Source organism: Photorhabdus sp. CRCIA-P01 (assembly GCF_003545805.1).
Classification (GTDB): domain Bacteria; phylum Pseudomonadota; class Gammaproteobacteria; order Enterobacterales; family Enterobacteriaceae; genus Photorhabdus; species Photorhabdus antumapuensis.
The window spans coordinates 1-40,698 of the sequence record NZ_NMQR01000038.1 but is presented as its reverse complement, the minus strand read 5'-3'; the positions used below and the strand labels follow the sequence as shown (position 1 = coordinate 40,698).

Genomic DNA, 40,698 nt, shown 5'->3' with positions numbered 1-40,698 from the left:
AGTAAACTGTCAGACCCCCCATTACCCGATTTAAGTTTACCGTGATTAAGGTAATCACTGATATGGCGGTCAACCGTGGTCTGATGGAGTCGCAATGCCTGAGCTATCATCACAGAACTCCACCCTTCAGAAGCCAGAAGGATAGCTTTTATTCTGTCTCGTACTTGACCATCGCGAGTGGTGTCGTGAAGACGCTCAAGTTTGATTTTTTGTTCTGATGTAATAAATATTTTCATAGCGAGGATAATGATCTCCATTTCGGATAAAATCAAGCATCTTCAATGATTACGGGTATATATTGCTTTCACCCTAATTACGTTCTTTTGCCAGAAAGTGGCATATCATGGATATGCCACCAGCTTAACGAATGGATTTAAAAATAAATGGATTTAAAAATAAGTAGTGATACCGGCACGAAACGTTCTGCCCGGTGAAGGGATATAACCGAGGCTAAGAGGCTGGATATAATATTTGTCGAACATATTATCCACACCAAACTCAAATTCGACATGCTTATTTATACGGGCAGTCAGAGAAATATCGGCCACGGTTGCAGGCCGCCAGATAATAGGTGCCAACAGAGGAGCAGAACCGCGTCCTGGTTTTGCCGCCGGGACAGATCTTTGACCATAATGGGAAACTCTGGCGTTGACAGATACGTTGTCATTTAAAAATCGCTGTGTCAGATCGAGTGATACCGCATATTTAGGAGGAATGTGATTAGTCGCATAATCCGAAGGGAGGCTACGTGCGACGCACCCTTCATTTTCCGTACAGAATCTGACTTTTGTGTAGTAATTCATCGATAAACGTGCATCAAAGTGATCGCTATGGTAAACACTTGCCAATTCCAATCCGGCGAATTTAGCCTCTTTAATATTACTGATATACATACTCCAGTAATCATCCATCCATGACCGGCTGATATAGTCCTTCACCCGGTTATCAAAGTAGGACATTGTGATATCGAAGCTATCATTTTGCGCAACTACATTCTGGAAGCGTGATGTCAGCCCGACTTCGATATTCTTTGCAATTTCAGGTTTTATATGATCGTCAACGTTCATCATATAGCCACGAATACCTTCAACCATTGATGGAAAACGTGGTGCATAGGCATATTTGGTATGTAGCGCTGTTTCATTATTAAGCTCAAACTTAGCGCCTATCCAATAGCCATGAGCATGATCCCGCTTATTATTTACTTTCCCTGAGGTGAGTTGGGGTAACCGGGGGTTACCTGGACGAACTGGACTATAATCTTCGATCAGATAGGATTTGTAATCCCATCCGCTCATTAGGGTCAGACGTTCAGTAAGCATATAATTTCCGTTCAGGAAAAAGCGGCCTTCTTTACGTTCTCCTTCCCGATTGACGGCATATTTCCATTTACCCGCGCTTGGGCCAGTGCGTTCACGAATAAAGTTGGCACCGTAGTTCAATTCAATATCTTGCATTGAAAGCGCAAATAATGAGGTGTTACTCAAATTCACCCCAATTGTCCGCATGAATTTTTTATCACCGAGGGTATTATTTGCGGTTCGAGGGCGATCGTTAACGCGTGTTTGCCATACTCCGATATCCAAATTAATCCAGGGATTTGATGTAGGTTCCCATTTATAGTTGAGGCTGTGCCTGTTCATGTTGAGCCGTGTCAGTGGTCCCTGTTCCAGGATCATAAATGTTTGGCTCAGGTTTGCCATATCCGCGACATAGGATTCTCCGTAGAGATTTTGGTAATGACTAACGATAGCGGAAATTTCATGGCCATCACCAAAACGAACTTTTCCTTTACCCAGTAATGACTGGCTATTTTCAGAAGTATTTGGGACGGTATCTCCCATTGCATACAACGAATAACCTGCCATCTGTTCACTGAATTGTGGAATGAGGCAATCTTGTGGATCACTCTCACACAAATAGCCTGGCATGCCACGTTCCTTCGCGCCCGGTCCGTGTTTGCCAGAATGGTAATTACCCCGCTTGCGCTGAGAAACGCCAAATAGCAATTCATAGGAAGGCTCGGCCATCGCGAAAACAATACTCCCGGTGCGATTCTTAGCGTCGAAAAGAGAGGTTTTTGATGGGGAAGGCCAGTCGTTGCGCTCATAATCGTCAGGATTGGAATGGTTGTTCAACAGACTTCCTTTCAGGCGCACTCCTACCTTTTGTCCATCGAGGAGGATATCACTGGCTTCAATGGTTTTTATCTCCACGGTACCGCCAATGGCGCCCATACCGCCTTTTCCTGTCGGGCCTTTACTGATATCTACCCGGCCGATGAAATCGGGATCAATAAAGGAACGGTTGGAGACACCTTGATAACCGCGGTAGAGCGCGGTCTGGTTAGATGCGCCATCAACGGTGGTTAAGACTCGGCCTTGTCCTTGCAGGCCCCGGATATTCACATCGAGGCTGCCTGAACTACGCGCTTCGCCGGATAATACCCCCGGTGTTGTTTTGAAAATATCAACGGGGTGGATCACACCGAATTTTTCAATATCTTTACCTTGGATAGTGGTACTGCCGAACCGCAGTGGTTCATTACCTGCGTATCCGCGATTGCCTGCTACCGTAAGGGGATTTAGTACTATTACACCCTTGTTGGTCATATTCTCTGCTATTTTTGCTAGCGTGTAACTGCCATCGGTACGTTGGGACAGTTGTAAATGACTGCCTGTGAGCAGTTGTACTAAACCTTGATGAGCAGTAAAACTGCCGTTTAATGAAGGCGCTGTTAGCCCGTTGGTTAAATTAGGATCGAAGGAGAGCGCCGTACCGGTTTGAGCTGCAAAGTGGGACAAAGAATTGCCTAATGAACCTGGTGGAATATGAACGGAATAGCGTGTATCTGCTGGTGTGGTGGCGTAAAGGGGACGTGCCGGTAGCAGTATTAATGGCAATAACAGTGCGACTAAAGACTTTTTCTGCCAACGTGGTTGTGAATCTTGGCAGTCAATATGATATGGCATAGTAAGTTCTCCATAACTTTGTTTGTTGGCGGACGCTGAATTTTGTGCCCAATGCCACAATAACGCCTTGTTTGGTTTGTACTTTGAATGGGCGAGCCGGATGACGGCTATCTGGCAGTGACCAGCGCTGGATTTGCCCCGTTTTGGTGTGATAATCGCCAGTGAGAAGCTGAAATTGATCAGATTGCCAGAAGAGTGATGATGCGCCAGCCGGTATTAACAACATGAGTGTAAGTTTTCTGATGGCTTCTCGACGGGAAAGGGTCTGTTTGTTGTTTAACACAGGTGAGGCGATATGCGGTGGCAAATGGCGGATGCGTGTTAACAGACATTGTGCCCGCTCCCAGGCTTGAGCATATTCTGGGCTTTGCGCGCACCAAGCAGCGCAGGCATTCCGATCAGCTTCGCTGGCATGACTATCATGTAAAATGGTCAGCCATTCTGCGGCTTCGGCAAGTATCGTTTCAGAAGGTATACTTGATGAAGAAGATGTCTCAGTGGAAGCCATACCAATCCCTCTTATGCCATCGCTATCAGGCATTGATAAAAGCTTTGTTTCATATAACGTTTTACTGTAGACAGCGAAATATTCATCTGATTTGCAATATCTTCATACTTCATGCCTTCTATCTGGGAAAGTAAAAAGACAGTTTGCACTGGCGTGGGGAGTTGGCTGAGCATGATATCAATTTCCTGAAGTGTTTTGAGGATGATAAGTTTTTGCTCTGGTGCGGGAATAAGCGTTTCAGGCAGACTGACGAGTAAATCCAGATAAGACTGTTCAAGTGAGCGGCGACGATACCAGTTAACCATCAATCCCTTAGCAATGGTGACGATGTAGGCACGGGGTTCATTGAGTTGCTGTGGTAAAGGTGAACGAAGTAATTTAACAAAAGTGTCTTGAGTCAGGTCTGCGGCAGTTTCATCGCAGTTAAGACGATGCTTAAGCCAACGAAATAGCCAATCATGATTGTGGATGTACATGCACTGGATCTGTTGAGTGTCTGAAACATTAACGGTCATTTTCACGCCATGCTATCAATGTAAATGCAAATCATTATCATTTTGGTATGTTACAGGTAATTGCTTTCCGTTACCAATAAATAATGGGTGGGCGGATAGGCGGCCATTCGATTCTTGTGGCGCGAATGGTTGAAAGTATTGAAGCCACTTTCAGACAACGTGTGCCTATTGCGGATATCTATGTTGCTCCGACCGTCGCGCGCATAGCGGCAACCTTGGATTCTATGAAATTTGATGCAGGTGCGGACAGCCAAACTGCGAAAGGCGATTGGGAATTCAAACCCATCAGCTTTATTGCCGACACTCAACGTTCATCCCATTCTCAGGAGAAGTAAACCGTGCGGAATCACAATACTCTCGCGTTTGAAGAAACGCTTCGTCTATACACGCTTGAGCATGGAGTTCTTGGTGCTTATCCACTTTCTGCGGCGCAAAGACGTCTCTGGCTGCTGGAGCAACTGTCTGACGCTGTGACGATGCCGGTAACCGCGCGTTATCAGGTGACTGGACAGCTCGATATTGCTGTTGTGCAGCTCAATTTAAGCCGCCTGATAGCCGGAACAGAGACGCTGTGCAGCTCGTTTACTGAGGTGGAAGGGAAACCGGTGAGACTATTGATGCCTTCGGGACAAGTGCAGCTTGAGTTTTTTGATACAGAGGAGGGATGCGATGTTGACAGTGGATTGGTGTTCGCATCAATAGCTCAAGGCATTCTTAAAGTGTTTGATTTAAAAAAGGGTCTTTGCTGCGGGTCTTCATTACCAAAATTTCAGATGATGAATATGAACTCGTGCTGGCCGGACATCCTATTGTCTTAGCAAAAAACCGCCGTAAACCCTTGCCCAGTGCGGGCGGGGATATAAGGCGAAAATCCCAAAGGGCTTTAGGGCTGGCTACTCCGGCGTATTCTGACTGGCAACGTACGCTTTTCACGTTTCTCTCGTTGCGCTACAGGCAAAGTATGACTTCGACCACAGGAGTCTGATTTTGCTCTGCATCCGCAAATGCACATGATCACCCTCACCCTCCCTCTCAACCTTGTCGTGAATATTACATGCACAATCCGTTGATATCTTCCTGTAACCGGCTAAAATGAAGGCACTCTCTCAATGAGCACTGAATATGTTAAGAGCGACTAAAGTCCGCCTCTACCCCACACCCGAACAGGCCGAGTATCTTAACGGCCAGTTCGGTGCGGTCCGTTTTGCGTACAACAAGGCGCTGCACATCAAAAAGCAGGCTTACCAACGTCACGGCGTGAGTTTAAATCCGCGCAAGGACCTCAAACCGCTACTGGCGGTCGCGAAGAAATCACGTAAGTACGCCTGGCTCAAGGCATATGACGCCATCGCGTTACAGCAGGCGGTGATCAATCTGCATACCGCGTTTGATAATTTCTTCAATCCGAAGTTGCGATCCCAGTTTCCCATGTTCAAACGCAAACAGGGCCGGCAATCCAGCTATCACTGTGTTGGGATAAAAGTACGGGATGGCGCAGTGAAGATCCCGAAATTGTCACCGATAAAGGCGCGCCTACACCGAGAAATTGAAGGAGAAGTGAAGAGCATTACACTATCCCGAACAGCCACGGGAAAATATTTCGCTGCTATCCTGTGTGACAATGGCAAAGATGCGCCGGAAAAGCCGGGTGTTATCACCCGCGTGACAGGGTGTGATATGGGGTTATCCCACTATCTTATCCAGTCGAACGGGGAGAAAGTGAATAACCCTCGTCACCTTATTAATGCCACCCGTAACCTGCGCCGTAAGCAGAAATCGCTGTCCCGCAAACAAAAGGGCAGCGCTAACCGCCGCAAGGCCCGCTTACGTCTGGCAGCCGTCCATGAGCGGATAGCCCATGCTCGCGCCGATTTTCAACACAAACTCTCCCGGACAATGGTTGACGAAAACCAAGCGGTCATTGTTGAGACGCTGAAATCGGCCAACATGATGAAGAATCACCCCCTTGCTCGCGCTATCGGGGATGCGGGCTGGCATGGTTTCCTGATGAAACTGGAATACAAAGCCGCAGTGGCGGGCGTCCATCTGGTCAAACTGGATCAGTGGTTCGCCAGTTCGAAAACCTGCCATTGCTGCGGTCACAAAGTGCCGGAAATGCCGTTGCATAAGCGGAGCTGGCCATGCCCTTGCTGTGGTGTTGAACATGACCGCGATATCAATGCGGCAATCAATATCCAGCGTAAGGGCATAATGGAGTTACAGGCGGCGGGACTCGTCGTTTCTGCCCACGGAGGCCAGCGTAAATCCGTCACACAGACGGTTGCGGCCTGAGAAGTGGGAAGCCTCGCCGTTGACGGCTAGGAGCAGTCACATGAACATTCTCTGAACCTCATCGCGGAATCCTTGTTGTTTTCTCCGTCAAATTATCGCGAAGACGTCGAGCGATCTGAGCAGAGCGGTGATTTAACGGCGATCTTCCAGATTGAGCAGGCACGTATGGGGAATGACGCCGTGAAAACGGCGATGCGTCACTGGGGGCAAACTTTGCAGGCACCTGCTGCGACGGAGATTCCCTCTGAGTTTCCACGCCCGACAGTGAAAGGCACGCGGCGGAAAGTGCATAAAACCCAATTGCCTCCGACATCAACGGCTCAAACGTTGGAGAATTCCGTTACATGAATTCTTTAGAGTGCCTACGCCAGCGGCGGTAGCTGAAACGATAGAAATTTATCGCCGTGAGGGGCTGACATCATTGTTGGCGCGTCAGCATGCTCAGACGTTGGAAAAAGATGTCTGTCTGGATGAAAAAGTTCATCCGGCGGGTTTGCCCAATGCCAATTGGTACAACCCTTCGGTTGTCTTCCTTACTGGCGCTACAGGGTATTTGGGGCTGAATCTGATCGAGCAATTGCTGAAACGAACATCGGCCAAAGTGATCTGTTTGTGCCGGGCAAAAGATCAAGAACATGCCCAAGCAAGAATTCTGGAGGGATTGCAAATTTACTGTATTGACATTGCAAACCAATGGGATCGGGTAGTCTGCCTGGTTGGCGATTTGAGCTTGCCGCACTTTGGGTTAACAGAGCAGAAGTGGTGCTCATTGGCCAATGAGGTGGATGTGATTTATCACAATGGGGCGTTGGTTAACTTTGTTTATCCTTACAGTGCCTTGAAAGCAACCAACGTTGGCAGTACCCAGACCATTTTGGAATTGGCCTGTACTACGCGCTTAAAGAGTGTCCACTATGTTTCTACTGTTGATACATTGCTGGCAACACACAGTCCACGGCCATTTATCGAAGATGATAGCCCGTTGCGTTCCGCTGTTGGTGTTCCGGCGGGTTATACCGGAAGTAAATGGGTAGCGGAAGGCGTAGCTAACCTTGCTCGTCTGCGTGGTATACCGGTCAGTATCTTCCGACCGGGTCTGATTTTGGGACATACGCAGACAGGTGCTTCGCAGATCATCGATTATCTTTTGGTCGCGTTGCGGGGATTCCTGCCGATGGGCATCATCCCCGACTATCCGCGTATTTTTGATATTGTCCCGGTGGACTATGTTGCTGCTGCTATTGTGCATATTTCGCAGCAATCGGAGAGTAAGGGAAAATTTTTCCATCTGTTCAATCCGGCACCTGTGTCTATTCGTCAGTTTTGCGAGTGGATTCGTGATTTTGGCTATGAATTCAATATCGTTCCTTTTGAAGAAGGTAGACGAAGGGCTCTAACGGTTCCCCCGGGGCACGCGCTCTACCCGTTGGTCCCGCTTATCCGTGATGCCGATCCAGAACCACACCGCGCCCTTGATCCTAGCTATATGCATGAGGTGAACCCTGAGCTGGAAGGACGGCAAACATTTGCGCTTTTAGCTTCTTCGGATATCGCGCTTCCACAAACCATGAAGGAGTATGCGCACAAAATTCTACATTATCTGATCGATATCGATTTCCTTGTTGCACCAGATATTCAGCACACTCATAACAAGCAGGAGTCATGATATGGAAAAATTATCTTTTCCAGTCGCCCGAACCCCTTTCATTCTAGGATGTCCGGAAGATTTGCCCGTTAGCGAAGAAGGGCTGAAAAAAGTGCGGACGTTGGCTAACCACGTATTAGAGCAGCTTGATGCTACACAAGTGTGGCGAGATACGGCAACTTTGATACAAGTTTTGGATCAGTTGCTCCAGCAATTGCCCTCTGCTTCTTACGGCATTATGACGGACGATCCCCGAGAAAATCAGGAAAACAAGGATAATGACGAGGCATTTAACATTGAAAGGCATCATGGGGAGTGCCTGGAGCTGCTGATTAGTGCCACTCTTGAAGCCACTGTGCAGGTATGTGAATTAACCGAAAAATGGGGTACTTCATTGACTCAGGAGGAGTGGAGCGCCGTCACTTCAACGGTAAAAGCTATCTTGCATATCATTGTTGATCCGCGTGCCTTGCCGCAACAGCATGATGATCTCCCGCTTTCGGTGGGTTTCCTACCGGAAGATGCTGCCGATCCTTTGCGGCGCTGGGTTCGCGGCCATTTGTTATTTATGGTGCTTTGTCAGGGAATGAGTCTTTCTTTGAATCTGATGATCACTGCGGCAAAAGATAATGATAGAGAACTCGCTGTTGCTCAGGCAAACAAGACGATTGAGCTGATGAGTATTGCTCAAATCACGCTCAAATTTGCCACGGATCTCAGTAAAGAACAGTATTTAGAACAAATCCGGCCTACGTTAATGCCACCCGTTGCGCCACCCAAAATGAGTGGTATTAACTGGCGTGACCACGTCGTGATGATTCGTATTATGCGTCAGTCCACTGACACCTGGAGTTTTATTGAGCAAACGCATCCGGAAACGGTTCAACGTATGCGTTCGGCATTATCCGATATCTATACCGCTCACCGTGGGGTGTGCGAAATGTTTGTTGGTGAGAGTACCACCAGCTTGCTTGCTAGAAAAAACGCTACTGTATCTGCCGGGCAGGTTTTGGAAGGGTTAAAACAATCGCGTTTAAAGTCCTTAAACACAATGGCGCACGAAAAAATCAAATGAAACCAGTGTGAATGGCTATATCACTCGCCCCATGGCAAGTGATGTAAGAACCAATAAGGAGGTCAGTATGGCTATGTTCCTCGGTGAGGACGACTCAGTTCAGTGCGTTGTGGTTATCAACGCAAAAGGGCAGTACTCAATCTGGCCTTCCGGGCGTGAGTTACCGCTAGGATGGTCCAATGAAGGGTTTTATGGGTCACGCAGTAGTTGTTTAAAATATATCGCTGATGCTTGGGCCACTCCAACAGCATCGACATGAAACGACAGCAATAAATCGCCAGATAAGCTAAATATTAATCAATTAATTCACAGTTAAGGAAGGTAATATGACATTCACCCACCGTACTACCGGCAATGTAAAACCAGCCATACTCGATATGCAGGGGGTGGCTAGTATTCTTTTCGGCCATGCTGCTTTTCAGTACCTTCAGGCAGCATGTGAATTGAATTTGTTTGAAACCGTCAACGTTCTTGGAGAGGCAACTAAAGCAGAAATTAGAACAGAGCTGAACTTGGAAGAACGGGCGACAGACATTCTGCTGCTAGGTGTGACTTCTCTCGGTATGTTGGTGAAAGAAAATGGGATTTACCGGAATGCGGATGTCGTGTGCGAATTAATGACTACAGACGATTGGCAACGCTTTAAGGACACTGTAGCGTTTGAATATTACATTGTGTACGAAAGCCAGCTCGATTTTACTGAGTCAATACAGAAAAATACCAACGTTGGGCTTAGACGTTTCCCAGGAGAAGGGCGTGATCTCTACCATCGTTTGCATCAAAATCCTGAATTGGAAAAAGTCTTCTATCGTTACATGCGCTCTTGGTCTGAACTGGCTAATAAAGATTTGGTTCGCAACCTTGACCTTTCCAAAACGAGCCGCCTTCTGGACGCAGGGGGAGGGGATGCGGTTAATGCTTTGGCCTTAGCCCGAGCTAACCCTGAATTACGAGTGACTGTACTGGATATTGCGCATGCATTACCGGTGACACAGTCCAAAATCGACGAATCGGGGATGAGCGACCGGGTTGAAGCAAAAGTGCTGGATATCCTGCATGAACCGTTCCCTGATGGTTACGATTGCATTCTTTTTGCTCATCAATTGGTTATCTGGACTTTGGAAGAGAATACCAACATGTTGCGTAAGGCTTATGATGCGTTGCCGGAAGGTGGCCGAGTTGTGATTTTCAACTCAATGTCAAATGATGAAGGTGACGGCCCGTTAGTCGCTGCCCTTGACAGCGTGTATTTCGCCTGCTTGCCAGCAGAAGGCGGCATGATCTACTCCTGGCAACAATACGAGGATTGCTTAGCGGAAGTGGGCTTCAAAGATTCACAACGTATTAGTGTTTCAGGCTGGACACCGCATGGCATTATCATTGCTCATAAATAATTATGTATCAATCCGGCTCGGCGTTATGTAGAGCCGGATGACTCATGCCCTTTTTAGGAAGGATGTGGATATGGGGATTTATCATACAGGCATGTATACCATGCCACTGGAAGCCAGAAAGCTCTTATATAGTCAGTTGATATCACAATCCATTCAGACATTTATTGTGCTAGGTTTATCGGATGTAATGGATATTGAAGCCTATGACGTTGCGACATTGGCGGAGAAAACGAATACGCATCCAGCAGCCCTGCTACGATTATTGCGGGCGCTGGCTCAATTTGGCGTCGTATCTGAAGCGGGTGGGCAATTCACGTTGACCCCTTTAGGGCAAAGTATGACGAATAAAGTACAGGCATCCGTTCAACCTACAGCATTGCTGATCAACGGAGAAATGGGGCAATCTTGGCGCGGTTTGACCGAAACAATACGCAGTGGAATATCCAGCTTTGAGACGCAGTACAACGCCACCTTGTTCGATTATTTTGAGGCGAACCCGGAAAGAAGGGCTATTTTTGATCGTTCGCAGGATATGGGGCTGGATTTGGAAGTTCCAGAATTGCTGGAATATCTCGACATTCAAGATGGCGCAACTATTGTGGATATTGGTGGAGGTTCAGGCCATTTATTGATGCACATGTTGGAAAAATGGCCGAAAAGTCAGGGGATTTTATTTGATCTGCCTGTCGCGACCGAAATAGCGCAACAACGGCTCCGTGAATTAGGGAAAACGGGATGTTACGAAATCGTTTCCGGTGATTTCTTTAAAGCACTGCCTGAAAACGGTAGCGTATATGTTTTATCTCATGTGCTGCATGATTGGAGTGACGAAGATTGCCGAAAAATTTTAGCAACGTGTCGTCGAAGTATGCCGAACAATGCTGTACTGATTATTATCGATCTGATTACTGGTGGTGAAGTACACCGCAGTCAGAATGATATAGCCGCTATTATGGATTTGTATATGTTATCTCTTTTTGGCGTCTTTGGTGGTAGGGAACGTTCGGAAGAAGATTTCCGAATATTAAGTGAATGTGCTGGATTTGTTGTGGAAAAGATTATGCGTTTGCCTAGTGGTAATGGAATTATTTATGCCTATCCGTAACTTGGTGAGTCGCAGAGAATATCAAATGATGTGAATAAACCCATGTGTTAATGTATATGCACTGGGGATAAATTCCTCAGAAAATATGTGTTATCTTTTTGTGGAAGCTTGAAAGGATTCTGACTGTCATAAAACCGAGCGCATAGCATTTTAATATCGTGTTTGATTAGGAAGGAATAATGCCTAAACTAATTTATTACGTCGCTGCGACAATAGACGGTTATATTGCTAATAATAACCACGGCCTGGATTGGTTGGATGAGTTTGTGCTTGGGGATGACGCAACGCCTTATGATGATTTTTATCAAAGTATTGGTGCTGTGATTATGGGGGCGGAAACATACGAATGGATAATGGCAAACTCATCGGATGATTGGCCATACAAAAATGTTCCTGCATTTGTTTTTTCTCATCGGGCGTTGCCAACGCCTGAAGGGGTGAATATCACCATAACCAATGAAACAGCGGGTAATATTGCCGCTGTGGCGAAGAAGGTGGCTCATGGTAAAAATGTCTGGTTAGTGGGAGGTGGTAAAGCCGCTAAGTATTTTGCCGAAGCTGGTGAATTACAGCAAATATTCTTAACCATGATCCCGGTATTTTTAGGCTCCGGCATTGAAATTCTTCCCGTGAGTGAAAAAGTACGTGTCACACCTAAAAATCAACGTCTTTTGCGTAGTGGTGCCATTGAAATCTTGTTGGATGTAAATACCGATTAAGTCACCATCCTGTAAATAAGGGGCTGCCGTCGACATGCGAGTAATGATAGTTAGGAGAATCCAATGAAACATCTTACTTTGAGCCTGTGTTTGATGGCGGCTCTTTTCGTGGCAATTATTCAGGGGGTGGGCATGGTACGCCCCGACTCGGTTCCATCTGTATCTGTTGAGGAGCCAGGATACCAGAATGTACAGCATGCATTACGTGTTATCGCTGCTGAACCTCATCCTACGGCAGCACCAAGGCAGGCGTTTGTCCGACGCTATTTGCTTAGTGAAATGAGTGCCATGGGGTATCGTGCTATTGAGCAACCTTTCCTTTTTACCATTGCTGAAATAGTGTCACATCAGGAAAAGATTTATTCGCAGCTGAATAAGCACCAACGCTTAGCGTTTGATGCTGAATTAGTCCGCGTCGGTGCCCGCAATTTTGAGGAAGAAGTGCGCATCCGTTCCGGACTAAAACAGGGTGATTCTGCGTACGGAACCAATATTATTGCCCGACTTGATTCCCCTTCAGCTAAAGGGACATTACTGATCATGGCGCATTACGATAGTGTCGGGACTGCACCGGGGGCTGGTGATGACGGGATGGCTGTCGCGTCGATATTGCAGTTAATGCGAGATGTTGCTGGTAGGACAGATTTAAAAAACAATATTATTTTTTTGCTGACAGATGGGGAAGAATTGGGGCTGTTTGGTGCACACTATTTTGTAAAAATGCTCAACGAAACCGAACTCCAGTCAATCAATCTTGTACTCAATTTTGAAGCCAGGGGAAATGACGGTATTCCTCTTCTTTTCGAAACGTCGGAAAAAAACTTTGACTTTATTTCTAAGGTAAGTCAAGCCCCTGAGAAAGTTATAGCATTTTCGTTTACGCCACTGATATACCAAATGATGCAAAATGATACGGATTTTACAGTATTCAAAAATAAAGGGTTGGCGGGACTAAATTTTGCTGTGGTGCAAGGGTTTGAACATTATCATCGCATGAGTGATTCGGTTGAAAATATTCCGTTGTCGACATTGTTTAAATATCAGAAAACAGTACGTGAAATTGGACGTTATTTTGCGGAAGATGTAGATATTGTTACATTAAGCCAGCAAACAAAAGCGGTTTATTTTCCTGTTCCGAGGTGGGGATTAGTCATTATGCCATTATTTTTAGCGTTTACGCTTGGTGGAGGAGTTTTTATTCTTTGCTTATTATGGATAAAAAATGGTGCCGATCGTCGCCCAATACTAATGTTCATACCTTTCTTGCGTTCGATAGCAATTTTTTTGCTTGGTCTTTTTTCTATGACTTTGGCTATAAAACTACCTGAGATATCTTACCTTTTGACTTTACCACTGCTCTTCTTTCTATTGAGCCATATTATCTTGATTAAATATCATAATTATTTTATTTCCTTAGCAATAGCTGTTCTGGGGATTTATATATCAGGCATACTTTATGTACCCGTTGTGTTTCTGATAGCCAGTGGATTACAGGCTCTGTGGCTTAGTGTGATAATTGCCTTGATACCTATCGTCATTTGGGTAGGAAAAAGCATTGATTTATGGCGAGAAGCAAGTAAAAAAGTGTGAAATGATTTTATCAGCTTAAAGGGCCATTCACTGTTCCAGTGCCAGTAATATCATTGTGCCCCTCATTCTGACCGACTTCCTTTGTCACATTCGTCAACAACGTCCATTGTCCAAGCTTCTCACCTTGTTCACGTCACTATCAATCTCTTTGGTTGTCATTGACAGGGCTAAATTATAAGGATTTTAAATTGGGATCGGGAATTGAAACCGAATATTCCTTTATAATGTTACAGAACGTGGGGTGCTTCAGGGCAATTAAAATGACGATTAAGGCGTTAATGACGTATATTTTAAGGTTAAATCAATGGAGAAACTGATTATTATTTATGGCCTAATTGATTTGAGCTCTTGTTTATCCTCTATTGAGTTTTATTGTGAGTAGAGTGTTTAAGGTGTTGAGAGTATCTGAATTGTTATTTTTTTTATAGTTTCAGATTGAATTTAATATTAAAAATATTTTCACAAGGGAAAATTTAAAATAATTTTAGGTTTAGGGGGGGCAATATGATGTTGGGTTTATTGATGTGTTCCTAATATATCATGTAATTATATTTGAATATTGATGTAATGTAGGTAGTTGGAATAATAAATTTGACGTTCAAAAATAGCAAAATTCAGATATATAGCTATAATAGATGATTATATATACGGTCATTACAGTGGTTAATATATTAAAAGCTTAAATGAACGAGGGATAAGATGGAAGGTACTTTAATTATTTGTGTTGATTCGATTCTGAGATTTCGTTCAGATTACGATACGAAAATAGCTGTACCGATGTTATCAGTTCAGGAACAGTTAGGGAAAAATGATCCGTTCTTTTTCCTAAAATATTTCAGAAATAAGGTCCTAATAGAAAAAGGAGTGACAATATCAAATATATTTCTCGCGATAGAACCGTGGCAGGCTATGCTAAGCACTTGGTTGGAAGTTGATATCGCTGCTTATATTGCAGAGATTAGAAAGCCTTCGCAAGAAGAACCGATATTTGATTGGATCAGTATTCAGAGAATCACATCGGTTCATCGGGTATATCAGCGAAAAGATATGAAAGATAATGAGAAACTGTCTGAATATTTTAATCGTGAACATACCCCAACAAAATATTTTAATATTGAATCAGTTTGTATGGCATCGGGTTATAGAAAAGGAGATAAAGAGCATTACAGTATCAGTGAATATATCCACGAGATTAAAAATATCCCCGTCATTGCCAGTGACAGGCAAATATTGATTGGCTATGATGATAATAATACGGATGTTTTGAATGATAGATGTTTTGGTATATGTGATAATAGAAATATCAAATATATACAAGGAACAACTTCGTTCGCATTTTATGAATTGATGGAAGCTATTTTTAATGATGGTTTATTTTATAATTCACCACAAACAGCTTGCCATAGCTTAGATATGATAAAAGAAATGTTGGAAATTATAGATCGTGGAAATATGAATGACGAAAAGGGTAATAAAGAGTATATTAATCAACAAGGAAGTAATAGTGAAAATATTAATGTCGGTAATGATGATAGAGAATTAAATATTGAATTTTATGATGGGGCTTTTGATCCACTGATAGAGCATATAGAAACAGAAAGGGAGTATTGGAATTATATAAAATTATTATGTCATTCTTATGGTCATTTGCCAGTAAGAATTGGCACGATTAATGAGGCTAAAGTTCCTGAATATCGCTTCTATGACAATATTATTGATGATGAAAGTTAGCTTTTATGGATGAGAGATATTTCATCATCAAATGTTAAAGTGCCAATAGATATTGCATATTCATATATTTTCTAAGTGGTTTTTTTTAATTTTTTCATGTATTGTGCTGGCAAAAATATTAAATAACGTGAGTCAATCTGCGTGGTGATATATATCTTATATCCCCTTCATCTTTCAAGCTGCTGCTTTGTTGGCTGCTTTCACTCACCCCAGTCACATCGTTATCTATGCTCCTGGGGATTCGTTCACTTGCCGCCGCACTGCAACTCGAAATCTATTAGGTATAAATGAGATTGTTACTGCCTGTTTATTGGTAATGAAATTACCTTTGCATATCAGAGTGGTACCGCCATATTCAGTTGACCTGTTTTCAGCTAAACAGGTTCAATGTTACAGCCATATGTATTGCCCACATTAATCGTGCCATATTGATGGCGCGAAAGTGGCGCGATTATCTGAATTGCGCCATAATCGCGCCATATTCTTACTGGAATCTGTTGTTCACTATGAGTTCAATGACTAATATTTATGAGACTTTGCGTATTGCATCACAACCTATGTCCGTTTCGGATTTATTGGTGGAGCATCCCTCTGTTCCTAGAAGAACTGTCCAACGTTGGTTAGGGCGACTTGTTGAAGATAAGAAAGTACTGATATTGGGTGAAGGTCGAAGTCGCCGCTATGTTATCGCTACAAGGGAAACATCAGATCCGGTGGCTGGTAGATCAGGTAATTTCCCGAGCTATATTCTACTGTCTGAAGATAGTAAGGATATTCTTCGTTATATTGATCAACCCATGAAGTCGAGGACACCTGTTGGTTATCAGCGAGAGTTTCTGGAATCGTATAAACCTAATGTCACTTATTATCTGTCGGTTCCAATTCGTAATCAGCTTTGGAGAATGGGAGATACGAAACAAATTTCACAACCAGCGGGAACCTACGGTAGAGTTATTCTGGACCGTTTGCTCATTGATTTATCATGGGCTTCGAGTTATTTGGAGGGAAACACTTACAGTCGATTGGATACGGTAAAGTTAATCGAATATGGAAAAATTGCGGTAGGAAAAGATGCGATTGAAACTCAAATGATCCTTAACCATAAAGCCGCAATTGAATTACTGGTGAATGGCATTGAGGAACTTGATTTTAATCGATACACCGTCCTCAATTTACACAGTTCATTATCTGAAAATTTATTATCCAATCCTGTCTATGAAGGACGTATCCGCCAACATCAGGTTGAAATAGGAAAAAGTGTTTTCAGACCGTTATCGGGTGAGGCTCATCTCAGTGAAATTTTGGATTTGTTGCTTGGGAAAGCACGAGCTATATCAGATCCATTTGAGCAATCCTTTTTTATGATGGTCCACTTGCCGTATTTGCAGCCTTTTGCTGATGTAAATAAGCGAACTTCCCGTCTGGCAGCTAATTTGCCATTGATTCGTTCAAATCTATGTCCATTAACTTTTGTGGATGTATCGGAAGAGGCATATAGCCGTGCAATGCTTGGTATCTATGAAATGACCCGAGTTGAATTATTACGGGATCTTTATCTATGGGCTTATGAGCGTTCTGCCCAAGAATATCTGGCTGTCACGCAGGAGATTACTGCTCCAGATCCGTTAAGATTACAATATCGAAATATGATTAAGCAGATCGTTTATCAGGTCGTTGTCACACCAGAAACGGATTCAATTGACGTTATAGATAAATTAGTTTCCGATGAATTAAGTCAATCTGAGCGTGACACGTTAAAGGCATTGGTTATTGAAGAACTACGGCGATTACATGAAGGTGTTTTGGCAAGGTATGGTCTCCGACCTTCACAATTTGAAAAATGGAAGCAAAAACACCGATAGTCTTTGTATTCACGTTATTGAATGGCCGTATGGTAATAAAAAATTTCCGGATTAATTACTCTATTATTTTAGATAAGCTATTAATTAGCTCTTTCGTTTATGCCGTCGTATCAGGGCCTAAACTTATATCCTTCATCTTTCAAGCTGCTGCTTTGTTGGCTGCTTTCACTCACCCCAGTCACATCGTTATCCATGCTCCTGGGGATTCGTTCATTTGCCGCCGCGCTGCAACTCGAAATCTATTAGGTATATACAGATAAGGATTAAAAGCGATTTGTGGAATAATTGTAATTGACATCGCTAAACACCCATCGGTACTTTCATCTCATCTTGGCCTGACATCATATACGCAGGGTTGTCAATGTAAATGAACCCTTAATAAAACGGGTACAGACTTTACATGTAATTATCTTTATTTATCAAATAGATGAATATAGATTGGCTACCCGGTCAAACTGCTCCTTGCACTATGATGTTACTTCAATTCTGGCTTATGTTCAGATGGGTAGGTCAAAAATTATTCTGTTTAGATAATTAGTTTTTATACAGAATTATCCTAAAAAAACAGAAACTAGTATTTTTCTGATCTAAATTTTCGCATTATGTTCTAAAAATAGGTAAAAGAGATGTTTAAGTAAGGATTTTAGATGGAAATGCCGATTTATTTTCAATATTGGGGTAAGGCGAAGCGAGTCTTAGAGGTTGATAGTGCGGATTATCATCTACTTCCTTACCATTGTTTAGATGTTGCCGCGGTAGGAATGCAGTTACTCTCTTTAGAAAGATCGTTAACTAGAGATCTTGCTAACTTTTTAGCGTTATCTGCGCAGCAGTTACGCAGCATGGTCTCTTTTATATTGGCTTTGCACGATATTGGTAAATTTGCATCTGCTTTTCAAAAATTACTTCCCGGCTTGGCAGTAGGTCTGCATCGACCAGATTGCCCCAAAGAGTATGATGGCCGTTATTTTTGTCATGATCGTATAGGATTATATTTCTGGGAAAATATCAAAACGGAGTTACTTAATAGACTTGTTAATATTGAAGGTACTGGGCAAAGAGAACAGCGAGAGATGTTTGATACCTTAATGGTATTCATGGATTGTGTATTAGGGCATCACGGCCAGCCAGTTGATAAAACAGGCTATAAAGCGATTAAACATTCTACTGAACCTCATAATTTTAATGCCGCCACACTCTTTGCACATCATTTGGTTGAATTATTTCAACCTGAGTTTCCCATTGAAAAATTACAATCCAAAGAGTGGCGACGGCGATTAGAACAAGTGAGCTGGCAGTTTGCGGGTATTGCAATATTGGCCGATTGGATTGGTTCTGATAGGCATTATTTTACGTATCAATCTAAACCTATGCCGTTAACAGATTATTGGAAACATGCTCAAGCAATGGCAAAAAAAGCGGTTATGGCGATAGATTTAGGTAGAACGCCGGTAGTAAAACCGTTTATTTCCATTCAGGAATATTACGGTTTTGCTGCAACACCATTGCAACAATGGGCCGAATCAATACCTGTAGATGATTCTCCTCAACTGTTTATTTTAGAAGATGTTCCTGGAGCAGGTAAAACAGAAGCGGCGCTTGCGCTTACACACCGTTTGATGCAGGCAAAAGCCGCTGATGGTTTTTATTTCGGTTTGCCTACAATGGCATCTTCTAATGCAATATTTAGCCGGATTGCTAAACATTACCAGCAAATGCTATCAATAGAGGATAACAGTAAACCAAATATCGTTTTAGCTCATGGCCAGTGGGGGATAAATAATCAATTTCGTGAACCCGTTTTAGCGTTAGGTCATCCAGATAGAAACGATGGTAAAACAGATATTGCTGCTTCAGCGCAGTGTAATCAATGGCTAGCTGACCCACGTAAGCAGGCGCTATTAGCGCCTGCTGGAATCGGAGCGATTGATCAGGCTTTATTGGCTGTATTACCAAGGCGCTATCAATCATTAAGATTATTTGGGCTTAATCGTAAAGTATTAATCGTTGATGAGGTTCATGCGGCTGATGAATTTATGTTTAATTTACTGGAAAATTTATTAGCGCTGCATCTTTATCAGGGCGGTTCAGCTGTTTTATTGACAGCGACATTGACCTTTAAACAGCGTCAACGTTTAACGGATATTTGGCTGAATGTTGGCGGATTGAATTCTCAATTATTGCAAAAAACCGATTTTCCTTTAGCAACAAAAATAAGTTTAAATGCCATCTTGCCCATTATTGAACAACCGTTATCAAGCCGAAAAGATGTTAGCCGGGAAGTCAAAGTTGATTTCTTAAATAGCTTTGGCAGTTGTATTGAAAAAGTATTAGCCGCCATTGTACAAGGGCAATGTGTCGTTTGGATACGAAATACAGTAGATGATGCTATTGAGGCTTATCAGACATTGCGAAGTTTACTTACTGAACCTGAGCGTTGTCTGTTATTTCATAGCCAGTTTGTATTGCAGCACCGAAAAGAGATTGAAGATCATGTATTGACTATTTTTGATAAAAATAGTCAGGGTGAAATGCGGCGGGGCAAAGCATTAATTACCACACAGATATTCCAGGAGAGTTTAGATACTGATGCCGATGTCATGATTTCGGATATTTGTCCTATTGATGATCTTATCCAGCGAGCCGGGCGTTTGCATCGCCACACTCGCGATAGTGATGGTATTTATCGCGCTGGTATTAAAGATTCACGCCCTGCACCAATATTGTTTATCCATGCGCCTGAATGGCGGGAGCAATCTGGATCAGATTGGCTAAGCCATAATTTTCGCAATACGCAATCTGTTTATCGCTCGCCTGCACGTTTGTGGTTAACCATGCGTGTGTTGAAAGAACTGGGGGCTATACGTATGCCTGCGGAAACTCGTCAATTAATTGAAGCGGTTTATGGTCATGCTTATGAGCAGGCACCTGAAGTGTTAAAACATCAAGATAATGAATTTATTGACGAAGAGCGAAGTCAGACAGCTAAAGCTAAGTCTTATTGGTTACAGTGGCAATTATATGGTTATTGTGATCGAAGTGCTGATAATTGGTATGAGGATGATTCAGATATTAATGCTCGCTACAGTGATATTGAAACCGTTGAGGTATTATTACTGAAAAAAGGTGATTCAGGACAACTGGTACCTTGGGTAAATTCAGCCGAATTTTCAGTGTCATTGAGTACGATTAAATTATCCAGAAATAAATATGCGGATAAATTAGCGCCAATTCCAACAAAATTAATACCTGCTCTCAAGGCATTGCAACAGAGATATTACCAAATTAGATATTTGCAACCTTGGTTGCCAGATCAAGATCCGAATTTTACTTACTCTTCAACAATAGGCTTTTGTGAAAGATAAAAGCAGGAGGTGTTATGAACTTAGTTCAGGACCCGTGGTTGCCCTTTCGGTTACGTGATGGCAGTGAAAAAGTACTGCCCATTAATGCGATATGTGATCATGATGTTATGGACTTTGCTTTACCGCGAGCTGATTTTCAAGGAGCAGCTTACCAATTTGCCATTGGTTTATTACAAACCGTTTTTGCGCCGGAAGATAAATATCAATGGTATGCTCTGTATGAAACATCACCTGATAAGAAGGTATTACAACAAACTTTTAATAAAGTGATACATGCCTTTAATGTTACCGGTATAGGGCCTCTTTTTATGCAGGATTTTGATCCGCTGCAAACAGTAAAATCAACCACTGTAGCTGGATTGTTAATTGAAGCACCGGGAGCGAATGGTTTAAGACTTAATACGGATCATTTCATTAAACGCGGCATCGGAGATGTAATGTCTCTTGAAATGGCGACTTTGGCACTGTTTACCTTACAAATTAATGCACCGTCAGGAGGGGTGGGACATCGAGTAGGATTACGAGGTGGGGGACCATTAACCACGTTAGTGATGCCGCAACAAACGGATGCCACATTATGGCAAAAACTGTGGTTAAACGTTATTAGTCGAAGTGAATGGCATTATTCAGAACCTGATTTAACCAGTGTTCAGATTTTTCCCTGGTTAGCGCCAACAAAAGTGAGTGTTAATGAAGGGACAGAAATTCATGCTACCGATGTGCATCCCTTACATATGTATTGGGCAATGCCAAGACGTATACGTCTTGTCGTGGAAAAGGGTGAGAATATTTGCAAAATTTCAGGTAAATATTGTGAGCTCACCGTCTCTGAATATCGGACACAAAACTATGGTGGCAATTATTCCGGTAATTGGACCCATCCGTTAACGCCCTATAAATGGGATGCTAAAAAACCAACACAACCCTTATCTATTAAAGGCCAACCGGGCGGGGTGACATATAAAATTTGGGATGCTTTAGTATTTACCAGCCATGAAAGGGGGCAACGTTGTGCGCCGGTTGTGAGTCATTTTTATTTTTTATGTTGTCATTTTGCTGAACTCCGAAGGGCAATGCCTCGTCTGTGGGTGTTTGGCTACGATATGGATAATATGAAAGCACGTTGTTGGTATTCTGTCACTGTGCCGTTGTTTTTTGTCTTACCTGAACAACAGGAAAAGATTCTATATCAAGTCAAAGAGCTGCAAAAACTGGCAATCAATATGATTTGGCTATGTCGGAATCAAATAAAAGCGGCTTGGTTTGAAAAGCTCGCGGATGTGAAAGGAGACACTTCCTTTATTGACCTGACTTTTTGGCAACAAAGTGAATCCCTGTTTTTTTCTGTGGTACATCAACTTATCAATAATGCAAATGCCGATGCGTCTTTTCTGACACCAAAACAGGCCAAACATTGGCTTAATACCTTGCGTCATCTCTGTAGAGATTTATTTGATGAATATGTTGCTTTATCTGAATTAGGTAATGAGCGTTCAATGGCGAAACGTATGAGAGCGCGTCAGCAGTTAATTATCGGGTTATATGGACAAAAAGCGTTACAAGAGATCAAAACATTTATCACCAATCATCATATTCACTCCGGTAAAGAGGAGATGTAATGGACAGTAAGAGTGAAATTATATTATTGCATTGGTGGCAAAGTATGTTTATGTCACCAAAACAGTTAAAAGAGAAAGGTATTATTCCAGCTCCTTCTACTTATAGAGCCCAGTTAAAGCGCTGTGAAAATGTTGAGATGGCCATGTTAACCGAAGGCTTTCGGGCTTTATGGCTCAGCTTACCTGATGAAATTAACTTATCGGATAATCCGGTAAAATTGGAATATTGGGCCACGATGGCGGTGGCATTAGTTTATGTTAAAAACAACAGTGATATTAAATTGGCGGCAGCGGCGGGTAAGAAAGGAGGCGGAAATAAACCGGTTGTCAGTGAATTAAGATTTTCACAATTACAAAATTCTAAAACACCGAATGAATTATTACGTCGATTACGTCGGGTTTTACAGCAAATCAAAGGCAATATTTCTGTTTTGGCTTTAGCGCGGGATATTGAGGAGTGGTTTGCTGAATATGGGCAATTACGGCCATGTAAGGCGGATAGGCGTATCAAAGTGAGGTGGGTTATGGATTATTACCATGCTGCTAGTGGTAAATCGGTTGATTTATCGGATTTTCATTAATTGAGTTTAGGATGATCATTATGAGTCAGTTTATTCAATTACACCTATTAACTTCCTATGCGCCATCTAATCTGAATCGTGATGATTTAGGCCGGCCTAAGACAGCGAAAATGGGTGGTTTTGAACGTTTACGTGTAAGTTCTCAAAGTTTAAAACGTCACTGGCGTACTTCTGAATTGTTTGAGCAGGTGCTATCAGAGAATATTGGTATTCGCACCAAACGACTGGGTATCAAGGTATTTGAAACGTTGATCAATGTTGGAGTGAAAGAAAAATCGGCTAAAGCATTGGCTACAACTATTGCCGGTGTTTTTGGAAAAATGAAAAAAGATGCTTTAGAAATTGAACAATTGGCACATATCAGCCCGGAAGAGCAACAATCCGTCATGTCGTTGATTGCGGTGCTAGCGGAAGAAAACCGGGCACCAACGGCGGAAGAGCTTAATTTATTAAAAACTAAGCAAACTGCGGTGGATATTGCTTTGTTTGGTCGGATGTTAGCTTCAAGTCCGGCATTTAACGTCGAGGCTGCCTGTCAGGTCGCTCATGCTATTAGTGTACATAGTGTTGTTATTGAAGATGATTATTTTACAGCGGTGGATGATTTGAATGATGGTAAGGAAGATACGGGGTCGGCCCATATAGGGGAATTGGGTTTTGCCGCCGCGCTGTTTTACAGTTATATCTGCATTAATAAAACGCAATTAATAAAAAATTTGGATGGTGATGAAGCCCTTGCTAATAAAGCGATTAAAGCATTAACAGAAGCCGCGGTGAAAGTATCGCCTACGGGTAAACAAAATAGTTTTGCTTCTCGTGCTTATGCCAGTTTTGCTCTCGCCGAGAAAGGCGAACAACAACCTCGTTCTTTATCTGTTGCATTTTTAAAACCCATTCATGACAGCGACCAGGGCCCATCGGCAATTGATGCATTAGAGAGCCAAATGCGCAATATTGATCTGATTTACGGTACTTGTGCCGATGACCGCTATAAATTCAATACATTCACGGGGGAAGGAACTTTGACCGAGCTGCTTGAATTTGTTGCACGGTAATGGGGGCAGGAATGAAAGCATATTTAGTCTTCCGATTATATGGCCCGATGGCAAGTTGGGGCCAACCTGCGGTTGGGGGAGAGCGGCCAACGGAATTGTATCCTGGTCGCTCTGCAATTTTGGGATTATTAGGTGCCGCGTTAGGTATTCGACGAGATAATGAGTCTGAATTAGCAAAATTACAAAAAAGTGTGTTAATTGCGATTAAGCAGACAGTTCCTGGCTCTTTAATGCGTGATTATCATACTACGCAGGTGCCGACGCACAATAATAATGTCGTTCATCAGAACCGTAAAAGTGAATTAAGGTCAGATAAACTTAATACCATACTGTCTAATCGTGATTATCGTTGTGATGGTATTTGGATCGTTGCTATTACATTAACTGAACACGCTTATTTTACGCTTGAACAATTACGGGATGCTTTACTTAAACCTGTATTTATCTTACATCTTGGACGTAAATCTTGCCCGCCTGCTTTACCTCTCAGCCCTAAACTCATTACGCCATCGGCATTAAAAGTGGCATTGGATATCTCTTTTCCACCGCTGATTCATTCTGATGGAGAAGATAAGGTATGGCTAGGCGCAAATGGTATTGTGACTTATTTTTGGGAGGGGAATAAAGATGAAATTATCTCTTCAAATATCTTAATCAGCTATCCTTGGGATGAGCCGATTAACCGGGGGCGTTGGCAATTCCGGCAACGTGTTATGTATCAACTTTCTATCGAGGAGGGTGTTGATGTATTTGTCTAAAATTGTGCTTCGACAATCGAGTCAAACAGCAAATATATTAGCAAAACTGGGTGCAAATGGCGTTTATACTTCTCATCAATTGTTATGGAAATTGTTTTCAGCAGACGAAAAACGTCAATTTCTATTTCGGGAAGAGATCGGAATAATGGGATTACCTGTATTCTATGTTTTATCTAAAACCTCACCTCAAACTCAGTCACCATTGTTTGAGGTGGAAACGAAAGCATTTTATCCTCAATTGAAGGAGGGGCAGCGTTTAGCTTTCAAATTACGCGTTAATCCAACCATCTGTATTACCGCTCCTTCTGGAAAACGTCAGCGTCATGATGTCTTGATGCATGCTAAGTTTCAGGCAAAACAGCAAGGTGAAACGGAACAGGGGAAAATAAAAGCTATGATGGAGGATGCTGCCCGTAATTGGCTGTTGAATCATCGTCGTATGCAGCAGTGGGGTATTCAGTTTGACGATTTACTGGATATTGAAGGTTATACTCAGCATCGAAGTGTAAAAAAGCAGGGGCAAAAAATACAATTTTCCAGTGTTGATTTGCAGGGGCTTCTGACGATTACCAACGGTGAGCTATATTTGGAACAGTATGCAAAAGGCTTTGGTCGTGCTAAAGCGATGGGATGCGGATTGATGTTAATCAGAACGGTATAATGGTATTGATGTCATTTAAATTTATTTTTGTTGAAGATCGCAATGCAATATTCTTTGTTGTATGGGGATATTGAGGTTAAAGGTAGCAAATTCGCTGTTGTCACGAGCTCGTGTTATGCTTCAAAAGCATGGTAAAAAGTGATATTGCTAGCTAATATCATTCTGTAGAGTAAGGCGTGGTCGTTACTCTCGGAAATATTGATAAAATAATTACCGTGTTCCTCATCTCTGTGGGGATGAACCCGAATTTTGGTATACATTTGAGCAGGGAAGAATATGTTTCCTGTGTTTAATGGGATAAACCGCTATAATTAATGAGAGGATATCGTGTTAGTGAGTGTTCCTGGTCATTACCGGGGTAAACCAAACTCGATAAATCTCGTCAAAGAGAGAATTTAAGTGTTCCCTGCATTTGTGGGGATAAACCGCGTCACGAGTGATGCTTTACTATGTTCACTAAATGTTCCCTGTACTTACGGGGATGGACCTAGCAGTGCTCCAAATAGTTATAAAGCTAAGGATGTGTTCCCTGTATTGTACTAACGGGGATAAACCGTACAAAAATAACACTGATGATTGGCTTCCCTGGTTGTTCCCTGCTTCCGCGGGGATAAACCGGACAGTAACAGTGATGTAGTCGGTAGTAATCGGTGTTCCTTGTGTCCACGGGGTGAACCGAACTGATACTGTTGTGTTTTGGATTTGGAAGCGTGTTCCTTGTACTAACGGGGATAAACCGAACAGTTAGCGTTTGAGCTGGTAGAGATAGACTTGTTCCCCGTTTCTACGGGGGTAAACCGCTAAATACAGAACTATCTCCATCTGTTGCAATTTGTTCCCCGTAATCTACGGGGATCAACCGTCATCCGTAAGGGCAATTGACATAGAGGGTCAGTGTTCCTTGAATTTATGGGGATAAACCAGATTCAGGTTTCATGATGATAGCTGAATGTAGAAATGCTCCCCGTTTTTACGGGGACACGGTGATTGTGTTGTTGATTATATTGCAGTTATCCCTGTTATTGATAACCCTTTATTTGGGTTAATGCTAAAAAACAGATTAAAATTAATACAACGAAATTTTGGCCGTTTTGGCCGGTGACGGTTTACAGCCCCTATACTGAAACCTTATTTTGAAGTTGGCGTGACTGCTCCCCGCCGTCAACGGCGAGGCTTCCCACTTCTCAGGCCGCCACCGTCGATATAACGGATTTACGCTGGCCTCCATGGGCAGAAACGACGAGTCCCGCCGCCTGTAACTCCATTATGCCCTTATGCAGCGGCATTTCCGGCACTTTGTGACCACAGCAATGGCAGGTTTTCGAGCTGGCGAACCACTGATCCAGTTTGACCAGGTGGACGCCCGCCGCTGCGGCTTTGTATTCCAGTTTCATAAGGAAACCATGCCAGCCCGCATCCCCGATAGCGCGAGTAAGGGGTGATTCTTCATCATATTTGCCGATTTCAGCGTCTCGACAATGACCGCCTGGTTTTCGTCAACCATTGTCCGGGAGAGTTTGTGTTGAAAATCGGCGCGTGCATGGGCTATCCGCTCATGGACGGCTGCAACTCGAAATCTATTAGGTATAGGAAGACAGAGATCAATCCCAATCAGTTAATCCCCAAGAATAAGGGGAACAGGGGGAGGGTAAAATTTTTTTAAATAGAGTCCATATGATGGAGCTTAATTAATAATTAAATGTTCATCAGATAGCAAGAATTTTTTTAAAATTTACAAAAATATAAATTTGTAAGAAAGTGTTATAAACTCGATATGGAATCAAAGCTATATCAAGCTATCTTGAGTTCACTATATTAATCTTTGATTAAAAAATATCTTTATTACAATCTCTTATGATGATTAATGGCATTATCTATTTATACCCGTTATCTTTCAAGCTGCTGCTTTGTTGGCAGCGCTCACTCATCCCAGTCACATCGTTATCTATGCTCCTGGGGATTCATTCACTTGCCGCCGCGCTGCAACTCGAAATCTATTAGGTATAGTCGTTGTTTTAATAATTTCGTTAGTGCAACCGGAAAGGCGCAGTGAGAGAAGAGAATCTTATATGCATGCTTCGTTTTTGCATGCGGTTTGTATTTCCTGTTGATTGATAGGAATGGTCTGTAATAGTAATGCCAGTCGTTATAGTTACTGTATTTAATATCAAATAGGTGATGATAATGATATTTAAATACCAGTGCAGCTTGATAGGGCTAATTTGAAAGCACCGCAGAAACTGCACTCGATACCGAGTTAAGTATCACCTAATCCCATCGTTAAATTCATTCCCAATCCCATAAGAGATGGTAACGATCTCGTGACCAGCGATAATAGAGCGCTAGAAATGCATTAATATTGTTAATGGGAAGTTGTTCAAAGTCGAAATCTTCATCTTCATCCAAATCAAGTAATTCGCTCACCCATTGTCGTGTTTCTACATATTCCTCATGGTCAGGATCATTCAGTGTTGCGATTAAATTTTCATAACTGTCAATCCCGCCGGTATCTTCCAGGGGACAGGCACGAGCACCATCCAGACAATAAAAAGGAAGTGGAAGATTATTTTCAGGATACTGACTGTTTTCTAAAATAATTTCGTGTTCCCAACCATCGCCAAAATCATAGAGATAAGTAAAAGATCGCCCTTTTTGTTTAATCAGGTCAACCAGACGGTATAAGTCTTCTTCCTTGCCATCAGATGGGCTTTCTGGCATTTCTGTTAGTCGCAGTTTACCAATACGAAATTCATGTAGATGACTATCCTGCCATCCCATCACGATCTGTATCACGTCATGCAGCCTATCGAATGAGATAGAAGCGGGAACGACAAATCGCCGCCAAATAGCGGGTTTTGAGTCTGTGAGCGTTACTTTTAATTGATAGAATCTTTCATTCATCACTAACCTCCTAATGGTTTTGAGATGATCCTTTTTTCCATGTGTTCCATCTATTGTCAATATTTTGTTGAATTTCTCTGGTTAATATTTTCGGAATACCAGACATGTTTAGCTACCATACGAAAATCTTTAGTCATATCATCAATTCTAGTAGCTAATATCCATAATAGCTTTTACAACAGATAATCTGGCCTGACCAGTTTGCACGTTGACTGAATTCCGTTTGTGTGGGTAGTCTCTTTGTGCATGGGTTATATATATTAAGTATAGTTTAAAATCACGAGTAGGATCGATATATTCAGAGCCTTTGTTATTAACAGAAAAAACGCATATTATTTACATGCCGTTCATCAAATATCGAAGATTAATAACTGTCCTAACCTAGGAAATACTTAACCAAAATTGGTAAGGGGTTTGTTTATGCATTGGTTCAATTGATTCAGTGTAGCCATCTGAATGATGTTGCTTGAAGTTGTATCATGATAATAGTCGATTAACTACAGATATTCTTATTGTAAAACCATTCTGATTAATAAGAAAAGGTTACGAATTTTTTAGTGTTTTAGCACATGGATTAAGGAAATGATTGCATATGTTGTTGAGCAAAAAAATCCAAGAAAATTTAACTTTGATATGCTTATTTGGTTTTATTACGCTGGCCCATTTAAGCCTTGGGTATCAGCTAAAGTTTATCTATACCCTTTATCTTTCAAGCTGCTGCTTTGTTGGCTACTTTCACTCACCCCAGTCACATCGTTATCTATGCTCCTGGGGATTCGTTCACTTGCCGCCGCGCTGCAACTCGAAATCTATTAGGTATATATCCGTTTTCGAAAGATGGAATGTTAAAGACAATATTGGTAATCTTATTGGCTATCTTTCTCATTCTCCAAATATTCAAATAGTTGATTAAATTTAACATTATATAAAAATTTAATAAATCGACCATAAAATATTAAAAGTCAGCAAGCCATCACTGGAAAGCAGAGTATAATTTCCAGTGATTTTATTTTTCTTAATTTTTGTGAAAATATCCATTCATGTAATAATAGTGTTTGTTATTCAAATTCGTCCTGGATACCTATTTTTATTTGATTGTGTTATCTATTAATTTCCAAAAAAAATTATTTTAAAATTAATTATAAGAAATAATAGGTCGTATCTTATGATGTGAATAATTATTATATCGTATAAAAACCCTCATCAGTATATGGACGAGGATTTTTACAATTGGAAGATTTTTTGTTTCCAAGAGAAATAGTTTCTCATACTACATGTCTTACATAAAAAAGAGATATTGAAATTAATCGAGTCCTTTTACAGGAGCCTCCCATATCTTGAAGAATCGCTTTACATTGCTTGCGGTGTAAATAACGGTATGGGATATATTTCGATGACCGAGATAATCTTGAATAAGGCGTGTATCTCTTCCTAAATCAGCGAGAGCATAACCACAGGCATGTCTTAACATATGTGGATGAGGTGAAATATTGACTAATGCTTGCTTGCCATAACGCTTTAATAAACCATAAACTTGCTGGCGTGAAATAGCACCTGATTTTTGTGATAAAAAGACCCATGCTGTATCTGATTCTCGCCAACTTTTTCTAATATTAAGCCATTGATTTAAAGCTTTAATTTCTTCTGGTATTAGTGGATGTGTTGTTGATAATCCCCCCTTTAATCGTCTGACATGAATAATTTCTGAGTTAAGATCAAGATCGGATAATGTTAGATTACATAGCTCGCTCACTCTAAACCCATGAATGAAGCACATCAGTAGCATGCAATAATCTCGCTCGGCGTGACGTCCCTGACGTGCTTTTTCTAAAATCGCATTAATTTCATATCTGGTTAAGAATTTACGTTTCTTCATGAAAATAATTCCTGTGAAATTTGGGCAGATAGTTATAGGTAGAAGAATAATATTAATCTACCGGAATATATCAATTAATAGAACTTTTATAAAATTATTAGCTGATAACTCTATTTATTTTGACCAAAATCTATAAATACCGTTTTTAGATAGTTATAAATAGCCATTTTTTAATAGAAAATATCAGCTTGTAAGCTTTGTAATTATATATTTGAAAACTATTTGACAATAAAAAGAAACTAAACARAATGCACCAAACTGTAAATATGTTCCTATAAAACGACCGATTAAGTCAAATTTTGTGTAATGCCAAATTGCCAATATTTAACTATTTATAATATATGGCTTTTTTTCATTATTTTTTACTATTTTTCATGCTTCATCATAAAATTTTTGTAAAAAATTAGTGGGTTCATCTGAATTCAATCAAATATTAATTCATTAATTAGATTATTAGATCAAATTAATGTCTTTTTTCGAATGTTAACTCCGAAATGTTATTCCCTCTTAGTTTTTTTGACTGAAAAAAACAGTTTGGTGCATTTTGTTTGGTTTGAAAAATATTAATTCGAGATTTTTAAACTATTTTGCGCTGAATCTTGGGTGCATGGAGCTGAGTCCTGCACGGTTATTTTTTTATGGTTATGGGTATTTTATCCTTAAATTCAAGGAATTAGTTTACATGAAATTGAATAAATTGGTTATGGCCCTGGGGTTAGGTGTGGTTTTGGCTGCCGGTTCTGTCAATGCAGCGAATCCTAGCCAAGGTCACGGAACGGTGACTTTTACCGGGTCTATTACTGATGCACCTTGTTCCATCACCCCAGAAACGGTTGATCAGGTAGTACCAATGGGCTCTATTTCTAGCGCATCTTTGAAAAACGGTGGCCGCTCTTCTTCCACGCCATTCAAAATTTCTTTAGATAACTGTACGACTGAAACAATAAATACGGTAACTACGACGTTTGTTGGTGCCAAATCCAGCATCACCGGCGGTGATGGTTTGCTAGGTATTGAAGGAATTGCCAAAGGTGCGGGTATTGCGATCACTGATGCGGGCGGTAACCAAATCAAACTAGGTACCCCCTCATCGGCTGTAGCTCTGCATGATGGTGATAATGATCTGCATTTTGCTGCCTATCTTCAGGGTGATACTTCACCTGATGCCGTTGTTCCGGGTAATTTCACCGGCATTGCCAACTTCCAGCTGACTTACCAATAAGTCTTTTCATGCACGGAAACGCTTACAAGGAGGCGGGCGTTTCCTATATCAAAAGTTTTGCATAAGTTTAGCTGGAGAGAAGTCATGAGCCGATATGCCGCCGTTGTTGTAGTGCCCTGCTTGTTAATGTTTCCCTGTGTGATTGAAGCTGAAACGGCTGCTCCACAAGGAACGCAAGGATATGGTCGCGTTAGCATGCAAGGCACCATCATTGATACGGCCTGTGCGATTGACGCAGGTAACCGTGACCAGACGATTGAGTTAGCCACGATCCCGGTAAGCCGGATGATACATGATGGACAGGGACCAGCGCGCCCCTTTTCCATTCGCTTGATTAACTGTGTACTGACTTCTGCCACCTTGGGTAAGTCTGATTGGCGCCACTTTCAGGTGACGTTTGATGGCGTACCGGATGGGAACAATTTCCGGTTATCTGGTGTGGCTCAGGGAGTAGCGTTACAAATTACGGACATATACGGTAATCAGGCACATCCGGGAACTCCACTGCCGGTGGAGGATTTACCGGCAGGGCGGATGACCCTTAATTACGCGATGCGATTGGTGGGTAATCACCAGTTATTGCAAGCGGGGCAGTATCGAACCTCGGTTCGGTTCAGGCTGGATTATTACTAATCATCGATCTGGGAATGTTATGGCTTTATTTTTGGGTTGGACCACTGAATGCGACAGCGTGGTCTCGGTTCGGTGTGTCCTGAAACCTCTTATTGTTCTGGTATTGCTTGCTTTAATAGGTACTCATGCTGTGTCTGCGGAAGAGGAAATTGAATTTAATACGGACGTGTTGGATGTTCAGGATCGTTCTCGGATTAATTTAAAAGAATTTTCCCGTGCGGGTTATATCATGCCGGGGGATTATCAGATGGCGGTACGGCTGAACAAAAGCGAACTGCCGGAAATGCCGGTTACTTTTATGGCACCACCGGATGATCCTCAGGGGAGTGTGGCGTGTTTGCCACCTGATTTGGTGAAACAGTTAGGGCTGCGGGCGGAATGGGAATCAAAGATTACTTGGTGGAACAATAACCAGTGTCTGGAGCTTAAAACGTTGCCTGGCATGACGGTGCGCGGTGATTTGAGTAGTGACATGTTATACCTGAGTGTGCCGCAAGCCTATCTCGAATATAGCTCACCCGACTGGGACCCGCCGTCACGTTGGGATGAGGGGATTTTCGGGATAATGTTTGATTATAACGTCAATGCTCAGGTCTCTAAGCCAGCGCAGGGAAGTGAAAATCAGAATGTCAGTGCTAATGGTACGACCGGGATGAATTTGGGGGCATGGCGTCTACGGGCAGACTGGCAATCACAGTATAACCACATCACGGGTCGGGCTGGGAGCACAGAGAAGAACTGGGATTGGAGCCGTTATTACTTGTACCGGGCAATACCGTATTGGCAGGCTAAGCTAACGTTGGGTGAGGATTACCTCAATTCGGATATCTTTGACAGCTTCCGTTTTACCGGGGTGAGTCTGGTGACGGATGACAATATGTTGCCGCCGAACCTGCGAGGTTATGCGCCGGAAGTGACGGGGGTAGCGAAAACCAATGCCAGAGTGACTATTCGTCAACAGGGGCGCGTGTTGTATGAAACCCAAGTTGCGCCAGGTCCATTCCGCATTCAGGACATCAATGACGCAGTGAGTGGCAAACTGGATGTGCGGGTAGAGGAGCAGGATGGTGGTTTACAGGAATTTCAGATCGATACCGCGAATATTCCCTATTTAACCCGTCCGGGCCGGGTTCAGTACAAACTGGCGGCGGGTAAGCCGACTAACTGGAAACATCACAGTGAGGGATCGGGCTTTGGTATTGGGGAGTTTTCCTGGGGAATAAACAATGGTTGGTCGCTGTACGGCGGAATGTTGGGGGCCGGGGATTATAATGCGCTGTCATTGGGGATTGGGCGTGATCTAATGGTCTTTGGTGCGTTCTCCTTTGATGTCACTGAATCCCGCGCCCATTTACCGGATGAGGACCAAACATTGACGGGCGGCTCTTATCGTCTCAGTTATTCCAAGCGTTTTGAGGAGTATGACAGTCAGGTGACTTTTGCCGGTTACCGTTTCTCGGAACGTGATTTTATGAGCATGAGTCAGTATCTGGATCGCCGTTATCATGATGGCGATGCGGAAAGTAATAAAGAACTTTACACCATTATGTTGAATAAGCAGTTCACGCATATTGGTACCAGTATCTACTTAAATTACAGCCACCAGACTTATTGGAATCGCTCGAATAACGATCGCTATAACTTATCGATATCACGTTATTTTGATATTGGCAGTTATAAGAACATCAACCTGAATCTGTCTGCTTACCGTAATAAATATGAAGGTAAAAATGATGACGGGATGTATATGACATTATCCCTGCCGTGGGGTAATTCAGGCACTGTCAGTTATAACGCAATGGTCAATCGGGAAGGTAACTCCCACACGGTGGGTTACTACGACCGGATTAATGAAAACAGTAACTATCGTTTAGCGGTTGGCACCAGTATTGACGGCAAGGCCGCGGCTAACGGTTATTTAACCCATTACGGTGATCGTGCTCAACTGACGACCAGTGCGAGTTATCAGGATGGACGTTATACCACGGCGGCGTTTTCCATCCAGGGGGGCATGACCATGACACCGGAAGGTGCGGCATTGCATCGCATTAATATGCCGGGTACCACCCGTTTGATGGTAGATACCGATGGTGTCGGTGACGTACCGGTGAAAGGTTTTGGTGCGATTACTCATACCAATATGTTCGGTAAAGCGGTGATTTCTGATGTGAACAACTATTACCGCAACAGCGCGAGTATTGATTTGAACAAACTGCCGGACAATGTAGAGGCAATCCGGTCGGTGCAACAAGCGACGTTGACGGAAGGGGCGATTGGTTACCGTAAATTCCAAGTGATATCCGGTGAAAAAGCGATGGGCATCATCCGCTTGCCGGACGGTGGCACGCCGCCGTTTGGGGCGACGGTGCTGAATAAGGATAAACGGGAGATTGGTATCGTCAGTGACGGTGGGAATACCTATCTGAGCGGGATAAATCCGGCAGAGAAACTGGATGTGCGTTGGGATGGGGAGTTGCAGTGTGTGATTGAGTTGCCCTATGAATTACCGAAAGTAGAAGAGATGGCTTCGTTATTATTGCTCTGCCAGTTAGCCGACGGCAATAAACAGCCATAACTTTCATTGACTGGCGGAGTAAAAACCTTGTTGCTGTCACCGAAGCTTACCGCGGTGACCCATAATAATGCTGAAATGACATATTTTCAGAATGAGTAATTGAGTATGAAATTGAAGAATACAATCAATGTAATCACGATCGCGACCCTAAGTCTGTTGGTGATCGGTGAGTCAATGGCAGCCATTGCGCTGGATCGTACCCGCGTCGTGTTTAACGGTGAGGACAAATCCACCAGTATGGATATCAGCAACCAGAACAAAGAGTTACCGTATCTGGCTCAGGGATGGATAGAAGATGAACAGGGTAACAAAATCAATGGTCCGTTAGTCGTCACACCACCGGTGCAGCGGGTGGAGCCGAGCGCTAAGAGCCAGGTGAAAATACAGTCGCTGCCAACAACCGCGCAGTTACCACAAGATCGGGAGAGCTTGTTCTATTTTAATTTGCGTGAAATTCCGCCTCGCAGTAAGAAACCGAATACCTTGCAGATTGCGCTACAAACCCGGATCAAGCTGTTCTATCGTCCGAAAGCCATTTTTGCCGGCCGTACCGATTTGGATAATCCGTGGCAAGAGAAGATGACGTTGACGCGTCAGGGGGACCGATATCAGGTGAACAACCCGACACCCTATTACATCACCGTGGTGGATGCATCGAGCCAGCTTAAGGGAGAAACGGTAGCGGACTTTAAGCCATTTATGATAGCGCCCAAAAGTAGTGCGGTGCTGAGTGGTAGTGCAGGGGCATTAGGGAATGCGCCGGTGCTGACGTATGTCAATGATTATGGTGGCCGACCGCAATTGACTTTTAGTTGTACGAGGAACCATTGTCAGGTGACTAAAAGTTCGTCGTGACGGGCGAAGCCGGGAGGAACAACGATGAACATCAAGCGGATAAGTTGTGTACTGACACTGGCGATCTGGCTGATGCCAGTGATGGAGAGTCAAGCAGTGGAGAAGCGGGCAGCAGATATTAAGGGCGTGTACGGTGAACTGTATTTGTTTGGTGGGCTGACTGAGGCGGCTTGTCGATTGGACATGAACTCTGCATGGCAGGAGGTGAATTTGGGGACCACGCCAAACAGTGATTTGCGTCGGCCAGGTGATAAAGGGACACCGATACCGTTCACATTGAAGTTTCGTGACTGTCTGCGAACCAAAGGCACGGCAGGTGATAGGCGGACCGGTAATTTGACGTGGAGTCATTTACAGCCGGTGGTGACGGTCAGTTTTGTGGCACCGGCGGATCGCGATTATCCCCATCTGGTGCGGGTGACCGGTGTCACCGGGTTGGGGTTACAGATAACAGATACCGCGAACAATGATATCCGGTTGGGCCAGTGGGGGCGTCCCCATTTTGTGGCATCGGGACAGGACAGCCTGGAATATTACGTGACGCCAATACGGACGCCGAGAATGCTGGGGATTGGGCAATATCGCGCGGTGGTGGATTTCAGGGTGAATTATGACTAACTCTCTGTATTCTCCGCGAATAAAAAAACGGTATCGCAGGCAAAAAAACGGGAGCGTATTACTGTTTGGCTGTTTACTGAGTGTTAGTGCTCAGGCCGATTTACCGGCAGGAAGGGTAAATATAGCGGCAAGAGCTGTCAGTCATTTTTCGGGTAAAACACCGGTCAATATTTACGGCGTGGTTATCGCACCTCCCCCTTGTGTGATTAACAATGGCAATACTATAAATGTGGATTTTGGCGAGGTGATGATTACCCGGATTGATGGGGTCAATTATATGAAGCCCGTTAAATACACCGTGAAATGTGAAAAAATGCCAGCTAATGCGATGAAAATGATGATATCGGGTAACACCGCCAGTTTTGATCCAGCGGTGTTACAAACCAATCATATTGGGCTTGGCGTCGCCGTTATTCATAATGGCAAAAAATTGCCAATCAATGACTGGATGAAATTTAACTATCCTGATTTTCCTGAATTACATGCGGTGCCGGTAAAAGATATGGCCGCGGTATTGAAAGGCGGCGACTTTGGCGCGGGTGCGACCATGATGGTTGAATACCAGTGAACAGGAGACATGCAATGAACCATTTGAGCTATCGTGTTTTCTGGGCGGTTTGCTTAGGTTTCATCAATGTGATGCCGGGACAGGCGGCAGATAATATGTGGCTTCACGGCACACTGCTTGAAGCGCCTCCTTGCGTTATTAATGACAACAATATGATTGATGTCGATTTTGGTCACAATATTGGCATCCATCAGGTGGACGGGGTGAATTATACCCAGCCGGTGAATTACCAATTGGTGTGTGCGCCGAATATCTCAGGTTGGCGTTTGGGATTGACGGTGATTGGCCCACAAACCGCATTTGATGCCGCCGCGTTGCAAACCAACATTACCAATTTGGGTATTCGTCTGACGTTGGATGGTAAAGCATTCCCCCTTAATAAGCGTATTCCGGTGACATCACAGAAACAGCCGGTGATACAAGCGGTACCGGTAAAAAAACCCGGAAGTACATTGCCGGAAGGGACATTTGAAGTGACGGCGACATTGCTGGCGGAATACCAGTGAAAGGAAAACTAATGAAATATTTAAAATTATTCGTATTGCGCGTTGGTTTTATGGTTATTGCTGCCACGGTTTATAGCCATCAAGTGGTACAGGCTGCGGATAATATGCTTTTTCACGGTGCATTGGTTAAAGAACCCTGCACGATTAAACCGGGTGATGAAGATATCCAGCTCGATTTTGCCGCAATTTCTGAAAAATATTTGTATCTGCATGGCAGGACCAATAGCGAATCTTTTCTGCTCAGGTTATCGGGTTGCGACATGAGCGTGGGAAAATCGATCAAACTGACATTCAGTGGCATGGAAAATCCGCAGTTGCCGGGCTTATTAGCGTTAAGTGCGGGAAGCCAAGCCGCAGGGATTGCCATTGGTATAGAAACTGTTGAAGGCAAACGGTTGTCGTTGAATAAAGCGGGGGATGCCTATCCGTTAAAAGAGGGGGAAAACTTGATTGTATTGCAAGCGTATGTGCAGGCAGAACCCACTGCGCTAGCGAACCAGACGATTACGCGAGGTACATTTCATGCGATTGCGACATTTAATCTGAATTATGACTAAGTTGCACAGTTTGGCTTTTTATTTTATTAGGTAACTTATAATGAAAAAGTTATTCCCTGTTTGCCTGGTACTTTTATCGCTGTTTTCATCAAGTGCGGTTGCATCAATATTTTCGTATATCACTAAATCCGAGGGTATTCCTACAAATGCCTATTATACTTTTGTGATTGAGCGTTGGGATCAGGAAAACGATTTTACGCCAAATCCCTGTTATGGTTATTCTGCGTGTTGGATATCGGTTAATCATCGTCATAGTGTTAATGGTTATTCAGGGCAGCCCTATAGGCTATTTAATACTCGCGTAGAAAGATTCAGGACAATGAAACAAGTTCAGGCGGAGATATTGAAATATACCAGTTTTCCGATCACTGGAGTTGCAAAACATTTTGGCCCTGCGATTCGATCTCATCAGGAGTGTGTCGGGTTATTTTATGAAACTGATCAAAATGGCTTTCATGGAAGATTGTTGCCCGGATCTTTATGTGGCGTTGCACCACCGCCGATAGGTTCTTGTCAGGTCAGTGAAGGCTCTGTTGAACTTAATTATGGGAGTATTGATGAGGCAAAACTAGAAGGCGCAACCAGAGCGGAAAATATCAATGTGACCTGCAATACAGACATAGAGATTATCGTGACAGCGACGGGCCCTGATAGGGGATTAGTATCTTTAAGAAGCGATGGTAGTTTGAAAGCTAAGTTGCTATTAAATGAGAGAAATGGTGAAGACGGTGTTGCTGTGTTTGTACCGGCTGGAGGCAGCGTACCCGTTACAGTGAAATCAATTTTACAAAAAAATGGCAGAGTAGAGGCAGGACCGTTCTCAGGATCAGGGGCGATAATTTTGGCAATGCCATAAAAAGGTGTTTTTTTAATTTAAAGGCTGGGATGAAAATGAAACAAGATCATCTATTAGTAGGGAAGCGTATTCAAAAAAGAAGGAAAGAGTTGGGTATAACCGCTGTAAAATTGGCGGAAAAAATAGGTATTAGTCAGCAACAACTCTCACGTTATGAGAGAGGGATAAACCGAATTAATTTATCCCATCTGGTGCGGATCGCTTCAATATTGGAGACGCCGATAAATTGGTTTTTCCTTGATTGTTGTTATCCTGCAACCAATAACAGCATCAATAAATTAACAGACCAATATATTCCTATTGCGGAGGCTACATTGGGGAAATTTGGATGTTAACTGATCTCAGCTCAAATAGGGGGATCTATAAACCGGTTGATGACTGAGTTTCGTGACCGACGGAACGGTCACTTTTATGATTTCTTCGTTAGCCATGTTATTACTACAAATCAAAGAATCCATTCTTATCTATCTCCCCTTTTGAAGAAGTTATTAAAGTTCAGATATTGATTTAATCATGTAATAGCCGGGTCATCCATTAAAACCAGAATTCTTAGGATTCATGATTTTTTCCAATCTGTGAATTAATTACGAACACCTGTTGCTGATAGCTATCTCCCGATCCGAAATAGCATAGCGCCAGTTCTGCCAACTTGGTTAAAAATCATCATCTGACCTAATCAGAAAAGATAATATCTCATCACCGATTTACGACAATCATCACTTTGCAAGTAATTTCATCCTGAAATCAAACATCATAAATGTGATATTCATCACATAATTAACACAAAAAATGAAATTAATTTGAAATTATTAATATTGGTTATTAAATGATTAATATTAATCTGTTTTTTATACAATGTTGTCACAAAACAATCACATTGGCCTGTTTTTTGCTCTGCACTATAACTCCTTGTTTTTGCTGCTATCTTAACCAATTCCCCTATTTTAGATGCCCGGTTGATCATCAATCCTAAATATTGATCGCTAAGCTAAATTCGTGGTTAATACCGCTTCGACATTGTGGAATAGAAAGTCAATGAAAAGCAGTATTTTAGTGTTTGCGATTTTTTATAGCGTGATTTCAGGCAGTCAGGCCGCAGACCTTTCAGAACAACAACGCATCCATCAACAGGCACGCCAGCCAGCCCTGGAGGCTCAATTAGCCCCCCCTGCGGAGGTTCACCTGTCTGTACCCGAAACCCGCCGGTTTCCAAACCTCCCCGGTCACGGCCGGATTCAACCTGTCTTGGCAGTATTAATTCAAATAGCAAAACTGCCAGTGGGTAGTGTTGTGTGGAGCAAAAATCATGAACAAGCTGTTATATCGTATTATCTTTAATCAGGCCCGCCAGCTGTGGATGGTGGTGGCCGAGATAGTGTGTGCCGGGCGCGGACGAACGGGACGTCGTGCTTGTCGGCCATCTCTGCCGTCGTGTCGTTGTCGGCTCACGACGTTACGATTCAGTCTCTTGTTAGCGCTGGGCGGGATTTCACTCACGGCACAGGCGACGATTGTGGCCGACGGACAGGCGCCGGGGCGTCAGCAACCGACCGTCATTCGCAGCGCCAACGGCACGCCGCAGGTGAATATTCAGACGCCCGGTTCTGATGGCGTTTCCCACAACAGCTACCGCCAGTTTGATGTGGATAAACCAGGGGTTATCCTCAATAACAGCCATCAAGCCACGCAAACCCAACTCGGCGGCAGGGTGGCCGGTAATCCGTGGTTAGCCAAAGGGGATGCCAGTGTTATCCTCAACGAAGTCAACAGCCATGATCCCAGCCGCCTCAACGGCTGGATTGAAGTGGCCGGGCATAAAGCCGAGGTGATTATTGCCAACCCGGCGGGTATCACCTGTAACGGTTGCGGGTTTATTAATGCGCATCGCACCACGCTCACCACCGGGCAAGCCCTGATGGAACGGGGCCGATTGAAAGGGTTTGATGTCAATCAGGGGGAAGTGCGCATTGACGGGCACGGCATGGACAGCACCCGGCAAAGTTACACCGATATTATCGCCCGCTCCGTGGCGATTAACGCCAAATTACATGCGCAAGACCTGAAAGTGACCACCGGGCGCAATA

38 protein-coding genes and 2 pseudogenes are annotated in these 40,698 nt (G+C 43.1%); 32 read left to right on the top strand and 8 right to left on the bottom strand.

The features are described 5' to 3' along the window. The 4 genes from D3222_RS18525 to D3222_RS18510 form a co-directional block, all read right to left on the bottom strand. Positions 1–236: helix-turn-helix domain-containing protein (locus D3222_RS18525; protein WP_157975362.1), on the bottom strand; the 236-nt coding region annotated here is incomplete at its 3' end. A 153-nt stretch (positions 237–389) separates the two neighbouring features. Further along, complete coding sequence (locus tag D3222_RS18520) at positions 390–2,972, bottom strand: TonB-dependent receptor (RefSeq protein ID WP_118987471.1); 2,583 nt, start codon at positions 2,970–2,972, stop codon at positions 390–392. Next, positions 2,956–3,480 carry a DUF4880 domain-containing protein gene (locus D3222_RS18515; protein WP_157975361.1) on the bottom strand — a complete coding sequence of 175 codons (525 nt, stop codon included), beginning with the start codon at positions 3,478–3,480 and terminating at the stop codon, positions 2,956–2,958. Before D3222_RS18515 ends, D3222_RS18520 begins: the two co-directional genes overlap by 17 nt. A gap of 11 nt (positions 3,481–3,491) precedes the next feature. After that, on the bottom strand, positions 3,492–3,995 hold the full coding sequence (locus D3222_RS18510; RefSeq protein WP_232832580.1) for a sigma-70 family RNA polymerase sigma factor: 504 nt from the start codon (positions 3,993–3,995) through the stop codon (positions 3,492–3,494). Positions 3,996–4,078: 83 nt separating this feature from the next. Between D3222_RS18510 and D3222_RS18505 the strand changes: the two genes are divergently transcribed. Together D3222_RS18505 and D3222_RS18500 are read left to right on the top strand one after the other, a co-directional pair. Beyond that, positions 4,079–4,330, top strand: coding sequence for a phosphopantetheine-binding protein (locus D3222_RS18505; RefSeq protein WP_118987468.1), 252 nt, complete (start codon positions 4,079–4,081; stop codon positions 4,328–4,330). A gap of 3 nt (positions 4,331–4,333) precedes the next feature. Continuing rightward, positions 4,334–4,813 carry a condensation domain-containing protein gene (locus D3222_RS18500; protein WP_118987467.1) on the top strand — a complete coding sequence of 160 codons (480 nt, stop codon included), beginning with the start codon at positions 4,334–4,336 and terminating at the stop codon, positions 4,811–4,813. A gap of 111 nt (positions 4,814–4,924) precedes the next feature. Here the strand turns inward: D3222_RS18500 and D3222_RS18495 are convergent. Then, positions 4,925–5,008: pseudogene (locus tag D3222_RS18495) on the bottom strand (IS200/IS605 family transposase); the annotation flags it as partial. 109 nt (positions 5,009–5,117) lie between these two features. Here D3222_RS18495 and D3222_RS18490 point away from each other — a divergent pair. The 17 genes from D3222_RS18490 (at position 5,118) to cas6e (ending at position 25,447) form a co-directional block, all read left to right on the top strand. Then, positions 5,118–6,287: an RNA-guided endonuclease InsQ/TnpB family protein gene (locus tag D3222_RS18490; RefSeq protein ID WP_118987466.1), complete on the top strand. Its 1,170-nt coding sequence runs from the start codon at positions 5,118–5,120 to the stop codon at positions 6,285–6,287. Positions 6,288–6,362: 75 nt separating this feature from the next. Then, positions 6,363–6,635, top strand: coding sequence for a hypothetical protein (locus D3222_RS18485; RefSeq protein WP_118987465.1), 273 nt, complete (start codon positions 6,363–6,365; stop codon positions 6,633–6,635). 10 nt (positions 6,636–6,645) lie between these two features. After that, positions 6,646–7,953, top strand: coding sequence for a thioester reductase domain-containing protein (locus tag D3222_RS18480; RefSeq protein WP_232832579.1), 1,308 nt, complete (start codon positions 6,646–6,648; stop codon positions 7,951–7,953). A gap of 1 nt (position 7,954) precedes the next feature. Then, on the top strand, positions 7,955–9,007 hold the full coding sequence (locus D3222_RS18475; RefSeq protein ID WP_118987463.1) for a hypothetical protein: 1,053 nt from the start codon (positions 7,955–7,957) through the stop codon (positions 9,005–9,007). A 67-nt stretch (positions 9,008–9,074) separates the two neighbouring features. Then, the gene (locus tag D3222_RS18470) at positions 9,075–9,266 is read left to right on the top strand and encodes an MbtH family protein (RefSeq protein ID WP_198672861.1); all 192 of its coding nucleotides are present in this window, start codon (positions 9,075–9,077) and stop codon (positions 9,264–9,266) included. 67 nt (positions 9,267–9,333) lie between these two features. Next, positions 9,334–10,401: a methyltransferase gene (locus D3222_RS18465; RefSeq protein ID WP_118987462.1), complete on the top strand. Its 1,068-nt coding sequence runs from the start codon at positions 9,334–9,336 to the stop codon at positions 10,399–10,401. A 70-nt stretch (positions 10,402–10,471) separates the two neighbouring features. After that, positions 10,472–11,506 (top strand): methyltransferase, encoded by a 1,035-nt coding sequence (locus D3222_RS18460; protein ID WP_157975359.1) that lies wholly within the window; start codon positions 10,472–10,474, stop codon positions 11,504–11,506. Positions 11,507–11,685: 179 nt separating this feature from the next. Then, positions 11,686–12,225, top strand: coding sequence for a dihydrofolate reductase family protein (locus D3222_RS18455; protein ID WP_118987460.1), 540 nt, complete (start codon positions 11,686–11,688; stop codon positions 12,223–12,225). A gap of 63 nt (positions 12,226–12,288) precedes the next feature. Then, positions 12,289–13,815, top strand: a complete 1,527-nt coding sequence (locus D3222_RS18450; RefSeq protein ID WP_118987459.1) for a M28 family metallopeptidase — start codon at positions 12,289–12,291, stop codon at positions 13,813–13,815. A gap of 699 nt (positions 13,816–14,514) precedes the next feature. Further along, on the top strand, positions 14,515–15,546 hold the full coding sequence (locus D3222_RS18445) for a hypothetical protein (RefSeq protein ID WP_118987458.1): 1,032 nt from the start codon (positions 14,515–14,517) through the stop codon (positions 15,544–15,546). Positions 15,547–16,061: 515 nt separating this feature from the next. Continuing rightward, positions 16,062–17,408, top strand: coding sequence for a Fic family protein (locus D3222_RS18440; protein ID WP_232832578.1), 1,347 nt, complete (start codon positions 16,062–16,064; stop codon positions 17,406–17,408). Positions 17,409–18,055: 647 nt separating this feature from the next. After that, positions 18,056–20,773: a CRISPR-associated helicase Cas3' gene (cas3, locus tag D3222_RS18430; protein ID WP_118987455.1), complete on the top strand. Its 2,718-nt coding sequence runs from the start codon at positions 18,056–18,058 to the stop codon at positions 20,771–20,773. 14 nt (positions 20,774–20,787) lie between these two features. Beyond that, positions 20,788–22,392, top strand: a complete 1,605-nt coding sequence (casA, locus tag D3222_RS18425; protein ID WP_118987454.1) for a type I-E CRISPR-associated protein Cse1/CasA — start codon at positions 20,788–20,790, stop codon at positions 22,390–22,392. Further along, complete coding sequence (casB, locus tag D3222_RS18420; protein ID WP_118987453.1) at positions 22,392–22,973, top strand: type I-E CRISPR-associated protein Cse2/CasB; 582 nt, start codon at positions 22,392–22,394, stop codon at positions 22,971–22,973. Before casA ends, casB begins: the two co-directional genes overlap by 1 nt. Positions 22,974–22,993: 20 nt before the next feature. Next, on the top strand, positions 22,994–24,028 hold the full coding sequence (gene cas7e, locus D3222_RS18415; RefSeq protein WP_118987452.1) for a type I-E CRISPR-associated protein Cas7/Cse4/CasC: 1,035 nt from the start codon (positions 22,994–22,996) through the stop codon (positions 24,026–24,028). 11 nt (positions 24,029–24,039) lie between these two features. Continuing rightward, positions 24,040–24,786 carry a type I-E CRISPR-associated protein Cas5/CasD gene (gene cas5e / locus D3222_RS18410; RefSeq protein ID WP_118987472.1) on the top strand — a complete coding sequence of 249 codons (747 nt, stop codon included), beginning with the start codon at positions 24,040–24,042 and terminating at the stop codon, positions 24,784–24,786. Further along, on the top strand, positions 24,773–25,447 hold the full coding sequence (gene cas6e, locus D3222_RS18405) for a type I-E CRISPR-associated protein Cas6/Cse3/CasE (protein WP_118987451.1): 675 nt from the start codon (positions 24,773–24,775) through the stop codon (positions 25,445–25,447). The genes cas5e and cas6e overlap by 14 nt, the downstream gene beginning before the upstream one ends. A 1,184-nt stretch (positions 25,448–26,631) precedes the next feature. Here the strand turns inward: cas6e and D3222_RS18400 are convergent. Together D3222_RS18400 and D3222_RS18385 are read right to left on the bottom strand one after the other, a co-directional pair. Then, positions 26,632–27,026 (bottom strand): annotated as a pseudogene (locus D3222_RS18400) (RNA-guided endonuclease TnpB family protein); the annotation flags it as partial. Between the two features lie 707 nt (positions 27,027–27,733). Further along, positions 27,734–28,348 (bottom strand): plasmid pRiA4b ORF-3 family protein, encoded by a 615-nt coding sequence (locus tag D3222_RS18385; RefSeq protein WP_118987447.1) that lies wholly within the window; start codon positions 28,346–28,348, stop codon positions 27,734–27,736. 582 nt (positions 28,349–28,930) lie between these two features. On the opposite strand from D3222_RS18385, the gene D3222_RS25120 reads away from it, so the two are divergent. Beyond that, a complete protein-coding gene (locus D3222_RS25120; protein WP_157975358.1) occupies positions 28,931–29,164 on the top strand; it encodes a hypothetical protein in 234 nt (77 codons plus the stop codon). A gap of 487 nt (positions 29,165–29,651) precedes the next feature. Here D3222_RS25120 and D3222_RS18375 read toward each other — a convergent pair whose 3' ends face one another. Beyond that, positions 29,652–30,224, bottom strand: a complete 573-nt coding sequence (locus D3222_RS18375) for a tyrosine-type DNA invertase (RefSeq protein ID WP_118987445.1) — start codon at positions 30,222–30,224, stop codon at positions 29,652–29,654. Between the two features lie 682 nt (positions 30,225–30,906). On the opposite strand from D3222_RS18375, the gene D3222_RS18370 reads away from it, so the two are divergent. The 12 genes from D3222_RS18370 to D3222_RS18310 form a co-directional block, all read left to right on the top strand. Next, positions 30,907–31,446: a fimbrial protein gene (locus D3222_RS18370; RefSeq protein WP_118987444.1), complete on the top strand. Its 540-nt coding sequence runs from the start codon at positions 30,907–30,909 to the stop codon at positions 31,444–31,446. An 84-nt stretch (positions 31,447–31,530) separates the two neighbouring features. Continuing rightward, positions 31,531–32,079, top strand: coding sequence for a fimbrial protein (locus tag D3222_RS18365; RefSeq protein WP_118987443.1), 549 nt, complete (start codon positions 31,531–31,533; stop codon positions 32,077–32,079). A gap of 19 nt (positions 32,080–32,098) precedes the next feature. Next, a complete protein-coding gene (locus tag D3222_RS18360; RefSeq protein ID WP_118987442.1) occupies positions 32,099–34,654 on the top strand; it encodes an outer membrane usher protein in 2,556 nt (851 codons plus the stop codon). A gap of 105 nt (positions 34,655–34,759) precedes the next feature. Next, a complete protein-coding gene (locus D3222_RS18355; protein ID WP_118987441.1) occupies positions 34,760–35,509 on the top strand; it encodes a fimbria/pilus periplasmic chaperone in 750 nt (249 codons plus the stop codon). 24 nt (positions 35,510–35,533) lie between these two features. Further along, positions 35,534–36,127 carry a fimbrial protein gene (locus D3222_RS18350; RefSeq protein ID WP_118987440.1) on the top strand — a complete coding sequence of 198 codons (594 nt, stop codon included), beginning with the start codon at positions 35,534–35,536 and terminating at the stop codon, positions 36,125–36,127. Continuing rightward, complete coding sequence (locus D3222_RS18345) at positions 36,120–36,695, top strand: fimbrial protein (protein ID WP_118987439.1); 576 nt, start codon at positions 36,120–36,122, stop codon at positions 36,693–36,695. The genes D3222_RS18350 and D3222_RS18345 overlap by 8 nt, the downstream gene beginning before the upstream one ends. 14 nt (positions 36,696–36,709) lie before the next feature. Then, positions 36,710–37,201 (top strand): fimbrial protein, encoded by a 492-nt coding sequence (locus D3222_RS18340; protein WP_118987438.1) that lies wholly within the window; start codon positions 36,710–36,712, stop codon positions 37,199–37,201. 11 nt (positions 37,202–37,212) lie between these two features. Then, on the top strand, positions 37,213–37,758 hold the full coding sequence (locus D3222_RS18335; RefSeq protein WP_118987437.1) for a fimbrial protein: 546 nt from the start codon (positions 37,213–37,215) through the stop codon (positions 37,756–37,758). 40 nt (positions 37,759–37,798) lie between these two features. After that, entirely contained in the window at positions 37,799–38,614 is an 816-nt protein-coding gene (locus tag D3222_RS18330) for an MrpH family fimbial adhesin (protein ID WP_118987436.1), read from the top strand. 29 nt (positions 38,615–38,643) lie between these two features. Beyond that, complete coding sequence (locus D3222_RS18325; RefSeq protein ID WP_118987435.1) at positions 38,644–38,949, top strand: helix-turn-helix domain-containing protein; 306 nt, start codon at positions 38,644–38,646, stop codon at positions 38,947–38,949. Between the two features lie 700 nt (positions 38,950–39,649). Next, positions 39,650–39,952, top strand: coding sequence for a hemolysin secretion/activation protein (locus D3222_RS26150; RefSeq protein ID WP_232832577.1), 303 nt, complete (start codon positions 39,650–39,652; stop codon positions 39,950–39,952). Further along, positions 39,921–40,698 (top strand): two-partner secretion domain-containing protein (locus tag D3222_RS18310; RefSeq protein WP_118987433.1); only part of this gene is annotated, 778 nt, incomplete at its 3' end. The genes D3222_RS26150 and D3222_RS18310, both read left to right, overlap by 32 nt.

Coding starts and splice junctions, on each gene's coding strand:
- D3222_RS18520 (WP_118987471.1), bottom strand. CDS start 2,972: ATGCCATATCATATTGACTGCCAAGATTCACAACCACGTTGGCAGAAA.
- D3222_RS18515 (WP_157975361.1), bottom strand. CDS start 3,480: ATGGCTTCCACTGAGACATCTTCTTCATCAAGTATACCTTCTGAAACG.
- D3222_RS18510 (WP_232832580.1), bottom strand. CDS start 3,995: ATGACCGTTAATGTTTCAGACACTCAACAGATCCAGTGCATGTACATC.
- D3222_RS18505 (WP_118987468.1), top strand. CDS start 4,079: ATGGGTGGGCGGATAGGCGGCCATTCGATTCTTGTGGCGCGAATGGTT.
- D3222_RS18490 (WP_118987466.1), top strand. CDS start 5,118: ATGTTAAGAGCGACTAAAGTCCGCCTCTACCCCACACCCGAACAGGCC.
- D3222_RS18475 (WP_118987463.1), top strand. CDS start 7,955: ATGGAAAAATTATCTTTTCCAGTCGCCCGAACCCCTTTCATTCTAGGA.
- D3222_RS18470 (WP_198672861.1), top strand. CDS start 9,075: ATGGCTATGTTCCTCGGTGAGGACGACTCAGTTCAGTGCGTTGTGGTT.
- D3222_RS18465 (WP_118987462.1), top strand. CDS start 9,334: ATGACATTCACCCACCGTACTACCGGCAATGTAAAACCAGCCATACTC.
- D3222_RS18460 (WP_157975359.1), top strand. CDS start 10,472: ATGGGGATTTATCATACAGGCATGTATACCATGCCACTGGAAGCCAGA.
- D3222_RS18455 (WP_118987460.1), top strand. CDS start 11,686: ATGCCTAAACTAATTTATTACGTCGCTGCGACAATAGACGGTTATATT.
- D3222_RS18450 (WP_118987459.1), top strand. CDS start 12,289: ATGAAACATCTTACTTTGAGCCTGTGTTTGATGGCGGCTCTTTTCGTG.
- D3222_RS18445 (WP_118987458.1), top strand. CDS start 14,515: ATGGAAGGTACTTTAATTATTTGTGTTGATTCGATTCTGAGATTTCGT.
- D3222_RS18440 (WP_232832578.1), top strand. CDS start 16,062: ATGACTAATATTTATGAGACTTTGCGTATTGCATCACAACCTATGTCC.
- cas3 (WP_118987455.1), top strand. CDS start 18,056: ATGGAAATGCCGATTTATTTTCAATATTGGGGTAAGGCGAAGCGAGTC.
- casA (WP_118987454.1), top strand. CDS start 20,788: ATGAACTTAGTTCAGGACCCGTGGTTGCCCTTTCGGTTACGTGATGGC.
- casB (WP_118987453.1), top strand. CDS start 22,392: ATGGACAGTAAGAGTGAAATTATATTATTGCATTGGTGGCAAAGTATG.
- cas7e (WP_118987452.1), top strand. CDS start 22,994: ATGAGTCAGTTTATTCAATTACACCTATTAACTTCCTATGCGCCATCT.
- cas5e (WP_118987472.1), top strand. CDS start 24,040: ATGAAAGCATATTTAGTCTTCCGATTATATGGCCCGATGGCAAGTTGG.
- cas6e (WP_118987451.1), top strand. CDS start 24,773: ATGTATTTGTCTAAAATTGTGCTTCGACAATCGAGTCAAACAGCAAAT.
- D3222_RS18385 (WP_118987447.1), bottom strand. CDS start 28,348: ATGAATGAAAGATTCTATCAATTAAAAGTAACGCTCACAGACTCAAAA.
- D3222_RS25120 (WP_157975358.1), top strand. CDS start 28,931: ATGATTGCATATGTTGTTGAGCAAAAAAATCCAAGAAAATTTAACTTT.
- D3222_RS18375 (WP_118987445.1), bottom strand. CDS start 30,224: ATGAAGAAACGTAAATTCTTAACCAGATATGAAATTAATGCGATTTTA.
- D3222_RS18370 (WP_118987444.1), top strand. CDS start 30,907: ATGAAATTGAATAAATTGGTTATGGCCCTGGGGTTAGGTGTGGTTTTG.
- D3222_RS18365 (WP_118987443.1), top strand. CDS start 31,531: ATGAGCCGATATGCCGCCGTTGTTGTAGTGCCCTGCTTGTTAATGTTT.
- D3222_RS18360 (WP_118987442.1), top strand. CDS start 32,099: ATGGCTTTATTTTTGGGTTGGACCACTGAATGCGACAGCGTGGTCTCG.
- D3222_RS18355 (WP_118987441.1), top strand. CDS start 34,760: ATGAAATTGAAGAATACAATCAATGTAATCACGATCGCGACCCTAAGT.
- D3222_RS18350 (WP_118987440.1), top strand. CDS start 35,534: ATGAACATCAAGCGGATAAGTTGTGTACTGACACTGGCGATCTGGCTG.
- D3222_RS18345 (WP_118987439.1), top strand. CDS start 36,120: ATGACTAACTCTCTGTATTCTCCGCGAATAAAAAAACGGTATCGCAGG.
- D3222_RS18340 (WP_118987438.1), top strand. CDS start 36,710: ATGAACCATTTGAGCTATCGTGTTTTCTGGGCGGTTTGCTTAGGTTTC.
- D3222_RS18335 (WP_118987437.1), top strand. CDS start 37,213: ATGAAATATTTAAAATTATTCGTATTGCGCGTTGGTTTTATGGTTATT.
- D3222_RS18330 (WP_118987436.1), top strand. CDS start 37,799: ATGAAAAAGTTATTCCCTGTTTGCCTGGTACTTTTATCGCTGTTTTCA.
- D3222_RS18325 (WP_118987435.1), top strand. CDS start 38,644: ATGAAAATGAAACAAGATCATCTATTAGTAGGGAAGCGTATTCAAAAA.
- D3222_RS26150 (WP_232832577.1), top strand. CDS start 39,650: ATGAAAAGCAGTATTTTAGTGTTTGCGATTTTTTATAGCGTGATTTCA.